Annotated in this window: 51 protein-coding genes, 3 pseudogenes and 1 riboswitch (2 of these 55 cut by a window edge); of the genes and pseudogenes, 18 read left to right on the top strand and 36 right to left on the bottom strand. The window is 69.3% G+C overall.

Features of this window, described 5'->3' with window-relative positions; translation table 11 throughout:
• The 3 genes from ACWCRD_RS18510 to ACWCRD_RS18500 all read right to left on the bottom strand — a co-directional run.
• Positions 1–2098: the 5' portion of a lectin gene (locus ACWCRD_RS18510; RefSeq protein WP_450966862.1), read on the bottom strand. The gene continues 572 nt to the left of window position 1, outside the view; only the first 2098 of its 2670 coding nucleotides appear in the window; its start codon is at positions 2096–2098; its stop codon lies beyond the left edge, outside the window.
• Positions 2091–3152, bottom strand: a complete 1062-nt coding sequence (locus ACWCRD_RS18505; protein ID WP_450966861.1) for a hypothetical protein — start codon at positions 3150–3152, stop codon at positions 2091–2093. The genes ACWCRD_RS18510 and ACWCRD_RS18505 overlap by 8 nt, the downstream gene beginning before the upstream one ends.
• A gap of 222 nt (positions 3153–3374) precedes the next feature.
• Positions 3375–4442, bottom strand: coding sequence for a S1 family peptidase (locus ACWCRD_RS18500; RefSeq protein ID WP_450966860.1), 1068 nt, complete (start codon positions 4440–4442; stop codon positions 3375–3377).
• 798 nt (positions 4443–5240) lie between these two features.
• Here ACWCRD_RS18500 and ACWCRD_RS18495 point away from each other — a divergent pair.
• Positions 5241–6146, top strand: coding sequence for an NAD-dependent protein deacetylase (locus ACWCRD_RS18495; protein ID WP_450966859.1), 906 nt, complete (start codon positions 5241–5243; stop codon positions 6144–6146).
• Between the two features lie 352 nt (positions 6147–6498).
• Here the strand turns inward: ACWCRD_RS18495 and ACWCRD_RS18490 are convergent, their stop codons facing one another.
• From ACWCRD_RS18490 to ACWCRD_RS18465, 6 genes are all read right to left on the bottom strand, one after another.
• Positions 6499–7524, bottom strand: a complete 1026-nt coding sequence (locus ACWCRD_RS18490) for a 6-phosphofructokinase (protein ID WP_450967023.1) — start codon at positions 7522–7524, stop codon at positions 6499–6501.
• Between the two features lie 132 nt (positions 7525–7656).
• Positions 7657–7971, bottom strand: coding sequence for a hypothetical protein (locus ACWCRD_RS18485; protein WP_450966858.1), 315 nt, complete (start codon positions 7969–7971; stop codon positions 7657–7659).
• Positions 7972–8127: 156 nt separating this feature from the next.
• The gene (locus tag ACWCRD_RS18480; RefSeq protein ID WP_450966857.1) at positions 8128–8670 is read right to left on the bottom strand and encodes an SMI1/KNR4 family protein; all 543 of its coding nucleotides are present in this window, start codon (positions 8668–8670) and stop codon (positions 8128–8130) included.
• 318 nt (positions 8671–8988) lie between these two features.
• On the bottom strand, positions 8989–9747 hold the full coding sequence (locus ACWCRD_RS18475; protein WP_450966856.1) for a polysaccharide deacetylase family protein: 759 nt from the start codon (positions 9745–9747) through the stop codon (positions 8989–8991).
• Between the two features lie 58 nt (positions 9748–9805).
• A complete protein-coding gene (locus tag ACWCRD_RS18470; RefSeq protein ID WP_450967022.1) occupies positions 9806–10732 on the bottom strand; it encodes a DMT family transporter in 927 nt (308 codons plus the stop codon).
• Between the two features lie 7 nt (positions 10733–10739).
• Positions 10740–11588, bottom strand: coding sequence for an SDR family NAD(P)-dependent oxidoreductase (locus ACWCRD_RS18465; protein WP_450966855.1), 849 nt, complete (start codon positions 11586–11588; stop codon positions 10740–10742).
• A 195-nt stretch (positions 11589–11783) separates the two neighbouring features.
• Here ACWCRD_RS18465 and ACWCRD_RS18460 point away from each other — a divergent pair, with 195 nt between their 5' ends.
• From ACWCRD_RS18460 to ACWCRD_RS18450, 3 genes are all read left to right on the top strand, one after another.
• Positions 11784–12896, top strand: a complete 1113-nt coding sequence (locus ACWCRD_RS18460; RefSeq protein ID WP_450966854.1) for an MGDG synthase family glycosyltransferase — start codon at positions 11784–11786, stop codon at positions 12894–12896.
• Positions 12897–13195: 299 nt separating this feature from the next.
• Positions 13196–15256, top strand: a complete 2061-nt coding sequence (locus ACWCRD_RS18455; protein ID WP_450966853.1) for a galactose-binding domain-containing protein — start codon at positions 13196–13198, stop codon at positions 15254–15256.
• 27 nt (positions 15257–15283) lie between these two features.
• Positions 15284–15892, top strand: coding sequence for a TetR/AcrR family transcriptional regulator (locus tag ACWCRD_RS18450; protein ID WP_450966852.1), 609 nt, complete (start codon positions 15284–15286; stop codon positions 15890–15892).
• Between the two features lie 94 nt (positions 15893–15986).
• On the opposite strand, the gene ACWCRD_RS18445 is transcribed toward ACWCRD_RS18450, so the two are convergent.
• Positions 15987–16352 (bottom strand): DUF6479 family protein, encoded by a 366-nt coding sequence (locus ACWCRD_RS18445; protein WP_450966851.1) that lies wholly within the window; start codon positions 16350–16352, stop codon positions 15987–15989.
• Positions 16353–16451: 99 nt separating this feature from the next.
• Between ACWCRD_RS18445 and ACWCRD_RS18440 the strand changes: the two genes are divergently transcribed.
• A complete protein-coding gene (locus ACWCRD_RS18440; RefSeq protein WP_450966850.1) occupies positions 16452–16823 on the top strand; it encodes a ferredoxin in 372 nt (123 codons plus the stop codon).
• A 3-nt stretch (positions 16824–16826) separates the two neighbouring features.
• Here ACWCRD_RS18440 and ACWCRD_RS18435 read toward each other — a convergent pair whose 3' ends face one another.
• Positions 16827–17402 carry a histidine phosphatase family protein gene (locus tag ACWCRD_RS18435; RefSeq protein WP_450966849.1) on the bottom strand — a complete coding sequence of 192 codons (576 nt, stop codon included), beginning with the start codon at positions 17400–17402 and terminating at the stop codon, positions 16827–16829.
• 132 nt (positions 17403–17534) lie between these two features.
• Positions 17535–17663, top strand: a riboswitch (cobalamin riboswitch).
• A 35-nt stretch (positions 17664–17698) separates the two neighbouring features.
• On the opposite strand from ACWCRD_RS18435, the gene ACWCRD_RS18430 reads away from it, so the two are divergent.
• The 3 genes from ACWCRD_RS18430 (at position 17699) to ACWCRD_RS18420 (ending at position 20055) form a co-directional block, all read left to right on the top strand.
• The gene (locus ACWCRD_RS18430; RefSeq protein WP_398953592.1) at positions 17699–17920 is read left to right on the top strand and encodes a CbtB domain-containing protein; all 222 of its coding nucleotides are present in this window, start codon (positions 17699–17701) and stop codon (positions 17918–17920) included.
• Positions 17921–17945: 25 nt separating this feature from the next.
• Positions 17946–18701: a CbtA family protein gene (locus ACWCRD_RS18425; protein ID WP_450966848.1), complete on the top strand. Its 756-nt coding sequence runs from the start codon at positions 17946–17948 to the stop codon at positions 18699–18701.
• Between the two features lie 139 nt (positions 18702–18840).
• Complete coding sequence (locus ACWCRD_RS18420; protein ID WP_450966847.1) at positions 18841–20055, top strand: acyl-CoA dehydrogenase family protein; 1215 nt, start codon at positions 18841–18843, stop codon at positions 20053–20055.
• Positions 20056–20421: 366 nt separating this feature from the next.
• Here the strand turns inward: ACWCRD_RS18420 and ACWCRD_RS18415 are convergent.
• From ACWCRD_RS18415 to ACWCRD_RS18350, 14 genes and pseudogenes are all read right to left on the bottom strand, one after another.
• Positions 20422–21105: pseudogene (locus tag ACWCRD_RS18415) on the bottom strand (IS701 family transposase); the annotation flags it as partial.
• 654 nt (positions 21106–21759) lie between these two features.
• Positions 21760–22800, bottom strand: a complete 1041-nt coding sequence (locus tag ACWCRD_RS18410) for a LacI family DNA-binding transcriptional regulator (RefSeq protein WP_055705507.1) — start codon at positions 22798–22800, stop codon at positions 21760–21762.
• Between the two features lie 172 nt (positions 22801–22972).
• Entirely contained in the window at positions 22973–24016 is a 1044-nt protein-coding gene (locus tag ACWCRD_RS18405; RefSeq protein ID WP_450966846.1) for a Gfo/Idh/MocA family oxidoreductase, read from the bottom strand.
• 96 nt (positions 24017–24112) lie between these two features.
• Positions 24113–24895, bottom strand: a complete 783-nt coding sequence (locus tag ACWCRD_RS18400) for a TIM barrel protein (protein ID WP_351476447.1) — start codon at positions 24893–24895, stop codon at positions 24113–24115.
• 225 nt (positions 24896–25120) lie between these two features.
• Positions 25121–26104, bottom strand: a complete 984-nt coding sequence (locus ACWCRD_RS18395; RefSeq protein ID WP_450966845.1) for a TIM barrel protein — start codon at positions 26102–26104, stop codon at positions 25121–25123.
• A 30-nt stretch (positions 26105–26134) separates the two neighbouring features.
• Entirely contained in the window at positions 26135–27637 is a 1503-nt protein-coding gene (locus tag ACWCRD_RS18390; RefSeq protein ID WP_450966844.1) for a CoA-acylating methylmalonate-semialdehyde dehydrogenase, read from the bottom strand.
• 29 nt (positions 27638–27666) lie between these two features.
• Positions 27667–29550: a 3D-(3,5/4)-trihydroxycyclohexane-1,2-dione acylhydrolase (decyclizing) gene (iolD, locus tag ACWCRD_RS18385; protein WP_450966843.1), complete on the bottom strand. Its 1884-nt coding sequence runs from the start codon at positions 29548–29550 to the stop codon at positions 27667–27669.
• The gene (iolB, locus tag ACWCRD_RS18380) at positions 29550–30422 is read right to left on the bottom strand and encodes a 5-deoxy-glucuronate isomerase (RefSeq protein WP_450966842.1); all 873 of its coding nucleotides are present in this window, start codon (positions 30420–30422) and stop codon (positions 29550–29552) included. The genes iolD and iolB overlap by 1 nt, the downstream gene beginning before the upstream one ends.
• Complete coding sequence (locus ACWCRD_RS18375) at positions 30419–31291, bottom strand: Cgl0159 family (beta/alpha)8-fold protein (protein ID WP_450966841.1); 873 nt, start codon at positions 31289–31291, stop codon at positions 30419–30421. The genes iolB and ACWCRD_RS18375 overlap by 4 nt, the downstream gene beginning before the upstream one ends.
• A 4-nt stretch (positions 31292–31295) precedes the next feature.
• Positions 31296–32273, bottom strand: coding sequence for a 5-dehydro-2-deoxygluconokinase (gene iolC, locus ACWCRD_RS18370; RefSeq protein ID WP_450966840.1), 978 nt, complete (start codon positions 32271–32273; stop codon positions 31296–31298).
• Between the two features lie 116 nt (positions 32274–32389).
• Entirely contained in the window at positions 32390–33301 is a 912-nt protein-coding gene (locus ACWCRD_RS18365; protein WP_450966839.1) for an ATP-binding cassette domain-containing protein, read from the bottom strand.
• A 5-nt stretch (positions 33302–33306) separates the two neighbouring features.
• Complete coding sequence (locus tag ACWCRD_RS18360; protein WP_389158618.1) at positions 33307–34377, bottom strand: ABC transporter permease; 1071 nt, start codon at positions 34375–34377, stop codon at positions 33307–33309.
• Between the two features lie 5 nt (positions 34378–34382).
• Positions 34383–35387 carry a substrate-binding domain-containing protein gene (locus ACWCRD_RS18355; protein WP_450966838.1) on the bottom strand — a complete coding sequence of 335 codons (1005 nt, stop codon included), beginning with the start codon at positions 35385–35387 and terminating at the stop codon, positions 34383–34385.
• 956 nt (positions 35388–36343) lie between these two features.
• A complete protein-coding gene (locus tag ACWCRD_RS18350) occupies positions 36344–37216 on the bottom strand; it encodes an alpha/beta fold hydrolase (RefSeq protein WP_450966837.1) in 873 nt (290 codons plus the stop codon).
• Positions 37217–37645: 429 nt separating this feature from the next.
• Here ACWCRD_RS18350 and ACWCRD_RS18345 point away from each other — a divergent pair, with 429 nt between their 5' ends.
• The gene (locus ACWCRD_RS18345) at positions 37646–38248 is read left to right on the top strand and encodes a TetR/AcrR family transcriptional regulator (protein WP_217236372.1); all 603 of its coding nucleotides are present in this window, start codon (positions 37646–37648) and stop codon (positions 38246–38248) included.
• A 273-nt stretch (positions 38249–38521) separates the two neighbouring features.
• On the opposite strand, the gene ACWCRD_RS18340 is transcribed toward ACWCRD_RS18345, so the two are convergent.
• Entirely contained in the window at positions 38522–39094 is a 573-nt protein-coding gene (locus ACWCRD_RS18340; RefSeq protein WP_109005513.1) for a TetR/AcrR family transcriptional regulator, read from the bottom strand.
• A gap of 102 nt (positions 39095–39196) precedes the next feature.
• Positions 39197–39664 carry a winged helix-turn-helix transcriptional regulator gene (locus ACWCRD_RS18335; protein ID WP_450966836.1) on the bottom strand — a complete coding sequence of 156 codons (468 nt, stop codon included), beginning with the start codon at positions 39662–39664 and terminating at the stop codon, positions 39197–39199.
• Positions 39665–39756: 92 nt separating this feature from the next.
• Here ACWCRD_RS18335 and ACWCRD_RS18330 point away from each other — a divergent pair.
• Positions 39757–40260, top strand: a pseudogene (locus ACWCRD_RS18330) (PaaI family thioesterase).
• A 202-nt stretch (positions 40261–40462) separates the two neighbouring features.
• On the opposite strand, the gene ACWCRD_RS18325 reads toward ACWCRD_RS18330, so the two are convergent.
• Positions 40463–41530 (bottom strand): alkene reductase, encoded by a 1068-nt coding sequence (locus ACWCRD_RS18325; protein ID WP_450966835.1) that lies wholly within the window; start codon positions 41528–41530, stop codon positions 40463–40465.
• Positions 41531–42180: 650 nt separating this feature from the next.
• Positions 42181–42453: a hypothetical protein gene (locus ACWCRD_RS18320; RefSeq protein ID WP_450966834.1), complete on the bottom strand. Its 273-nt coding sequence runs from the start codon at positions 42451–42453 to the stop codon at positions 42181–42183.
• 370 nt (positions 42454–42823) lie between these two features.
• Between ACWCRD_RS18320 and ACWCRD_RS18315 the strand changes: the two genes are divergently transcribed.
• A complete protein-coding gene (locus ACWCRD_RS18315) occupies positions 42824–43252 on the top strand; it encodes an ester cyclase (RefSeq protein ID WP_450966833.1) in 429 nt (142 codons plus the stop codon).
• Between the two features lie 73 nt (positions 43253–43325).
• On the opposite strand, the gene ACWCRD_RS18310 is transcribed toward ACWCRD_RS18315, so the two are convergent.
• The 4 genes and pseudogenes from ACWCRD_RS18310 to ACWCRD_RS18295 form a co-directional block, all read right to left on the bottom strand.
• Positions 43326–43748, bottom strand: a complete 423-nt coding sequence (locus ACWCRD_RS18310; protein WP_450966832.1) for a hypothetical protein — start codon at positions 43746–43748, stop codon at positions 43326–43328.
• Between the two features lie 204 nt (positions 43749–43952).
• Positions 43953–44081, bottom strand: a pseudogene (locus ACWCRD_RS18305) (transposase); the annotation flags it as partial.
• A gap of 36 nt (positions 44082–44117) precedes the next feature.
• Positions 44118–46007 carry a propionyl-CoA synthetase gene (locus tag ACWCRD_RS18300; RefSeq protein ID WP_450966831.1) on the bottom strand — a complete coding sequence of 630 codons (1890 nt, stop codon included), beginning with the start codon at positions 46005–46007 and terminating at the stop codon, positions 44118–44120.
• A gap of 185 nt (positions 46008–46192) precedes the next feature.
• Entirely contained in the window at positions 46193–47104 is a 912-nt protein-coding gene (locus ACWCRD_RS18295; RefSeq protein ID WP_397801599.1) for an alpha/beta hydrolase, read from the bottom strand.
• 454 nt (positions 47105–47558) lie between these two features.
• Here ACWCRD_RS18295 and ACWCRD_RS18290 point away from each other — a divergent pair, with 454 nt between their 5' ends.
• Positions 47559–48569 carry an enoyl-CoA hydratase/isomerase family protein gene (locus ACWCRD_RS18290; protein WP_450966830.1) on the top strand — a complete coding sequence of 337 codons (1011 nt, stop codon included), beginning with the start codon at positions 47559–47561 and terminating at the stop codon, positions 48567–48569.
• A gap of 231 nt (positions 48570–48800) precedes the next feature.
• Here ACWCRD_RS18290 and ACWCRD_RS18285 read toward each other — a convergent pair whose 3' ends face one another.
• On the bottom strand, positions 48801–49424 hold the full coding sequence (locus ACWCRD_RS18285; protein ID WP_351476496.1) for a TetR/AcrR family transcriptional regulator: 624 nt from the start codon (positions 49422–49424) through the stop codon (positions 48801–48803).
• A gap of 157 nt (positions 49425–49581) precedes the next feature.
• Here ACWCRD_RS18285 and ACWCRD_RS18280 point away from each other — a divergent pair, with 157 nt between their 5' ends.
• The 4 genes from ACWCRD_RS18280 to ACWCRD_RS18265 all read left to right on the top strand — a co-directional run bounded on the left by ACWCRD_RS18280 (position 49582) and on the right by ACWCRD_RS18265 (position 53301).
• A complete protein-coding gene (locus tag ACWCRD_RS18280; protein ID WP_450966829.1) occupies positions 49582–50577 on the top strand; it encodes an NADP-dependent oxidoreductase in 996 nt (331 codons plus the stop codon).
• A gap of 66 nt (positions 50578–50643) precedes the next feature.
• The gene (locus ACWCRD_RS18275) at positions 50644–51510 is read left to right on the top strand and encodes an alpha/beta fold hydrolase (RefSeq protein WP_383459312.1); all 867 of its coding nucleotides are present in this window, start codon (positions 50644–50646) and stop codon (positions 51508–51510) included.
• Between the two features lie 31 nt (positions 51511–51541).
• Complete coding sequence (locus ACWCRD_RS18270) at positions 51542–52348, top strand: strictosidine synthase (RefSeq protein WP_450966828.1); 807 nt, start codon at positions 51542–51544, stop codon at positions 52346–52348.
• Positions 52349–52467: 119 nt separating this feature from the next.
• On the top strand, positions 52468–53301 hold the full coding sequence (locus tag ACWCRD_RS18265) for an enoyl-CoA hydratase/isomerase family protein (RefSeq protein WP_450966827.1): 834 nt from the start codon (positions 52468–52470) through the stop codon (positions 53299–53301).
• A gap of 252 nt (positions 53302–53553) precedes the next feature.
• Here ACWCRD_RS18265 and ACWCRD_RS18260 read toward each other — a convergent pair whose 3' ends face one another.
• Positions 53554–54267, bottom strand: coding sequence for an SDR family oxidoreductase (locus ACWCRD_RS18260; protein WP_450966826.1), 714 nt, complete (start codon positions 54265–54267; stop codon positions 53554–53556).
• Between the two features lie 167 nt (positions 54268–54434).
• On the opposite strand from ACWCRD_RS18260, the gene ACWCRD_RS18255 reads away from it, so the two are divergent.
• Positions 54435–55022: a TetR/AcrR family transcriptional regulator gene (locus ACWCRD_RS18255; RefSeq protein WP_450966825.1), complete on the top strand. Its 588-nt coding sequence runs from the start codon at positions 54435–54437 to the stop codon at positions 55020–55022.
• A 347-nt stretch (positions 55023–55369) separates the two neighbouring features.
• Here the strand turns inward: ACWCRD_RS18255 and ACWCRD_RS18250 are convergent, their stop codons facing one another.
• Positions 55370–56041, bottom strand: coding sequence for a TetR/AcrR family transcriptional regulator (locus ACWCRD_RS18250; protein ID WP_450966824.1), 672 nt, complete (start codon positions 56039–56041; stop codon positions 55370–55372).
• 68 nt (positions 56042–56109) lie between these two features.
• On the opposite strand from ACWCRD_RS18250, the gene ACWCRD_RS18245 reads away from it, so the two are divergent.
• Positions 56110–56207: the start of an alpha/beta fold hydrolase gene (locus ACWCRD_RS18245; protein WP_217236359.1), read on the top strand. 742 nt of this gene lie beyond the right edge of the window; only the first 98 of its 840 coding nucleotides appear in the window; its start codon is at positions 56110–56112; its stop codon lies beyond the right edge, outside the window.

Below are 56207 nucleotides of genomic sequence, written 5' to 3'. Positions count from 1 at the left end.
GCGAACCGTCCGCCGCCGCGGGGGCGTTGACCGTGAGCGTCTGTCCGCTGCCCGTCGTGACGACGGCCGAGGTGAACATCGGGCTGCCGATGGCGAGGTCGGCGGTGCCGGGGATCTCCGGGTAGAGACCCAGGGCCGACCACACGTACCAGGCGCTCATCTCGCCGAGGTCGTCGTTGCCGGGCAGACCGCCGGCGGCGTTCGTCCACAGCTGGTCCTGGACGGCCCGTACCGTCGACTGTGCCTTGTACGGCTCGCCGACCCAGTCGTACTCCCAGGGCAGGCCGATGCTCGGCTCGTTGCCCAAGTTCGACTGGGTGCCGATGACACTGCCCAGGCCCTGGAACCCGCCGAGCACGCTGTCCAGGTACGACGCCATCGACGCGTTGCCGCCTTCCAGGGACGCCAGCCTGGCGAGGTTGAAGGGGATCATCGGGGTGTAGGTGAAGGCGTCGCCCTCGGCGAAGTCGTTGGACGAAGTGCCGCTGATCAGCTTCGCATTGAAGCCGTCCATCCAACGGCCGTTGGAGTGCTGGGGCTGAATGTAGCCGGAGGACGGGTTGTAGATGTTCTCCCAGTCCTGTGCCCGGTCCTGGAACTTCTTCTGCGTGGCGCCGTCGCCGAGTGCGCCCGCGAACGCCGACAGCGCGAAGTCGTCGGTGTCGTACTCCAGTTGGGTGGAGACCGTGGCGTATTCGTGGCAGCAGCCGTAGAGCGAGTTGGTGGGCAGGTAGCCGAAGGAGTCGAGGTAGGTCACACCGGGTGTGACGTCGGTGTTCGTCGTCTGTTCCTTGACCATCGCGGACAGGGCGGTCGCCGTGTCGAAGTTGCGGGCGCCGAAGGCGTAGTAGCCGGCGAGCAGCGGTACGGCGGAGTCGCCGACCATGATGTGCGTCTCGGCGGTCTCCATGCCCCACTTGGTGAGGGTGCCGCCCTGCTGGTAGTCGTCGACGACGGACTGCGCCATGTCGGAGGCGGCCGAAGGGTCGAGCAGCGCGGTGAGTTGGGCTTGGGAGCGGTAGGTGTCCCAGGTGGAGAAGTCGGCGTACTTCGCCGAGTGACCGCTGCCGACCGTGTGGACAGCGTTGTCGAAGCCCCGGTACGAGCCGTCGGTGTCGCTGATGACGGACGGGAACAGCGAGGCGTGGTAGAGCGCGGTGTAGAAGACCGTCCGCTGGTCCGAGGTGCCGCCGGTGACGGCGATCTTCGACAGCGCGGTGCTCCACGCGGACGCGGCGGCGGACTTGACGGCCTCGAAGGTCTTCCCCGTCACTTCGGCGTCCCGGTTGGCCGCGGCCTCGACGGCCGAGGTGTACGAGATGCCGACGCGGGCCTCGACCGTCCTGCTGTTCGTGGTGTCGAAGGTCAGGTACTCGCCGCCGCTGAAGGCGCCGGAGGCGGTGAAGGGGTGGTCGAAGGTGATCGCGTAGTAGAGCGTGATCGGGGTGGTGTCCTCGCAGAAGCCGGTGCTGGTGATCGACCCGGTCACCGTGTTCTGGCCGCTCAGGGCGAGCGTCGAGGAGGTGAACGGCGTCTGGGTGTTCTGCACCTTGAGGAGCAGGTTCGCCTGGGCGGAGGACGGGAAGGTGAACTGGCCGATGCCGGCGTGCGTGGTGGTCGTCAGCGCCGCACTCGTGCCGTTGCCCAGGCTGACGGAGTAACTGCCCGGCGAGGCCTGCTCGTCGGAGTGCGAGAAGGACTCCGTCGTGGCGGCGGGGTCCGAGCCGATCGAGCCGGCCACGGGCAGGATCGGCAGGTCCCCGGCCGCGTCGCAGCCGACGCCGGAGACATGGGTGAGGCTGAAGCCGGAGATCGCCGAGTCGGCGTGGTTGTATCCGCCGCCCTTGGGGCGTGACGTGGTGTCGGGGGACCACTGGAGCATGCCGTGCGGCACGTCGGCCCCGGGGAAGGTGTTGCCGGCGCTGAAGTCGCTGTTGCCGCCGGTGCCGATGTAGGGGTTGACCGACGACACGGGGTCGGCCGTGGCGGCCACTGCCCCTGCCGCGCCGGCCAGTTGGCCGGACACGGCGAGGGCGAGCGCCGCGGCACCCGTGGTCAGGGTCCGCAGGAGCGCGCGGGGGCGCCTGGTGTCAGCCACGGGCCAGTACGTCGCTGAGGACGCCGTCGGCCGGGGCGGTGATCCAGTCGGTGGAGATGTACGAGGCTCCGTCGGCGGCGAGTTCGGCCACCCGGGCCTGGGCGTCGGCGAGGGACGGTGCGGAGGAGCTGAGGGCGGGGGAGACGTCGTAGGCGTCGGTGACGACTTGCAGGTAGTGGTTGGTGTTGTACCACTCGGTGTTGCCGTCGCCGACCCAGGCGCCGGCATCCGCGTCGAACACCACGAACCAGGGGCGCAGCGTGGTGTCGCTGTAGCGGGTGCGCGGGTCGACGGCCTGGGCGCCGAGGACGCTCGGGAAGACCGCCGCCTGGCTGATGTTGCCCGCGGCGGCGAGGTCCTTGAGGTGCTGGGCGTAGACCACGTCCGACCACGAGGAGGCGGGGCTGACGGCCTGCTCGAAGGTGCCGGGGATGATCTCCACGATCGCGCGGCCCGCGAGCGAACCGTAGGTGGCCCAGTTGTCGGCGCGGGCAGCGGTGTCGAGGTCGGCGTACTTCGTGCCGTCGCTCTTGGCGAGGAGGTCGGCGGGGGTGTAGAGCACGCTGCCGAGGTGCGCCTTGACGTAGCTGTCGAACTCGGTCGGGTTCATGCCGAGGGTGTCGTAGAACCCGTTCTTCATCTCGATCTTGACCATGAGCGGGTGGCTCGTGGGGTGGGCCTGGAGCCAGATCCGGATGTCGTCGAGGCAGCTGTCGAGGTTCTGGTTGCGGTCGCCGGTGTAGAGGTCGGCGCCCGTGGACGCCTGGACGCAGTTGTTGTTGCTGCCCAGCGGGTTGCTGTGGCTGACGTCCCACTTGCCGTTGAACACGTTGTGCCAGGTGTCGAGTTCGACCAGCGAGGTGCCGGTGTCCAGCGCGTTCGCCAGGTAGGTGTACGTGGACTTGTCGTCGTACGTGTTGTGGATGCCGGTCCCGGACACACCGGCCAGCGTCTGCCCGCCCACGTCGGCGGCGTGTGCGGTGGGCGACGCCACCGCACCGAGCAGCAGGGTCACGGCCGTCAGGAGCGCGAGGCGGATTCTTCGGCGAATCATGGGCATGCCAGACCCTTTCGTGGTGCTCGGGGGACGGGCGGAGCCTAGAGGTGCGGGATGGACGTCCGCTACGCCTTGGTGACAAATTGCCGTCGTGATCCTGAATCCCTGGAGAGAAAAGGGAGTTGGGCGGTTGACAGGCCCGTACCGCTGGTCGTTCCGGCCGCGTCCGCGAGGTGGCCGCTCACCGAAGTGAGCGGCCACCCGGGGAGGCTGAGGCGACTACGGAATCGTCGCCCCCTCCGCGCTGAGCGCCGCCGTCACCGGCTGGAAGAACGTCTCGCCGCCCGAGTTGCAGTCGCCGCTGCCGCCCGAGGTGAGACCGATCGCGGAGGAGCCGTCGAAGAGGGCGCCGCCGCTGTCGCCGGGCTCGGCGCAGACGTCCGTGTCGATCAGGCCGGAGACGGAGCCCTCCGAGTAGTTCACGGTGGCGTCCAGGCCGGTGACCGAGCCGCTGTGCAGGCCGCTGGTGCTGCCGCTGCGTTGGACCGACTCACCGACGTAGGCGTCGGCGGCGCTGGTGATCTGCTGGGTGCTGCCGTCGTACAGGTCGACCTCGCCGGCCGGCGACGAGCCCGAGTCGTCGTACTGCACGAGGGCGTAGTCGGTGCCGGGGAACTGGGAGTCGACGGTCTGGCCGATCTCGCCGCCGCCCTGGGAGTCGGACCAGGTGGAGGAGGCGTTGCCGCAATGTCCGGCGGTGAGGAAGTAGGGGGCGCCGTTCACGGTGACGTTGAAGCCGAGGGAGCAGCGCACCGTGCTGCCCCAGATGGCGTCGCCGCCGGCCACGAGCGGCTTGAAGGGGGTGGCCGCGTGGCGCAGGACGGCCTTGCCGCCGAGCGTCTTGAGTGCCGCGCTCAACCGGGTGCGCTTCGCTCCGGTGACGGTGGGGTCGGCGGTGACCACGACCTTGTCCTGCCGGGGGTCGATCGACCAGGCGGTGCCGGCGATCCGGGCCTGCTTGGCCAACGTGGCGACGGCGGAGTGCAGTTGGGCCGTGGAGTAGGGCACGACTCTGGGGACGGCCCCGGCGGCCAGGACCTGCCGGGTCGCCGACCGGTCGGTGATGTCGACGACGATCCGCCGGGAGGCGGCGTCGTAGTAGGAACCGGCGGCACGGTCGCCGAGCCGGGCGGCGAGGGCGGCCGCGGCCCTCGCCTGGTGGGCCGGAGCGGCGGGTGCGGCGGTGGCCGCGCCGGCGCCCGGCAGCAGTACGGCGGCGGCGGCGAGGGCCGCCGCGGCGGTGCCCGCGAGGGTGGGGCGGGCGGTGGGTCTCGGACGGTTCGTCACGAGTGAGCCTCCTGAGGGGGGCGTCCCGCCCGCTGGGCAGGCAGGACCGGAGGGATTGGGGAGGGCATGGCGCCGGCTTGATTTGCTGGCGTGACCATGCCAGCTGAAGCGTCGATGAGTATGGCCATGCTCCGCCCACTCCCACAAGGCGCCTTTCCGGCCGCGCGGTTGAGGAGCGAGGCTGGTCCAACTCCCAGGGGCGCAAGGCGGATCAGCCTCCCTGGCCAGGGACGCGACACCGCGCGACGGCCGGCCCGCCCGTCATCCAGTCACTCGACACGTCCGCCCGGCTGGCCGGTAGGCAGCGGTTCCGTTCGTTTTCCGGACCGGCTGTTCTGGCATCGGACGCGCTGAGCGCGCAGGTCAGGCCCCTTTCGGTCAACTGCGCTTCGCGGAAGTGAAAAAATGTGGCAATGCCGGTTCGAGGCCCCGGCGCGGGGCCGGTACGCCGTCGGCGGCAACCTCGCGAGTGACGGCGCCGAGAACCGCCGTACGCCAGTGGCCGCCCGTCCTCCAGCGCGTACGCGCCGCCTGCGACGGGATCCGGCGGAAGGCGCCCCGACCGCCGGGGATCAGCGACGAGTCCGGCGTCCTGGCAGTCCGCTGCCGGTGTCCGAAGGGCCGCGTCGTCGCCCGTTCCCCCCGCGGTGCCCGCGCACCGTCACCGCCGGTCCAGAGGGACGCCCGTTCGCGGACCCGGGGTAAGACGTCGTCGCCGTGGAGCCCCGAGGCCGCGACTGACGGGCTGGCGCGCCTTGGCGTCGCGGCATTGGCCGACGGGTTTCGTACCCTGGCGTCATGCGCATGCGCCCCACCCTGAGCTGGACCCCCACCGAGGACCTGCCGCCGAGTACGACGGACCTGCAGCCGGTCGTCGACGCGCTGGCGGCCGGCCGGGTACTGGTGCTCAGCGGCGCGGGCATCTCCACCGAGTCGGGCATCCCCGACTACCGGGGGGAGGGCGGCAGCCTGAGCCGGCACACCCCGATGCTCTACCAGGACTTCACCGACAGCGCGCACGCGCGGCGGCGGTACTGGGCACGCAGTCACCTCGGCTGGCGGGCCTTCGGCCGGGCACGGCCGAACGCGGGGCACCGGGCGGTGGCCGCGCTCGGGCGTCAGGGGCTGCTCTCCGGCGTGATCACCCAGAACGTGGACGGGCTGCACCAGGCTGCCGGCAGCGAGGGCGTCGTCGAACTCCACGGCGGGCTCGACCGGGTGGTCTGCCTCGGGTGCGGCGTCCTCATCGCGCGCAAGGAGCTCGCCCGACGACTGGAGGAGGCCAATCCCGCTTTCTCGCCGGTCGCCGCCGGTATGAACCCTGATGGTGACGCCGACCTCACCGACGACCAGGTCGGGGACTTCCAGGTCGTGCCCTGCGCGCTCTGTGGCGGAATCCTCAAGCCGGACGTGGTGTTCTTCGGCGAGGCGGTGTCGAGCCACCGGGTCGAACAGTGCCGCGACCTGGTCCACGCGGCGGACTCACTACTCGTCCTCGGGTCCTCGCTGACGGTGATGTCCGGACTGCGGTTCGTCCGCCAGGCCGCGCAGGCAGGGAAACCGGTGCTCATCATCAACCGGGACGTGACCCGGGGAGACCGGTACGCCGTCACCCGGGTCGACCTACCGCTCGGAGCGGCCCTCACGACGGTGGCAGACCGACTGGGCGTTCCCGTCGACGACGAGGCGGCGGTCGGGGCATGAGCCCGCGCCGACAACAACTGATCGGAAGCTGTGGGCATCGACGGGTCTGAACGCGGCCCCCTGGGTCTCGTGCATGCCTCTCCGCCGCTTGTGGGCGATGCGGTCCCCGCTCCGGCCGGGACCGCATGACTTGGGTGAGCGCATGCTCCAGCGGGTCATCGCCGACCTCGCCGCCCGATACCCGGCCCTCCAGGTGCAGGGAGAGCAAGCCGCCAAGGCCCGCCATGGCGGGACAGGTATTTGCCGACCCGCGGGCGGCCGAGGGCCCACTGGGGCCGGTCGCCCACGCCGTGCTGCACCACAGCCGCCTCCGGGGGCGGTCGTCCCGGACGCCGGCTGACCGGGCGGGAGCTCAGCCGAAGAACACCTGGAACTCGTCGTACAGCGACGGATCCACCAGCTTGGTGTGGGCGGTGGCCTCGGCGAGGGCAATGCGGATGATCTCGGTGCCGCGCAGGGCCACCATCATGCCGAAGTCACCGTCGTTGACAGCGTCGACAGCGTGTAGCCCGAAGCGCGTGGCCAGCCAGCGGTCGAAGGCGCTCGGGGTGCCGCCGCGCTGGATGTGACCGAGGACCGTGGTACGGGCATCTGTGCCCGTGCGCTGCTCGATCTCCTGGGCCAGCCACTCGCCGATGCCCGATAGATGCACATGGCCGAACTCGTCCAGCTTTCGATCCTTCAGTATCATCTGTCCCTCTTTGGGGACCGCCCCCTCGGCCGCCACGACGATCGGCGCGTAATTGATCTTGAACCGGCTCTTCACCCACGCACAGACCTGGTCGATGTCGAAGGGTCGCTCCGGAACGAGGATCACGTTGGCCCCGCCCGCGACACCGGCCCGCAGCGCGATCCACCCGGAGTGGCGGCCCATCACCTCCACCACCAGCGTTCGCATGTGCGACTCGGCAGTGGTGTGCAGACGGTCGATCGCTTCCGTGGCGATCCCCACGGCCGTGTCGAAGCCGAAGGTGCAGTCGGTGCCGGACACGTCGTTGTCGATGGTCTTCGGCACGCCCACCAGGCGGATCCCCTGGCGGCTGAGTTCGGTGGCGACGCCGAGGGTGTCCTCGCCGCCGATCACGACGAGCGCGTCCACCTCGTGCGCGGCGAGCGTGTCCCGGATGCGCTTCACACCGTCCTCGTGCTTGAACGGGTTGGTGCGGGAGGAGCCGAGAATGGTGCCACCGCGGGGCAGGATCCCCCGCACCTCCTGGATGCCCAGCGGCACGACGCGGCCCCGCAGCGCACCGAGCCAGCCGTCGCGCAGACCGACGAAGTCGAAACCGTACTCCTGCACGCCCTTGCGGACGACGCTGCGGATCACGGCATTGAGACCGGGACAGTCGCCGCCGCCGGTCAGCACTCCCACCTTCATGGCTTCGCTCACCTCCGCGGACGTGAACTCCAAGCGCCGTTCGGCTCCCTTTCCATCATGTGCGACGGCGGTCCGTCGACGCACCTGCAGGCGAGCCCACCAGCACCATCCAGGGCCCGGGCAACCTGGCCATCACCGGAGAAGACCCCGTATGACGCCGCCGGGCGCCAGAACAGCCGCAGCCTGCCCGCCTCCGGCGGATCCGACGCCGGCACGCAGATCACGGACTACTAGGCGGTCGGCGACGGCGTGCACCGCCGCGTCGAACTCGGGTTCGCCGAAGGTGAGACGGAAACCCGGCTCGGCCGCGCGGGCCTCGTAGTCGGCGACGAGTGCCCGCACAGGTTCGGGCGCGTACTCCTTGAGCCGTGGCAGGGGCCGCAGGTCGTGGGGGTGCGCCAGCTGGTCGTGCCGGACCAGGAGCGGCAGGAGTTCCGCGGCGAACAACGGACTGAGCAGGAGGTCGTCGCACGTCTGCCCGCTCCCGCCCGTACTCGTGCGCCTGGGCGAACACCGCCAGCGGTCCGTCGTACCCCGGGCGGTACCACATCAGGTTCGCGATGTGGTGGCGCCAGTCGCCGAGCATCGCCTTCATCTGCATGCTCAGTGGAAGGAGCCGTACCGCTCCGGTCCCTCGCCGGACCAGGAGGCGAGCCAGTACGCCGCCCATTCGCCGTCCTCGTCCACGTCGTCCGGGTCGAGCAGCATGACCGCCGCGTCACCCTCGAGGGACAGGCGCAGGGAGCGGGCGAGGACCTTCGCCTCCTGAACGGCGAACGCCTCCTCACCGTCCTCGTCTTCCTCGACGTCGTCCTCCGTGAGGTCTTCCCAGACCTCGATCCAGGTGCGGTCGTCGGTGTCCCGCAGCCAGTCCAGCTCCGCGGTGCCCGCCAGCCGGTAGATGAAGTTGCCCGTGTCCCGCCACCCGTTGGTGACCAGCAGGAACTCCCGCAGCGAAGGCGGCAGTCGACGCCCCAGTCGGGCCTCGGCCGCGACGACCTCTGCCTCGCTCGCCGGCGCGAACCTGAGCCACGCGTCTCGCACGACCTCCTGCGCGAGCGGAGCGTCCTTCTCCGGGTCGTGCCCGGCGATCCACTCCGTGCTCCACTGCTCCAGGAACGGCCGCCACGCCGTACGCTCACCCATTGTTCCCTCCGCCTCCCGTACCCCCCGTTGTCTGACCTCACCTCACCACAGGGGTACGACAACGGGCTTCGGCCTGACTTGCCCGCACTGCGGAGGCACAGCAGATGTCAGTCGTCATTCGTTCTCAGCGCCGCCCGCCCCTTGGATAGAGGCGCTCGGCTGGATCAGCCTGGGTGTCCCTTCGCGAGCGCCCTCGTCATGCTGGTCGACGTCTTCGGCAGGGGATACGGCCAGAAGAGCGGCCACGAGGCCGGCACCCTCTGGCGGCGTACGACACCGGACGCTGCGGCCGCTGAGACTGCCTTGCCCTCACTCAGCTCAGCCGCCGTGCGGCGAGTGCTGTCCGTGCTCGGCGAGCGGGCCGATCGACAGGCCGGCGTCGCGGCAGCCGGACACGATGGCGGGCAGGGCACCGAGTGCGGCACGCCAGCAGCCGGGAGCCGACATCCGGTCCGTGTCGTGCAGGAGGACGGTACCGCCGCCGCGGAGATCGGCCATGACGGTCGAGCGCACCGACTCGGGGGTGGCCTGCGTCGTCCAGTCCCGGCCCCAGGCCGTCCACAAAACCGTCCGCAGGCCTGCCGCGTGGGCGGCCGCCCAGCGCCCGGACGTGAGGATGCCGTAGGGCGGGCGGTACCAAAGAGGGCGTCGGCCCGTCACGTCGTGCAGGGCGCCGATCGCGCGGCGCAGGGCGCGTGCGTCGCCTGGTGGGTCGGGCAACCAGGGGCGGTTGTGACTCCAGCCGTGCACGGCCAGTTCGTGCCCACGGCGGACGGTCTCGCGGACCACGGCGGGATGCCGTACCACGCTGTCGCCCAGCACGAAGAAGGTCGCCCGGACCCCGAGGGAGTCCAGTGCATCGAGGAAGAAGGGGGTGGAGGCGGGGTCGGGCCCGTCGTCGAACGTGAGGGCGATGTGGTCGGGGTGGCCGACGCCTGCCAGGCGGGGGAGGCCGAGGCGGCGGACCACAGGCAGCCAGGTGGCGGCCGGAGCGATGTGCGCGGCGGCGAGGGTCGCGAGAGAGGCCAGCGCTGCCGCCGTGTGCCGGGAGGGCGAGAAGCCGGGAGAACCGTGCATCGACGTCGACTCCTTCGTGGTGACGGATGCTGCGCCGCTTCAGGATTCCTGAAGTGCTTCAGGATTCCTGAGGTACCGGTCTTTGCGGGTCGGCACCCGGTCCGTCCCTCGCACCCGGCGCCGTGTCCCACCCGCCGGCGACCGACGGGGCACGCGCCAGCCCGATGCTGCCCGCTCCCATGAGCACCACGCCGACCACCTCGGGCGCGATCCGCGCGCCGAGCTCGATCTGCTCTCCGAACAGGAACCACCCCAGCGCCACGCTCGTCAACGCGTCACCGACGGTGAGGGCGGGCTGGGACGCGGCGAGCGTGCCGGCCCGGAACGCGCTCTGCAGCAACAAGAATCCGACGACTCCCGTCGCCGCGGTGGCGTACGGATGCCATGTCGTGAACACGGCGCCCAGCCCGTTCTGAAAGGTGCCGGTCACCTCTTTGAGCAGTGCGGCGGTCGCGGCGAAGGACACGGCGGACGCCAGCCCCAACAGGGCCGCGCGGGGCGCCCCCCGAACCGCGCGGGCGGCCACTGCCAGCCCGGCCACGGCAGCCGGCAGCACCCCGGCGAGCGGCAGCCAGCGACCCGCGGAGGCCGTGGACCGGCCGGAGGCGGGGGCGGCTGCCGCCAGGAACATCGCGAGCCCGGCGGCAAGGGCGGCAAACGCCAGCCAGGTCCTGATGTCCGGACGGCGATGGAAGACCAGGCTGCCGACGACAAGGGTGAACAGCAGTTCCGCGGCGAGCAGTGGCTGGACGAGGGACAGACCCCCTGTGCCCAGGGCGGCCGCCTGCAGAACGGTGGACAGGGCGAGCAGCGTGGTACCGGCCACCCAGTGGGGTCGCCGCAGCACATGCCCGAGCCAGCGCACGGCCTGCCGAAGACCGGTTCCCCCTTCTGGTTCATCGGTCGCGGCCCGCCGCTGCAGCACGGAGGCCGAGGCGTTGGACAGCGCCGCCAGCAGTGCCAGGACGACGGTGAGCACGCGCAGTCACCATTCACCCGAACACGGCGGCGAGCCGCCGGTACAGGGCCGGCGCCGCGCCGCGCACCCGGACGGGCAGCCGCAGCCAGCCGGGAACGTAGATCTCGTCCCGCCCTCGGGAGACCGCGGTCCACACGGCGTCCGCAACTCGCTCGGGCGGTACCGGTCTGGGGTGCGACCGCCGGTAAGGAGTGCCGCGCCGTTCGAAGAAGGGTGTGTCCACCACGCCGGGCACCACATGGCTGATCTCGACGCCGGTGCCGCGCAGTTCATAGCGCAGGGCATCGGCGAAGGTGCCCAGCGCTGCCTTTGCCGCCGAGTACACGGCCTCACCCCGCACTCCTACCGCCCGCGCCAGGGACCCGAGGAGCACCACGTGTCCGGACCCCGCCTCCACCATGTGTGGCACGAACTGCCGTACCAGACGGAGCGTGGCCAGCAGATCGACCTCGATGACTTCCTCGAGGGCGGACGCGGGCATGGTGATGAAGTCCCCGGCCCAGCCGATGCCTGCGCCGGCCACCAGCAGATCCACTCGCCCGACCTCGGCCAGGGCGAACCGGGCCAGCTGCCGTTCGGCGCCGGGCCGGGTGAGATCCCTGGGAAAGGCCCGCGCTCCGGCCAGCCCCGCGACATGCTCCAGACGTGCCACATCGCGCCCGTTGAGGACGAGCCTCCACCCTTCGGCGGCCAGCCGGCGGGCCACCGCGGCACCGATACCCGAGGAGGCTCCGGTCACGAGCGCCGTGCCCGCGCGCTTGACCCCGTCGGTCGGGGATCCGGGTGCCGGCGAGGACTGCGGGAACGCCGTGCGCGTACGCGAAACGTCGGCCGTCCCGGCAGGGGAGGGAGCATGAGACATGGGCGGATCCTCGGCAGCGAGGGGTGAACGCACGAGAAGCAGCCGTCCGCGGCGCTCCCGGCGTTCGGCGGGGAAGGCTACTCCAGAGTTACCAGGGCCCGGGCCGCCGAAACATTCGGGGAGAGCGTTTCACCGGCGCCGCGAAGGGAGACCCACTACGCCGTGCACTCACCCTCGCCGGTACCGCGCCGCCCCATGTCACGGGCGAGCGGCCCGCTGCGGCTGCTGATCATCAGCGCGACTATGGGAGAGGGCCACGACACCGTGGCCCGGGAACTCGTCCGGCGCGCCCGCGAACAGGGCTATGACGCGCATGTCCTGGACGTCCTGCGACTGTTGCCACTCGGTCTGGGAAGCGGACTGCGCCTCTTCTACCAGTCGTCCATACGGCACTACCCCTGGGCGTACGCCGGTCTGTACAACTCGCTGCTGCGACCCGGCACCGGGCATCGTCCCAGCGGTGTCCCCCTGGCCCGCCTGGCGAGCAGCCGTCTGACGGAGTTCGTGGAACGCACGGGCGCCGACGTGGTGGTCGACGTATTCCACCTTGCCGCGCAGCTGACCGGTCATCTGAGAGCCCTCGGAAGGCTGCGACAGCCGAGCGCCGTCTTCGTGACCGACTTCGCCGTGCACCGGCAGTGGCTCCATCCCGGCAACGACCTGTACCTCTGCCTGACCGACGATGCCGCGCGGGTGGTGCGGGGGAGCACAGCCGTCCCCGTCGAGACGACCGGCCCGGTCGTGGCGCCCGACTTCTTCGCGCCGGCCGCCGGGGCCGCGACCTGGCGACAACGCTTCGAGTGGTACGGCCCTGGGCGCACGCCCGTCCTGCTGTCCGCCGGAGCATGGGGAGCCGCCTCGGGACTGGACGAGACCGCTCGGCTGCTGACCGCGGCCGGCTATCTCCCCGTCGCGCTGTGCGGCCGCAATGAGCGCCTGCGCGCCCGCATGGCACGGGTGCCGGGCGCGCTCGCCCTGGGCTGGGTCACCGACATGCCCGGCCTGTTGCGCGCGGCCCGCGTCATGGTGGACAACGCCGCCGGTCAGACCGCCGTACAGGCTCTCGCCTGCGGGCTACCGGTGGTGGGTCACCGGCCGCTGCCCGGCCATGGCGCGGACGGTGTACGACGGATGGCGGCGCTCGGTGTCTCGGAGACGGCCCCGGACGGCACGGCCCTGCTGAGGGCGCTCGAGAGACTGTCGACGGACGGCTCGGCCCGGGACCGCAGAATCGCCCATGGGCGTGCGCTGTTCCAGGGGGATGCGCTGGGCCGGGTGGCGGCACTTGCCGACCTTCCGGTCAGGTGATCCGCGGGGTACGTACAGTCGGGCAGCCCACCGGGCACTGGCCGAGCGCCCGCTGATCCCGCCGACCACGCGGCTGCGCACGCGATGGCCCCTTCCCCCCTACGGACAGCCTCCGAGGGTGATGTCTCTGCCGGGCGTCGAGGGAACCGCTGCTGAAGAACCACGCCATCAGGTCAAGCGTCCCGGACCCTTGACTCGGAAGGTGCCCGCCCCGATCCTCGTCCCATATGTTGCGCTGGTCATGACAACCTCAGGGCGGTCGTCGACCGCGCGATCCCGCCGACCGAGGGACGTGGGCCGTGACGCCGACTCGACGCTCGTACCGCAGACGCAAGAACGTCACCGTGCTGTCGCTGCTTCTCTTCCTCCTGGCCCTGGCCTTCGGCCCCACGCCGAGTTCCGCGGCCGGAAACGACTGGTGGATCCCGACCTCGCCCCCGGCCCCGGACGCCCAGGTCAACGTCACCGGTGAGCCCTTCACCGGCACCGATGCCACGGGCGACGTACGCGGATTCATCGACGCGCACAACCACCTGTTCTCCAACGAGGCCTTCGGCGGGCGGCTGATCTGCGGGAAGGTGTTCTCCGAGGCCGGGGTCGCCGACGCGCTCAAGGACTGTCCCGAGCACTATCCCGACGGCTCCCTCGCGGTCTTCGACTACATCACCCACGGCGGCGACGGCAGGCACGACCCGGTCGGCTGGCCGACCTTCAAGGACTGGCCGGCGTACGACTCGATGACCCATCAGGCGAACTATTACGCCTGGCTGGAGCGGGCCTGGCGCGGCGGGCAGCGGGTGCTGGTCAACGACCTCGTCACCAACGGCATGATCTGCTCGGTCTACCCCTTCAAGGACCGCGGCTGCGACGAGATGACCTCCATCCGGCTGCAGGCCAAGCTGACGTACCAACTGCAGGACTACATCGACAAGATGTACGGCGGCCCCGGCAAGGGCTGGTTCCGCATCGTCACCGACAGCGCACAGGCCCGCGAGGTGATCAAGCAGGGCAAGCTGGCCGTCGTCCTGGGCGTGGAGACCTCCGAGCCGTTCGGCTGCAAGCAGGTCCTCGACATACCGCAGTGCAGCAAGGCCGACATCGACAAGGGCCTCGACGAGCTGTACGGGCTCGGGGTGCGCTCGATGTTCCTGTGCCACAAGTTCGACAACGCGCTGTGCGGCGTCCGCTTCGACTCGGGCGGCCTCGGAACGGCCATCAACGTAGGGCAGTTCCTGTCCACCGGCACCTTCTGGCAGACCGAGAAGTGCACCGGCCCCCAGCACGACAACCCCATCGGCAACGCCTCCTCCGCCGCGGAGAAGGACCTGCCGGCAGGTGTGGACGTCCCCTCGTACGACTCCGACGCCCAGTGCAACAAACGCGGCCTCACCGACCTCGGCGCCTACGCCGTTCACGGCATGATGAAACGCAAGATGATGCTGGAGATCGACCACATGAGCGTCAAGGCGGTCGGCCAGGCACTGGACATCTTCGAGGCCGCGTCCTACCCCGGCGTGCTCTCCTCGCACAGCTGGATGGACCTGAACTGGACCGAGCGCGTCTACTCCCTCGGCGGCTTCGTCGCCCAGTACATGCACGGCTCCCAGGGGTTCGTCGCGGAGGCCGCCCGCACCAAGGCGCTGCGCGACAAGTACCACGTGGGCTACGGCTACGGGACCGACTTCAACGGCATCGGCGACCACCCGGCCCCGCGCGGTGCCGACGCCCCCAACAAGGTCACGTACCCCTTCAGGAGCGCAGACGGCGGCTCGGTCATCGACCGGCAGACAACCGGTGAGCGCACCTTCGACTTCAACACCGACGGTGCGGCCCACGTCGGCATGATCCCCGACTGGATCGAGGACATCCGGCTCAACGGTGGCCAGGGCGTGGTGAACGACCTGATGCGGGGCGCCGAGTCCTACCTCGACACCTGGGGGGCGACCGAGCAGCACCAGGCATCCGTCAACCTCGCCAAGGGCGCGACCGCCACCGCCAGTTCGTCCGAGTGGAATCCGTTCACCAGCTACCAGCCGGGCCGGGCCGTCGACGGTGACGACGGCACCCGCTGGGCGAGCGACTGGAGCGACGACCAGTGGTGGCAGGTCGACCTGGGCGCGACCCACCGGGTCAGCCGGGTCACGCTGGCCTGGGAGCGTGCATACGGCAAGTCGTACCGCATCGAACTCTCCACCGACGGCACCGACTGGCAGACCGTCTGGTCCACCACGTCCGGCGACGGCGGTCTGGACACCGCCCGCTTCACTGGCACACCGGCCCGCTACGTCCGCATCCACGGCCTGCAGCGCGGCACCGACTGGGGATACTCGCTGTACGAAGTGGGCGTCCACAGCGCCTGAGGTCCGTCACCACCCCCGAGGACACACATGGCACGCATGCCGTCGGCCGAGCGGCGCAGACAGCTGACGGAAGCGGCGATCAGGGCGATGGCCCGGGACGGTGTCGCCAGGACGACGACCCGGTCCATCGCCGCCGAGGCGGGCGTGTCCCTGAGCGTCTTCCACTACTGCTTCGACTCCAAGCAGGCCCTGGTCGAGGCCGTCATCACCACCCTCACCGATCACTCGGTGACCGTGGTGAAGGAGGTCCTGCGGCCCAGGGCCACGCTGGAGGAGACCGTCCGGGCCGGTTTCCAGGCGTACTGGGACCACGTCCGCAGCCACCCCGACGAGCACATGCTTACGTACGAACTCACCCAGTACGCCCTGCGCGAGCCGGGTTTCGAGCACCTGGCGCGACGGCAGTACGAGCTGTACGGCGCCGCCTACACCGAGCTCATCGACGGGCTGCGCCGCACCATGGGCCTCCGACTTGCCGTCCCCGCGTCGGTGCTGGCCCGCTATCTGGCCGCCATGACCGACGGGCTGACGCTCAACTACCTCGTCCTCGGCGACCAGTCGGCCTGGGCCGACATCCTCGACACGGTCACGACCCACATCGCCGGCCTGGTCGATGACGATCTTCGCCGGGCCTAGAGCTGTCGTTCGGAACAGCAGAGGAGCCGAACGACAGGCCCTGGTCACAGCAGACGCACGACAGCCCTCCCCTTCGCGAGGGGCGGTGCCGAGGTCAGCGGGTGCCCGGTCCGCCGCTGCCGAAGGCCCCGCTGTTGCCCTCGCTCCAGCGCTTCCGCTTCTGCGAGGCACTCGTCCTGCTCGGTGTATTGCCGTGACCGGGCAGCTCGTGCGGGGTGAGCCGGTGCTCGCTGCGGGGGATCTCGGCGGGTTCGCGGTTCTCTTGTACCTCGCGGACCGGGCCGTCGTCCGGCAGCTGCGGCTGATCCTCCGGGCGTGGCGGAGCGGGTTCGCGGCGACGGATGCGGGCGCCCAGGAAGAAGGCACCGATCAGCAGGGCCACGACCGCCACCCCCACGACGACCAGGCCGATTCCGAGTGCGCCGCGGCCTGCGGCGATGTCCATCCATGAGGTGCTCATGGGCTCGCGGGTACCCATGGGACCCGGTGCCAACCGAACCGAGCGGCCGGACCGCGGTCACCGGTGTTTGAGGCGATCGGCGAAGGCAACCCGCCAGGTGTGACTTCGACGACCCAGCAGGAGCTCTTCCGCTTCCTGGAGGACCGCTTCGCCTGTGCGCAGGCGTGCACCGAGTGCGCACGCGCGTGTGCTCTGCGCGCAAGCCTCGTGGACCCGGACGGCACGGAGGAGCAGGAACTCGTACGACGCAAGGGCATCATGTGCGCGGAGGTGTGCGACGCGACCTGCCGTGTGCTGTCCGAGCAGAACCGCCTGGACGAGGCCGCCATCCGCATCCAGGTGGAGTGGTGCCGCACCGTGTGCCTGGAGTGCGCGCATGCCTTCGACCGGCTGCCGGGTGCCGAGGACGGCGCGAAGGCCTGCCGGCAGTGCGCCGATGTGTGCACGGAATTCCTCGCCACGCTGAACTGACGCTCACCACGGCGCCCCGACCGGCTGCCCGAGGCGCACGTTCCAGCGCCCGGACCTGCCGCTGAGCTCGATCGCCGTCAGCGGCGGGACGTCCGCGCGCCAGAACGCCGACTCCGGCGCGCCGAGCGCCCGGACCGCCGCGGCCCGTGCGGCCTCGGGCTCGACCACGGCGAGGGTCCGGCCGTGCGTCTGCGCGACCGTCTCCAGCCAGCCCGCCACCCGGTCGCACAGCGCCACCACCGACTCCCCGCCGTGCGGCGCGGCGGCGGGGTCCGACAGCCAGCGGGCCAGCGCCTCCGGCTCACGCTCGCTCACCTCCGCCAGCGTCGCACCGCGCCAGCGGCCCGCATCCAGTGCCGCCAACTCCGGCGCCTCCACGGCGTCGAGGCCGAGAGCGACGGCCGTCTCGCGGCAGCGCAGGGTGGGGGAGACCCAGACCCGTTCCGCCGCCGGGAGCGTGCCGGCGGCCGCCCGTGCCTGCCGCAGTCCGGCGGCGTCCAGCGCGCAGCCGTCGTCGAAGCGGGCCTGTCTGAGCGCCGCGGTGATCGCAGGTGAGACCAAGATCACTCGGCTCGTCATGTGTCCACTCCCGCGCTCGAGATCGCTCCGAAATCCTTGAACTGACCATGATCTGGCGGCGAAGGCGGCTCACCGGGGGCGCTCACGGCCGTCCCGTGCGCCCTTGGCCCCACCTCTGCTTCGCGGTACCTTCTCGTGGATATTGACGACGGCACAGCGGAAGCCGGTGGAATTCCGGCACGGTCGCGCCACTGTATGCCGGGCACGCACCCTGGGTGTGTGCCGGGCGAGTCAGACCCGCCCCGTCGTCGCGTGCACCACCGAGACGGGACGCGAGTTCCCCAGGAGGGCCTGCCATGGCGCAGTCTGTCGCTCAGCCGACCACCACCCCCACCGCCGTACCGGCAAAGCTGCCGATCGGCGCGATCGTCCCCTGGGCGGTCTTCTTCGGCATCCTGATGCTGGTTCTGCTCTACTTCGTCGGCGCCGAGCAGGGCGCCACCTCCGTGATGAGCGGGGACAACGTCCACGAGTGGGTGCACGACGCCCGCCACCTGCTCGGCTTCCCCTGCCACTGAGGGCGGCGAGAAAGCACAGCCGCCCATGAACTCGGCAACCGTCCGCAACCTCCTGGTGCGCGGCATGCTCGCGGGACTCGCCGCGGGCCTGCTCGCCCTCGTCGTCGCCTACTTCCTCGGTGAACCGCGCGTGGACGCGGCCATCGCCTACGAGGAGGCGCACTCCCATGAGCACGGCGTCGAAGCCGTCAGCCGCACGATGCAGTCCACCGCGGGCCTGTCCACCGGTGTCCTGGTCTACGGCGTCGCGTTCGGTGGCATCGCCGCCCTCGCGTACTGCTTCGCGCTCGGCCGCATCGGCCGCTTCGGGCCGCGCGCGAGCGCGCTGCTCCTGGCGGCCGCCGGGCTGATCAGCGTGTACGTCGTGCCGTTCCTGAAGTACCCGGCCAACCCGCCGTCCGTCGGCGACCCCGACACCATCGGCAAGCGCACCACGCTGTACTTCCTGATGGTGGTGCTGAGCGTGCTGCTGGCCGTCGCCGCCGTCATCCTGGGCAAGCGCCTCGCGCCCCGCCTGGGCAACTGGAACGCGACGCTCGCCGCGGGCGCGTTCCTCGTCCTCGCCATCGGGCTCGCGTACGCGTTCCTGCCGTCCTTCAACGAGGTCCCCAAGGACTTCTCCGCCACCCTGCTGTGGCAGTTCCGGCTGGCGGCCCTGGCCGTCCAGTTGACCCTGTGGACCTCCTTCGGGCTGGTCTTCGGGGTGCTGGCGGAGCGCCTTCTCGTCCCGGAACCGGTGCGGGCGAACGGCGCCACCCAGGCAACTCCCGTCGCCCACTGACCGGTTCCACCAGGTCACTCGGCAAAGGGCCCCCGGTCATCGACCAGGGGCCCTTTCCCTGTCCCTCGCCATTCCCAATTTCTGGAACACGTTCTACGGTGTGCGCCGTCAGGACCGGCCTGGGAAGCCTGGAGGCGCCGTGCACCTCGAATACACGCCCGAGCAGCAGCGGCTGCGCACCGAACTGCGCTCGTACTTCGCCGAGTTGGTGCCGGACAACGCCTACGCCCGGCACGGCGACCCGGCCGCCCAGAAACGCTTCTACCGCCAGACCATCCGGCGCCTGGGCACGGACGGCTGGCTCGGCGTGGGCTGGCCGAAGGAGTACGGCGGGCGCGGGCTCACCGCCATGGAGCAGTTCATCTTCTTCGACGAGGCCGCCCAGGCCGGCGTACCGCTGCCGCTGATGGCGCTGAACACCGTCGGCCCGACGATCATGCAGTTCGGCACGGACGAACAGAAGGCGTACTTCCTGCCCAAGATCCTCGCCGGCGAGATCGACTTCGCGATCGGCTACAGCGAGCCCGACGCGGGGACCGATCTCGCGTCCCTGAAGACGCGCGCCGTACGCGACGATGGGGGCACCTCCCGCTCGAGCGAATTCGAGAGTGGGGGAGAGTACGTCGTCAACGGGCAGAAGATCTGGACCACCAACGGCGACACCGCGGACTGGGTGTGGCTGGCGACCCGCACCGACCCCGACGCCCCGCCCCACAAGGGCATCACCATGCTCCTCGTCCCCACCACCGACCCCGGCTACTCCTGCACCCTCATCAACACCCTCGCCTCGCACGACACCACGGCCAGCTACTACGAGAACATCCGCGTCCCCGTCTCCCGCCGTGTCGGCGCCGAGAACCAGGGCTGGCGGCTGATCACCAACCAGCTCAACCACGAGCGCGTCACCCTCGCCGCCCACGGCACCATGGCCATCCGGGCGCTGCAGGACGTGCAGCGCTGGGCCACGGAGACCAAACTCGCCGACGGCCGCCGCGTGATCGACCTGCCCTGGGTGCGCCGCCGCCTCGCCCAGACCCACACCAGGCTCGACGCGATGAAACTGCTCAACTGGCGGATGGTGCACGCCGTCCAGAACGGCACGCTCACCCCGCAGGACGCCTCCGCGGTCAAGGTCTACGGCTCCGAGGCGCGCCGGGACGCCTATGCCTGGCTGATGGAGATCGTCGGCGCGGCGGGCGCACTGAAGGAGGGCTCCGCCGGTGCGGTCCTCCACGGCGAACTGGAGCGCGGCTACCGCTCCGCCGTGATCTTCACCTTCGGCGGCGGCAACAACGAGATCCAGCGGGAGATCATCTCGTGGATCGGTCTGGGGATGCCGAGGGTCCGGCGTTAGCCTGCTGTGACCACAGACCTTAGTTGTCACATACCGAGGATAGTTGGCACCGTGATTCTGTGGGATCAGGATGACGGCCGAGCCGTGATGCGGCAGTTGGCACTTCGACGCGAGCACACTGGGAACGCCGTCGACTGCGACTTCGCGGTGATGGCGGCTCCAACTCAAGATCGAGAACTTACCGCCTGCAGGGCTGAAGTTCTCCGCTGGCGCCGCGTCCGAGGTTGCCCGTGGGCGTACACCATCGGCAGCGGCCGTTCTGGCGGGGATCTTGGAGATGCCGTTCGCGGACTCGAGGGCGGTGGATGACTGAGCCCTGCTGCCCTCTCGTCAGGTGACGTCCTCGAAGCGGGTGTGCGCATCGATCAGTTGGTGCAGGGGGCGGGCCGGCTCGCGATAGCGCGGCAACGTGGGCGGGCCCCATCCCTGGTAGGGCGGCAGCTCCGGCTTGGCACCGGCCGGGCGGGCGATCTCCTTGGGCTCGACAGCGACGATGTAGGACCAGCCGCGTTCCTCCAGGGCCAGGCGGAAGCAGACACTGCGGCCGTATCCGCAGTCGGCCACAATCACCGGCACCGACGGAAGCCAACCCGCCAGCCTCTCCAGCAGCCCCAGGGGCAGGCGGGGCTTGGGCACATGCCCCACCTCATCGGGCACGCCCGCAGCCGTGCGACGCCGCGTGTCGTGCGCCCGTTCCTCGGGTAGGAACAATTCCCATTCCAGTGGGCAGGAGGCGGTATCCGTGGCCGCATGCACACTGACGGCGACCTGGCAGGTGGCCCGATTCCCCAGTGCCCCGCAGTACTGCCGGGCCACCCCCACCGACGCCCGCCCGCACTTGGGAAACGCGACGTCGTCGATGACCCACACCTCGGGCTTGACGACCTGGACCAGCCGCTCGTCGATCCGCCGCCGCACCGGCGTCCGCTGCCACGGCGACTGGTTGACGAACTGCTCCAGGGCCTGCATGTTCCCGTCCGGCAGCCGCTGCGCCATCGGCTGGATCGACTTGCGCCGGCCGTCCAGCATCAGCCCCCGCAGATAGCAATCGCTCTACATCGCAGGCATCTTCCTTTGGTCCGCACGGTGATCCAAACGAAAGTCCCTAGGTGCGACTGGGCCAGCCGGAAGGCGACGTGTGGAGTGCCTGCGAGGTGACAGTGGACATGTCCGGCAGGCCGTTTTGTCACGCCTCGGCAAACCTGGCAAAAGGAAGTGATGACTGTGTCGGGCACTTCTTGCTCCGTGCCGCGTCCGCCGAGCACGCACCTGGTCACCGGGAATGCCTCGAAGCGCGGTGAACTCCAGCCTCTGGCGGGCCGTGGGCCGCGGACCGGGTCCGCTCCGCTCGGGGCGTGCGTCGGCGCTACGGGGCGGTGGGACGCGGGGCGGGTGAGGGCGAAGAGGTAGCCGCGTTCGTCGTCGAGACGCAGGGCGTGGGGGACGGAGGGACGGCTTCGGAGAGGTGCGGGTGGCGGCCCTGCTCCAGGCGGGTGTAGCGGGTGGTGACACACGCCAGGGGCGCGACCTCCTCACGGCTTGGGCACCCGGCGCGCCCCGCGCCCGGTGGCAGTCCGGCGGTGTTCGGGGTGAGGAGGGGGCGACGGGAGCGGAGAAAGTCGCCGAGTTCGCCGTTGTACCCCATTCCTCAGGTATTGGAGGCGCGTGGGACTGTGTGCGGTGCGAGGATGACCCAGACGACGCTCAGGTGGCCGGTGCGGTAGAGGGCGGGGCCGTCGTCCCCCGGACCACGAGGTGTGGAGCCACCACCTGTTCCCCGGTACCGGTGTCGCGACCGTCCAGGCGTGCGATGGCCCGGTCCACGGCGAGGTGGGCGAGGCGGGGGATGTCCTGCCCGACGGTGGTGAGGTCGATATGGGCCAGGCGGGCCAGATGGCTGTCGTCGAAGCCGACGACGGAGATGGCGCCGGGGACGGGAATGCCGCTGCGGAGGAAGACATCGAGGACACCGGTCGCGCAGCGGTCGTTGAAGGCGAGGACCGCGGTGGGGCGCGGGTGGGAGGCGGCGAGAACCTGGGCGGCCTCGGCGCCCTCTGCCTCGGTGAGGCCCCCGGGCACGACGCGGATGTGCTCGGTGAGACCGTGGCGGCTCATGGCGGTGCGGTAGCCGCGTCGCCGGTCGGCTGCGCCGGGTGCCTTGCCGCCGTCGATGTGGGCGATGGCGCGGTGGCCCAGCGCCACGAGGTGGTCGACCGCTTGGCGGGCGCCCTTGTCGTCGGCGGTCCGTACGACCTCCAGGCCGGGGACGGGTGGCCGCAGGTGGCGGGCCACAGAGACGACCGGCAATTGCCCGGCGAGCTCCGTCAGCCGTGAGGCGGGGGCCTGTGGGCCCAGCAGGATCAGCGCCTCGCAGCGGTCGTCGAGCAGGGTTTCGACGGCACGCTGCTCACCCCGTCCGGCGCTCACGGCGCTAAGCGCGATCTGGTATCCGGCTGGTTCGGCGGTGGCGTAGATGCCCTCGACCAGGTCGGCGTGGAAGGGATGCTGGAGGCCGAACTGCACGCCGAGCAGGTGGGAGCGGTGGCTGCGCAGCAGTCTCGCCCGGGCGTCCGGGCGGTAGCCGATCTCCCGCGCGGCCTCCAGGACACGCTCGCGGGTGGCGGCGCTGGCCCCCTTCGCCCCGCGCATCACGATGGAGGCCAGCGCGGTGGACACGCCTGCCCGCGTCGCCAGGTCGGCGAGCGTCGGCCGCTTCCCGTCCGGGACCGCCGGGGTCGCAGGCATCCTGTCCTCTCCTGGTCGGTCTCGTCTGCTGGGGACCGATTGTAGAACGTTCCATGTGGGCGTTGCTTCAGGAGAGGGCTCGGCAACGGCACGGTGACGTGAGAGGTACGACCCTGGCGGCGGCCGCTCGGGCTGGAGAAGGCGCCGCCGAGTCGGCGTCGTGTGCTCGGTGCTACGGCCGCACTGTCACCGGGCTCTCCCTGACGTCACCCACGCTGACCGCACCGCCCGTGGTGATCGAACCGATCGAGGCGAGGGCGATGCCCAGCGCGGCCCGAGCGTCCTCGCCGGTGACCGACGGAGCACGCTTGTCCCGGACGCTGTCGGTGAACTCGGCCAGTTCGGCAACGTAGGCCGCGTGGAAGAGATCCTGGTCGTAGCTGACGCACTCGGCGGCAGCGCCGGCCGCACCGTAGGACGTGAGGTGGCTGCTGCGCACGTCACCCAGGGTGAGCATGCCGGTCGAGCCCTTGACCTCACCGCGGACGTCATAGCCGTACACCGCCTGGAAGTTGGCCTCCGCCGTGGCGATGGCGCCGTTGTCGAAGCGGATCGTCACCACGGCCGTGTCGAGCAGTCCGTGGTCCTTGAAGTCGGGCCGGACCAGGGCGTCGGCCATGGCGAAGACCTCGACGGGCTCTGAGCCGGGGTTGAGGTAGCGCAGGACGTCGAAGTCGTGGATGAGCGTCTCCAGGAAGATCGTCCACGGCGGGATGCGCGACGGGTCGTGCAGGTTGGGGTCCCGGGTGAGGGAACGCAGCAGCTGCGGGGTACCGATGTCACCGGCGGTGATCTTCTCGTGGGCGGCGCGGAAGCCGACGTCGAAGCGGCGGTTGAAGCCCACCTGGAGCACCACGCCCGCCTCATGTGCGGCGGTGATGGCGCGGTCGGCTTCGTCGAGGGTGACGGCCATCGGCTTCTCGCAGAAGACCGACTTGCCGGCGCGTGCTGCGGCCTCGATGAGTCCGGCGTGGGTGCGGGCGGGCGTGACGATCACGACCGCCTCGATCTCGGGGTCGTCGAGCAGGTCACCGATCTCCGTGTACGTCTTGGGGCAGCCGAGACGATCGGCCAGAGCCTTCGCGGCCCCGGGTGCGGGATCGGCAATGGCGGCCAGCCGTACACCGGGGAGGCGGCGGGCCAGGGTCTCGGCGTGGAAGGAGCCCATGCGTCCGGCGCCGATGAGGCCGACCGCGAAAGACTGGGGGGAGGTCATGGCACATACTCCGTGATCTACGTCGTGGCTTCGGTGGTGGCGGCTGCCGTGGTGCGCGGACGCGAGGGCGGGGCAGATGTCCCGCGGTCGCTCCTGTCAGACGGTGAAGGCGGCCCGGAAGCGTTCCAGAGCGGCCTCGCTGTCGCTGGATGCCCATGCCTCCATGGCGACGGTGCCGTCGTAGCCGATGTCTGCGAGGGTGCGGGCGACGGCCGGGTAGTTGATCTCTCCCGTGCCGGGTTCGCAGCGGCCCGGCACGTCCGCCACCTGGATCTCACCGATGAGTCCCGCGCCGTGGGCGCGGCGCACCAGCTCGATCAGATTTCCCTCGCCGATCTGGGCGTGGTACAGGTCCAGGTTCATGCGCAGACCGGGCCGGTTCACGGCGGCAACCAGCGCCAGGGTGTCGGCAGCCTTCGCGAAGGGCACCCCGGGGTGATCGACGGCGGTGTTGAGATTCTCCAGGGTGAAAATGACCCCGGCGTTCTCGCCGAGCTCGGCGATCCGGGTGAGTGTGCGGTGCGCCGCCATCCACATCGCGCCGGTGGGCTCCCCGGGTACCGGCACCACGGGCAGCCCCTGGCTGTCCAGACCGGTTCCGTGGAGGTTCAGGCGAGTGCAGCCCAGGTGCTCGGCCGCCTTGAGTGACTCCTCGGCCGTGCGCAGCAGTTCGGCGGCGCCGTCGTCCTCGGTGAGGCTGCCGCTCACGTACCCCGTCATCGAGACGATCTCGGCGGACGAGCGGGCGAGGGCATCGAGATCGTGGTTCGTCCAGTCCCAGATCTCGACCTGGAAACCGGCCTCGTGGATACGCCGTGCCCGCTCCTCGATCGGAAGGTCGCGGAAGACCATCTCCGCACAGACCGCCAGTGCGTACATCGTGGTTCTCCTCATCTCCGGATGACCGGGAACTAGAACGTTCTATATACTCTGACCAGTACGCCAGCCACCATGAGCCGCTGTCAAGTGTCCGGTGGCCATGAAGCCTGTAACGTTCCAGCAATCTCGCGCGGAAGCCGTCAGCACCGCGTAGAAGCCCGCCACGGCGCGTCAACTGCGCCGGGGGTCCCCATGGGCCGGCCACCGCGCGAGCTGGTGGCTTGGTTACTCGGGGGCTCTGCTCGGCCGCTCGTCGGCAGGGAGCGTCAGCCTCGGGCGTCGGGTGCCGGTCAGGCCGCAGCCGGCCAGGTGCTCGCGCGTGCTGACGGCGATGGGCAGCGGCACCTCGGGTGCGCAGGGGTAGAGGTCCTGCTCGACGATGACGAACAGCTCGGCGTCGAGGGTGGCGAGTGCGGTGACGATGTCGGCGGGGTTGGGCACGCCGGCGGGCGGGGAGACGCACACCCCGCGCTTGACGGCCTCGCCGAAGGAGAGGTTTTCGGCGGCGACCTGGGCCAGGACGGCGGGGTCCATCTGCTTGATGTGGACGTAGCCGACGCGTTCGCCGAAGCGGCGGATGAGGTCGAGGTTGTCGCCGCCGCCGTAGGCGACGTGGCCGGTGTCCAGGCAGAGGTTGGTGTAGCGGGGGTCGGACTCGTTCAGCAGCCGTTCGATCTCGGGCTGGGTCTGGATGTGGCTGTCGGCGTGCGGATGGATGACGAGGCGTACGTCGTACTCGTCGAGCAGCAGCTTGCCGAGCCGGTCGGCGGCCCTGCCGAAGCCCGCCCACTGTTCGGCGGTCAGCTCGGGCGACTCGGTGAACGCGCCCGTCTTCTCGTCCCGGTACATGGGCGGGATGAAGACGAGGTGGTGGGCGCCGGCGGCGGCGGTCAGGCCGGCGATCTGCCGGAGGTGGGCGAGCATGTCGTCCCAGGCCTCGGGGCGGTGCAGCGCACCGAAGACGGTGCCGCCGGAGACCTGCAGGCCGCGGGCGTCGAGTTCGTCCTTGAGGCGCTGGGGGTCGGTGGGGAGGTAGCCGTAGGGGCCGAGCTCCAGCCACTCGTAGCCGGCCTGGGCAAGTTCGTCGAGGAAGCGGGTGTACGGCACCTGGTGCTCGTCCTCGGGGAACCAGACGCCCCACGAGTCGGGGGCCGAGCCCAGGCAGAGGTTGCCCGCAGTGGTGCGGAAGGGAGGTGGCGCCGTTGCCATGGTGTGTCCTTCGGAGTGCGGCACGGAAACTCAGTTGGAGGTGGGGAAGTTGAAGCCCGCGCTGACCTGCTGCTCGGGCTGGGGCCAGCGAGTGGTGACGACCTTGGGGCGGGTGTAGAAGCGGATGCCTTCGGGGCCGTGGATGGGGGAGTCGCCGATGAGGGAGTCCTTCCAGCCGCCGAAGGAGTAGTAGGACATCGGGACGGGCACCGGTACGTTGATGCCGATCATGCCGACCTTGATGTGGCGCTGGAAGCGGCGGGCTGCTTCGCCGGAGGCGGTGAACAGGGCGGTGCCGTTGCCGTAGGGGTTGGCGTTGATGAGGTCGATGGCCTCGTCCAGGGTCTCGACTCGGAGGATCGCCAGCACCGGGCCGAAGAGTTCCTCCTTGTACGCTGCCATCTCGGTGGTGACGTGGTCCAGGAGGGAGGGGCCGGTGAAGAAGCCCTCGGCGTAGGCGGGGTCGTCGAGCTTGAGACCGCGGCCGTCGACGACGACGGTGGCGCCCTGGGTGGCGGCGACGCCGACCGCGCTCTCGACGCGCTCCTGGGCGGCCTTGGTGACCAGCGGCCCCATCTCGGTGCCGGGCTGGTCACCGGGGCCGACCTTCACCTCACGGGCCTTGCGCTCCAGCACCTGCACGAGTCCGTCGGCGGCGTCGCCGACGGCGACGGCGACGGAGACGGCCATGCAGCGCTCGCCGGCGGAGCCGTAGGCGCCGGCGGTGATGTGGTTGGCGGCGAATTCGAGGTCGGCGTCAGGCAGGACGACGGCGTGGTTCTTGGCGCCGCCGAGGGCCTGGACGCGCTTGCCGTGCGCGGTGGCCTGTTCGTGCACGTACTTGGCGATCGGAGTCGACCCGACGAAGGAGACGGCCTCGATGCCGGGGTGGGTGAGGATCGCGTCGACCGCGTCCTTGCCACCGTGCACCACGTTGAAGACACCGTCGGGCAGTCCGGCCTTCTTGTACAGCTCGGCGACGAAGTTCGCGGCCGACGGGTCGCGCTCACTCGGCTTCAGGATGAAGGTGTTGCCGGTGGCGATGGCCATGGGGTGCATCCACAGCGGCACCATCGCGGGGAAGTTGAACGGGGTGATGCCGGCGACGACGCCGAGGGGCTGGCGGAAGTTGTGCACATCCACGCCACGCGAGACCTGGTCGGAGAAGGAGCCCTTGAGGATGTCGCCGAGGCCGCAGGCGAACTCGACGACCTCGCGGCCCCGGGTGATCTCGCCGCGGGCGTCGTCGACGGTCTTGCCGTGCTCGGCGGAGATGATCCTGCCCAGCTCCTCCTCGTGCTCGAGGAGCAGCTGGCGGAAGGCGAACATCACCTGCGTGCGCTGGGTGAGCGACGATTCCGACCAGGTCTCGAAGGCGGCAGAGGCAGCCTGGACGGCCGCGTCCACGTCGGCCGCGCCGCCGAGGACGACCTGGGCCTGCTCGGCGCCGGTGGCCGGATTGAAGACCGGCTGGGTGGCTGTGGCGGTGCCCTGGACGGGAGCGCCGTTGATCCAGTGCTGGATGGTGGTCACGGTGCGGGTTTCCTTTGCGGGGACGGGACTTACAGGTAGTGGCGCTGGTTCTGCTTCTGAGCGGCGTACGTCTCGTAAGCGGAGCGCGTGGTGTCGAGGGCGGAGGTCTGGCTGACGGGGACGTCCCACCAGCCGTGGCCAGGCGGGTTGGGGCCGTAGAGGTCGGTCTCGACGTGGACGACGGTCGTGCGGGTGGCGGCCTTGGCCTTCTCCATCGCCGCCCGGAACTCCTCCACCGACGTGGCGTGCAGGACGTCCGCGCCGAGGGAGGAGGCGTTGGCGGCGAGGTCGACCGGGAGGACGTCGCCATCCAGTAGGCCCGAATCACCGTCGCGGAAGCGGTACTTGGTGCCGAAGCGCTGGCTGCCGAGTGACTCCGACAGCGAACCGATCGACGCGAAGCCGTGGTTCTGGACAAGCACGATGATGACCTTCAGTCCCTCGGAGACCATGGTGACGATCTCCTGGGCCATCATCAGGTACGAGCCGTCGCCGACCAGCACGACGACCTCGCGGGTCGGGTCGGCCATCTTGGCACCGGCACCGGCGGCGACCTCATATCCCATGCAGGAATAGGCGTATTCGACGTGGTAAGCCTTCGGGTCTCTGGCGCGCCACAGCTGCTGCAGGTCGCCGGGCATGGAGCCGGCAGCGTTGATGACCACGTCACGGTCGCCGAGGACCTCGTTCAGGGCGCCGAGGATCTGCGTCTGGGCGGGCAGATCACCGGTGTTCCGCTCGGGAGCAAAGCACTCGTCCTCGATCTGCCGCGTCCGGGCGATCAGCCGGCGGATGTGACGGCGGTAGGTCTCCTCGACCTCCCAGCCGTCCAGCGCTCCGGCGAGGGCCTGGATGCCGAGCCGGGCGTCGGCGACCAACGGCTCCGCCGAGTGCTTGACGGCGTCCAGGCGGGCCACGTTGAGGTTGACGAAGGTGACGTCCGGATTGCCGAAGACGGTGTGGCTGGCGGTGGTGAAGTCGGAGTAGCGGGTGCCGATGCCGAGCACCACGTCCGCCTCGCGGGCGAGTTCGTTGGCGGCATACGAGCCGGTGGAGCCGATGCCGCCGACCGCGTACGGGTGGTCCCAGGGGACGGCGCCCTTGCCGGCGTGGGTGTCGGCGACCGGGATCCCGGTGGCTTCGGCGAACGCGCGCAGCACGGTCTCCGCACCGGAGTACACGGCACCGCCGCCCGCCACGATCAGCGGCTTTCGGGCATTGCGCAGCAGACGGGCGGCCCGCTCGACGGCGGCCGCCTCCGGCACCGGGCGGCCCACGTGCCACACCCGCCGCCGGAAGAACGACACCGGCCAGTCGTACGCCTCGGCCTGCACGTCCTGCGGCAACGCGAGGGTGACGGCACCTGTCTCGACCGGGTCGGTCAGCACCCGCATGGCCGCAAGGGCGGCCGGGATGAGCTGCTCGGGCCGCGAGATGCGGTCGAAGTACTTCGATACGGCGCGGAAGGCGTCGTTGACGGTGACGTCCCCGCCGCGGGTGTCCTCCAGCTGCTGCAGCACCGGGTCGGCGGCGCGGGTGGCGAACATGTCAGAGGGCAGCAGCAGGACCGGCAGCCGGTTCGTGGTGGCCAGCGCCGCGCCGGTGATCATGTTCGTCGAACCCGGCCCGGTGGAGGCGGTGCAGGCGAAGGTGGCCAGTCGGTCGCGCATCTTGGCGTAGGCCACCGAGGCGTGGACCATGCCCTGCTCGTTGCGGGCGAGGTAGTAGGGCAGGTCGGCCTCGCCGGTCGTGGCCGCCTGCAGCAGCGCCTGGCCGATGCCGGCCACGTTGCCGTGCCCGAAGATGCCCCACACCCCGGGGATGAGGCGCTGCTCCTGGCCGTCGCGCTCGCTGTACTGGTTCGCCAGGAAACGCACCAGGGCCTGAGCCGTGGTCAGTCTGATCGTGTTCATCAGTGGTTCTCCTCGGCCGCGAACGGCAGCCGGTCATCGATGTCCTGGGCGTCCCAGGTCGAACGCACCCAGCCATGGGCGGGGTCGTCGCAGATCAGCCAGGCACGGTCTGGGCCGGGACCGGCCATGACGTTGAGGTAGTAGAGGTCGTAGCCGGGCGCGGCGACGGACGGACCGTGCCAGCCGTGCGGGATCAGCACCGCGTCCCCGGAACGCACCTCGGCCAGCACGTCGATCGGCCGCTCGTTGGTCCCGTACACCCGCTGATAGCCGAAGCCGCTCTCGCCGCCGGAGACCTCGAAGTAATAGATCTCCTCCAGCTCCGACTCCTGGCTGGGCCGGGCCTGGTCGTGCTTGTGCGGCGGATACGACGACCAGTTGCCGCCGGGTGTGAGGACCTCGCAGACCAGCAGCTGCTCGGCCTCGAAGGTACCCGGCAGGCAGTAGTCGTTCACCTGCCTTGAGCAGGCCCCGGCACCGCGCAGCTCCACGGGCACGTTCTCCTTGGACCCGTACCGGGCGGAGAGTGAGCTCCGCCCGGTACGGGCGCTGGGCAGTGCGAACCGGCCGCCGGCCGCACTGCTGATCAGGGCCTCCGACTCGCGGGGGAGGTAGGCGAAGTCGGTGACCGAGGCGAACACGCCTGTCCGACCGGTGAGTTCGAAGACGCTGCCGTCCGTGGTGACGGTGCAGGAGCCCGTCAGCGGCAGGACCAGGAACTCGGAGTCGCCGGTGGACACGGCGTGTGCCTCGCCCGGCTTGAGGGTCAGGATCCTCAGGCCGGAGTATCCCCAGCCCGCCGACTCCGGCGTGACCAGGAGGTCATAGGGGCCATCGGAAGAAGTCCCCGACGGCAGGTGGTACTTGCTCACAGCAGGCTCACCGCCTTGTCCACCGCACCGGCGACGTCACCGTTCGAGGGGTAGAGCAGAGACCGGCCCACGACGAGCCCCTGCGCGGTCGGCTGCTTGAGCGCCTTGCCCCATGAGGCGAAGGCCGCGTCCGCGTCCTTGACCTCGCCGCCCAGCAGCAGCGCCGGGAGGGTGGAAGAGGCCAGCACCCGTCCCATGTCCTCCACCACCGGAAGCTTGAGCCAGGTGTAGGCGGTACGCCGGCCGAGCCCTGAGGCGATGGTGACGGACTTGACGACGGCATCGGTGGACAGATCGTTGCGGATCTTCCCGTCCTGCCAGGCGGACAGGAACGGCTCGACCATCGCGATGAGCTGACGGTCATTGAGCTCGTCGATCGCTCGGGCACTGTTCTCCAGGGCGGCCGGTGTGGCGGGGTCGCCCAGCGCGATGCGGGTGAGCATCTTGCCGCCGTCGAAGCCCATCGCGGCGATCGTGGCGGCGTCGTAGCCGGTGAACCGGTCATCGATCTCGAACACCGACCCGGCCAGGCCCGCCCGGTTCATGGAGCCGAAGACGCTCTTACCGTCCAGCACGCCGAGCAGCAGCAGGTCCTCGAGGATGTCCGCGGTTCCCAGGACACCGGTCACGCCGGGCCGTTCCAGCGCGATGCACAGGCGCTCCAGCAGTTCGAGCCGGTCCGCCATCGCATTCGGGTCCCCGCCGACGCCGTTGGCGCCGCGGGCAGGGTGGTCGGCGGCGATGATCATCGCCTTGCCGTGCTCGCCGAGCAGGGAGGGAGCCTTCACCCGGCGCGCAGCGGCGGCCGCGACGGCGCCGGGGTCGCCCACCCGGGCGTTCACGATCCGGCTCACATTCTCGGACAGCACGTCGTCACACCTCTTGCTGGGAGTCGTTGGTGGATGTTCCGGCCGCCTCGCCGAGCTTGGCGTCGACCTCGGCCTCGGTCGGCATCGCGTCGGAGCAGGAAAGTCGGCTCGCGACAATGGCGCCGGCGGCGTTGGCGAAGATCACGGTGCGGCGGGTGTCCCAGCCCGACAGCAGGCCGTGGCACAGCGCGCCGCCGAAGGCGTCTCCGGCGCCGAGCCCGTTGACGACCTCCACCGGAACCGGCGGGATCTCGGCGGTAGCACCGTCCCGGTCCATGGCCAGGACCCCCTTGGGGCCCTGCTTGACTATGGCCAGCTCCACTCCGGCGGCCAGTAGCGCCTTCGCCGCCGCATACGGCTCACGCTCACCGGTGGCCACCTCGCACTCGTCAAGGTTGCCCACAGCAACCGTCGTGTGCCGCAGGGCCTGCGCGTAGAACCCGCGCGCCTGGTTCGGGTCGGCCCAGAACATCGGCCGCCAGTCCAGGTCGAAGACCGTCGTCCCCGCCTTGGCCCGGTGAGCGAGGGCGGCCAACGTGGCCGAGCGGCTCGGTTCCTCGCTGAGCCCGGTACCTGTCACCCAGAGGACCGCCGCGTCCCGTACTGCCCCCAGGTCCAGCTCACCAGCGGTGATGTCCAGGTCGGGGGCCTTCGGGAGCCGGTAGAAGTACAGCGGGAAGTCATCCGGTGGGAAGATCTCGCAGAAGGTCACCGGCGTCGGTGCGATGTCCGACGTACCGACGAACCGGCTGTCGACGCCGTAGCTCTCCAGTGCCTGCCGGACGAAGTCCCCGAACGGGTCCCTGCCCGTCTTTGTGATCACAGCCGAGGAGTGCCCGTACCGGGACGCGGCCACCGCCACATTGGTCGGGCTACCCCCGAGATACTTGCCGAACGAGGTGACCTCCGCCAGCCCCACGCCGGTCTGAAGTGGATAGGCATCCACTCCCACGCGGCCAATGGTCAGCACTTCGAACGGCATGACACTGATTTCCCTTCGCTCCGGAGACTCCGGGGGTGGAGAGGTGGACTTGGCGTCTCAGCCGGTTGCGCCCGTCGGTGGCGGAGACGTGTGGGCGGGGCCGGCCGCCACGGTTGTCAGGAGGCGGCTTCCTTGGTGACTGCCACGGGTGCGGTGAGGTCGGCCTCTTCGGGGAGTTCCTCGACGTCGACGCCGCGGACCTGGGACAACTCGTGCTTGAGCGCGGCGAGTTCGGCTCCGCCCGCCATGTGGTTGGTCAGCTCCTCGAGCGTGATGTGGCTGCGCTCGGCGGAGAGTTCCATCGTGCCCAGGCGCAGCACGCTGAAGTGGTCGCCGACCATGTAGGCGTGGTGCGGGTTGTGGGTGATGAAGATGACCCCGAGTCCGCGGTCGCGGGCGGCGGCCACGTACTTGAGGACGACACCGGACTGCTTGACGCCGAGCGCGGCGGTGGGCTCGTCCAGGATGAGGACGCGGGCGCCGAAGTAGACGGCACGGGCGATCGCGACACACTGGCGCTGGCCGCCGGACAGGGTGCCGATGGGCTGCTCAAGGTCGTCGAGGATGATGCCCATGTTGCGCAGTTCCTCGTCGGCGGTCTTCTTCATCGCCTCGATGTCCAGGCGGCGGATCGGCCAGGGGCCCTTGGTCATCTCGGAGCCCAGGAAGAAGTTGCGCCACACCGGCATCAGCGGGACCACGGCGAGGTCCTGGTAGACGGTCGCGATGCCCTTGTCCAACGCCTCGCGCGGGGTGGAGAAGCGCACCGGTTCGCCGTCGACGAGGAACTCGCCCTCGGTGTGCTGGTGCAGTCCGGAGATGATCTTGATGAGAGTGGACTTGCCGGCGCCGTTGTCGCCGAGCACACAGGTCACCTGGCCGGGATGCACCGTCAGGCTCACCCCGTGCAGGGCACGGATGTTGCCGTACGCCTTGCCCGCGTTGCGCAGTTCGACGACCGGGGAGTCCTTCTCGGGGGCCCTGTCCGCGAGGACAGCGCCGTGGGTGCCGGTTTCGTTGGTTGTCATTCGGGTCACCTCCGGGTCGCTGTGCGCTGGACCCACAGATTGATCAGGACGGCGCCAAGGAGCATGACGCCGAGGAAGGCCTTGAACCAGTCGGGATTCCAGCCGGCGTAGACGATGCCCTGCTGCACCATGCCGAACATGAACGCGCCGAAGACCGGGCCGATCGCCGAGCCGGAGCCGCCGGTCAGCAGGCAGCCGCCGATCACCGCGCCGGAGATGTAGATCAGCTCGATGCCGACGCCCTCGCCGGACTGCACGGTGTTGAACGAGAACAGTTGGTGCATGCCGACGAACCAGGCGCCGACGCCGACCAGCATGAACAGCGAGATCTTCGTGAAGGCGACCGGAACGCCGACCGCGCGGGCCGACTCCTTGTTGCCGCCGACCGCGAAGATCCAGTTGCCGTACTTGGTGCGCAGCAGCACCCAGGTGGCGATCGCCGCGAACAGCAGCCACCAGAAGACGGTGATCTTCACCTGGACGCCGCCGATGTCGAAGCTGGAGGCGAAGACCTTCTTGGCCTGGTCGAAGCCGTCCATGGTGCTGATGTCGTCGGTGGCGACGTTGCCGGTGACCAGCTTGGTCACCGCGAGGTTGACCCCTTGCAGGATCAGAAAGCTGCCCAGGGTGACCAGGAAGCTCGGCAGTCCGGTCTTGACGACCATCCAGCCGTTGAAGAAGCCGATCGCCAGCGACACGATCAGGGCGGCGATGACGCCGACCCAGACGTTCATGCTCAGCTGGTAGGCGGTCATGCTCGCGGTCAGCGCCGAGGTGATCACCCCGACGCCGGCCGACAGGTCGAACTCGCCGCCGATCATCAGCAGTGCCACCGGGACGGTCACGATGCCCAGGGTGGAGGACTGGTAGAGGATGTTCGCCATCGAGCTGGCGTCGCGCACCGGCGGCGCCGCGATCAGGAAGAACACGTAGACGGCCACGGCACCGAGGAAGACGCCCACGTCGGGGCGGGCCAACAGCCTTACGATCATGGACCGTTCGGCGCTGCGCCCGTCGGTGTCCTTGGGGCCGGGGGCCGGCGGTGAGGTCACCGCCGGCTCGGCATGCTGGGTCATGCTCGTCACCGGGTTCCCTTTGCGGCGAAGGCGGCGACCTTGTCGACGTTGGACTTGTCGACGAAGGCAGGGCCGGTCAGCACGGGCTGTTCACCGCCGCCGCTGTAGTTGCCGTTGTTCTTGTAGAGCCACAGCGCGTCGACGGCCAGGTAGCCCTGGAGGTAGGGCTGCTGGTCGACGGCGAACTGGATGGAGTTGTTCTGGATGGCCTTGATGAGGTCCTTGTTGAGGTCGAAGGTGGCGACCTTCGCCTTGCTGCCGGCGTCCGAGACCGACTGCGTGGCGGTCAGCGCGATCGGCGCGGCAAGCGTGACCACCTCGTCGATGGACTTGTCTGCCGAGAGCTTGGCGGTGATCGTCGACTTCACCGACGGCATGTCGGTTCCGTTGACGTAGAGGACGTCGGTCTTGCCGGAGAAGGTCTTCTTCACGCCGTCGCAGCGCTGGGTCAGGGCGATGTTGCCCTGTTCCTGGACGACGCAGACGGCGTGCTTGGCGCCGATGTCACTGAGCTTCTTGCCGAACGCCTCGCCCGCCACGGTCTCGTCCTGGCCGAAGTACTCCAGGAGGCCCAGACTCTTCCACTGGCTCAGGCCGGCGTTGAGGCCGGTCACGGGTATGCCGGCCTGCTCCGCCTTGGCCAGGACGGACTTCATGGCGTCCGGCTTGGCCAGCGTGACGGCAATGCCGTCGACCTTCTGGTCGATCGCGTTCTGCACCAGGTTGGCCTGGTTGCCCGCGTTGGGGTCGGCGGAGTAGATGAGCTTGATGTTGTCCTTGGCCGCGGCGGCCTCGGCGCCCTTGCGGACGGTGTCCCAGAAGGTGTCGCCGGGGGCCTGGTGGGTGACCAGCGCGACGGTCATGCGGGGCGTGGTGGCCTTGCCCGCCGACGCGCCGTTCGCGGTCTCCTCGGACTTCTTGCCGCCTGAGCTGCTGGAGCAGCCGGTGGCGAGAAGAGCGCCGGTGAGAACGGTGGCGGCCAGTGCGGCGGCTCTGTGGTGTCTGTGCATGTCCCTTGCACCTCGCTGTGCTGATCAGGGTGGGAATGGGGTTCCGGTCTCGGGAGGGCCGCGCCCGGCCGAGTGACGCGGGCGAGCGGTTGATGAGAACGCCGTGTGCGGCGGAACGTGTCGTCTGCGGCAGCCATCGGGTGTGTGCGGCTCGGCAGCCTCTAGAACGTGCTACTAGTACGTTCTAGATGCCCGTACTATCGAATGCCCTGTCGGCGGTGTCAAGAGGTTTGTCAGGACGTATCGACAACATGGACTGCCTGGCCGCCGACGTGATCTCGGGATGTCGTGGTCCAGCGAGAGCTACGGGTACCGATGCCCAACGGGGTCGACCTGCCGGCCGATCTCTCGGCACCACGATGCCTCCGATGACAACGGTGGCGGAGCTTCCACGGACGGCGTCGCCAAAGTGGTTCAGCAGTGTGGTGCCCTCAACGGAGTACGAGGAGGCGCCGTCGAGGGTGACGATGCCGTACTCACAGGTCTGGTCGGCGACTTCTGAGACATCCGAAATCACCCGGTAGCCAGCGGAGTGATTCACGGTCGCGCCGTCCTAGGAGTAGAGCGTCTGGGGCAGCGACAGCTTCTCCATGCGTGCCGGCCGTACCAGGAACGTCACGTCGGCGAGGCTAATGCAGGTGGTATCCGGTTATGACGCCCATGGCTCCGGCTCCGACAAGCCGTACGTGGGGGACAGCGACGCGTCGTAGGGCACAGGTGTTCCTCTTTGTGGGTGAGAGGAAGAAGCCCGGAGGCCAGCTCCGCGTGCGCGACTGTTTGCTTGGACGCCCTTTCGTCGCGCGGGCCGACCGATGACGTACAGGGCCGCACTCAGGCACGGCCGAGCAGGGGGGCCGCCTTCCACGGCCAGGGCCGGCGAACGGTGACGGCCGAGCTGACGTTTCCGAGGGCGTTGTGCGAGCGTGAAGGTGCGGGCGGCGCGGCTTGGCTCGGGCTCAGGACCCAAGGAACTCGAGTGCCCTTGCCACGAATTCATCGTGGTACTGGAAGATCCCCCCGTGTCCGGCATCCGGGTAGAGGGGCACGAGTTCACTCCTGGGCAGGCGGGCGGCCAGGTCGAGTGTGTTGTGGCTGGGCACCATGCGGTCGTTCTCGCCGTTTGCCACGAGCACCGGTTGGCGAATCTCCGACAGGTCCGACGGCGCCTGACGGCCCCATTGTCTGATGGCCTTCAGCTGGGCTCGGAACGCCGGCAATGAGATGTCCTTGTCGCGGTGGTGCGTGCGCTCCTTCAGCCGTTCCAGCAAGGCCCGTCCCGCCCGCCGACCGCCCTCGGTTTCGGTGAAGAAGAGGGAGAGCTTGGGATCCTGGCGGGTCAGGGCGCCCTTGAGCGTGGCCTGGAGGGTGAGCGCCGGGACCTTGTCGATGCCGGGGCCACCGGCGGGGCCTGTGCCCGCCAGGATGACCTTGCGGATGAGGTGAGGTTCTTGTTCCGCGATGACCTGTGCGATGAAGCCGCCCATCGACAGGCCGAGCAGATCGACCTGGTCGAACCCGAGGGCTCGGATGAACAGCACCGCGTCGCGGGCCATCGCCTCGATCGTGTCCGGCGTGGAGCCGCTCGATCCGCCCACCCCGCGGTTGTCGAAGGCGATGACCCGGCGTCGTGCGGCGACTCCGTCGACGACGCGCGGGTCCCAGTTGTCCAGGACCCCGGCCAGGTGAATCAGGAGGATCAGCGGTACGCCGTCCTCAGGGCCGAGTTCCCGGTAGGCGAAGTCCTCGCCGCGGACGGACACGGAGCGGGTCGGCGCGTTCTGGTACGACGACGAGGGCGAGGAGGACGGTGAATTCCGCGGTGTGTTCATGTCCAGGTCCTTCTGTAGCGAGTTTCAAGGACGGAGTTCTCTTCGGCGGCGCCCGATGCACTGCACCGACACTGTCGACCAGGTCACACAGTGGTGGGTACCGACCCATGTCATCCGGCTCGTTCTGATCACACCCGGCATCCGCCTCGCCGAGCGCTGAGGCGGCGCCAACCGAGGGACATTGGATTACACTCATAATACTGTGCATGAAGACGATGGATGGCAAGCGGGCCCCCGCAGTCGACCGCACTCCATGGTGCGCAAATGAACGCCCCCGAGTGAGGGGGTGCTGCTCCACCTGGTACGGCACCTCGCCGCCGAACGGGCGGCCGTCGGAGCCTCGAATCCATTGAAGTACGATCGAAATGTAAAATGAAAGGAGTGCCCGCCAAGAGCAAGCAGCCTCTCCGACGAGCAAAGGAGCGCGCGGTGCGCTACGGGAAAGAGCACAAGCAGGCGACCCGGCAGCGGATCATCGAGGCGGCCGGTCGCCGGTTCAAACGGGACGGCATCGACGGCTCGGGCATCTCAACCCTCATGACGGACGCGGGGCTGACCAACGGCGCCTTCTACACCCATTTCACGTCGAAAGACGACCTCGTGGCCACCGCGGTCTCCGACCAATTGCAGGCGCAGAACGCGAGGATCGTCGCGCAGGCGGCACCCGGGCGCGCAGGACTTGAGCAGATCGTGCGCCGGTACCTGTCCGCCCAGCATCGCGACAGCTCCGACGACGGCTGCCCCTCCGCCGCCCTGCTCGACGAAATCCGGCGCTGCACAGACCCGACCAAGCAGGCTTACACCGACGGCGTACTGATGGTCATCGACGGCATCGCCGCCCGCCTGGCACCCGACGATCCCCTCTCGGTCCGCACCAAGGCGCTCGGCGCCTACGCCATGATGGCCGGGACGCTCCAGCTCTCCCGAGCCCTCACCGACCGGCAGCTTGCCGACGAACTGCTCGAACAGGGCATCCACAACGCCCTCGCCCTGCTGGGCGTGGAGCACGGGCACTCCAGCCCCGCGATGTGACACACCCGCACCCCTTGGATGGTTCCGACCCGGAACTCGGTCGACCTGGCGCGCGAGTGCCGAACGGCGAGTTGGTCCTCTACCCCGACGCCGGCCATGGCGGCATCTTCCAGTTCCACGGGCAGTTCGTGGAGACCGTTCTCGAGTTCCTCGAGCGGCAAAAGGCGTGCGGTGCGGTCGTAGTCTGGGCCGAGGGTGGTGCCTCAGGGGCGTGGCGCCCTTTGGGCGAGCGGCTCGAGGCGCCCGTTCACTGACGCGACCTCGCCTTCCGCCTCACCCCATGAACGCGAGAGCGTTCTCGATCCCCAGCTCAAGGACCTCATCGGCGCGCTTCTGGTCGGACAGGGCGCGGGACAGCTGCATCGTCCCCACCAGCATGGTGAACAGCCCGATGGCCTTGGCCTGAGCGGACCGCGGGTCCTCGGGTGTCAGGCGGGCGGAGATCTCCTCCAGGATGGCCCGCGCGCCATCGCTGTAGGCCTGCCTGGTCCCGTCCTCGCAGCGGCCGATCTCGTCGAGAAGGGCGGCGGAGGGGCATCCGAGGCCGGGGTGGTCCCGGTGCTCGGGAGACAGGTACTCGCGGATGAGGTCCTCGAGTCCCGGGCGGCCGGGCCGCAGGGTGCTGTAACTCGCGACCTGCGTGTGCAGTTCTTCGGCCACGACATGGGCGACGAGGTCGTCCTTGGACGCGAAGTGGGCGTAGAAGGCTCCGTTGGTGAGCCCCGCGTCCGCCATCAGCGTGGAGATACCCGAGCCGTCGATGCCGTCCTGCTTGAACCGGTGGCCGGCCTTTTCGATGATGCGTCGCCGCGTCACCTGCTTGTGCTCCTTGGCGTAGCGCACCACGAGCTTTCTCCGTTCGCTCCGTAAGGCCATGCTTCGCACTCAAGGGTAATCCATGGCCTGACGCACGTAATATCATGACCGGCGACCCCATGACCGGCGTGCTCACGACCGGATGCGGGCACCGGGTCCGAGTCGGGCGGTGACTTCCGCGGGGCTGAGGGTGGAGTGCTCCGCGGAACACTCGACGACGACGCGGACCGGGGCGTCGCAGTCGGTGTGACGGATGTCCAGTACGGGCCCCTCGGGGCCGAGGGCGTACGCCTCGCCCCACTGGCTCAGCGCCATCAGGACAGGCCACAGATCCCAGCCCTTGCGGGTCAGGCGGTACTCGTTGCGGGAGCGGCTGCCCCGCTCCTGGTAGGGGACGGTCTTCAGGATGCCGGCCGCGATCAGCTTCCGGAGGCAGTCGCCGAGGACGGCTTCAGACAGGCCGATGTGGCGGTGGAAGTCGTCGAAGCGGCGGCCTCCGTTGACGGCGCCACGCAGGATCAGCAACGTCCATTTCTCTCCGACCACGTCGAGCGTGCGCTGGACGGGGCAGTTCTCCGTGCTCGCCTCAAGCCACTCCATCCCGCCAGCGTAAGGGTCTGGCTTCGGCATCGACTGTCAGGCGAGCGGGAAACTAGCTTCGTTTTCAAAAGTCAGATGGAAAGTGCCCGGTCGTGGGACGAACGCGTACGTATCAATGGGAAGATCCCGCGATCCTGGCGGAAGCAGCCGGACGCATGGCCGGCATCGACTTCCTGCGTGAGTTGCAGGCGGGGCGACTGCCGGCGCCGCCCATCAATTACTCCATCGACTTCACTCTGAGCGAGGTGGAGCCCGGCAGGGCGGTCTTCTCCCTGACGCCGGGTGAGGAGCACTACAACCCGATCGCCGGCGTGCACGGCGGCATCCACGCCACCCTGCTCGACTCGGCGGCTGGTTGCGCAGTCCAGTAGACCCTTCCGCAGGGCGTTGCGTACACCTCGCTCGACCTCACGGTGAAGTTCCTGCGACGGATCACCGTGGACACGGGCACGGTACGCGCCATCGGCACGGTGGTCAGCAAGGGCCGTCAAACCGCCCTGGCCCAGGCGCAGTTGGTCGACGGCACGGACCGTCTGCTCGCCCATGCCACCAGCAGCTGCATGCTCTTCCCGGTGCCACCACCCTCGCAGGGGTGAGCCTCGGCGGCGACCGGTATCGGTCCGGGCCGTGACGTCGCACTCCCTCGATCGCGGCGCAGAGCGCCGGGGTGTGAGGTGAAACCGCTGCGGCGCACGTCGGTCGCGGCCCGTAACTCCTCGGGCCGCCGGCCTCCGTGCGCCGCAGCTGTGTCGAGGCGCCCGAAGGTGGTGGTTCCCTCGGGCGCCGGGCTGCTCTTCGTCAGGCGGCGTGGGTGGGGTAGTCGGTGTAGCCGGCCGCGCCGCCGCCGTAGAAGGTGGCGGGGTCGGGGGTGTTCAGGGGCGCGCCGGAGCGTACGCGCTCGACGAGGTCGGGATTGGCGAGGGCCATGGTGCCGACGGTGACGACGTCGGCCAGACCGTCTTCGATGTCCTTGGCGCGGGTGGCGATGTCGGCACCGGCCCGGTTGAGGATCAGCGTGGTCGGCCACAACTTGCGGAGGGTGGCGAGGAGTTCCTCGTCGCCGCCGTGGCCGATGTGCAGGTAGGCGAGGTTGAGGGGGGCGAGGCCGCGCAGGAGGTGCGGGTAGAGCTCGTGCGGGTCGCTCTCCGCGAGGTCGTTGAGCTTGAAGGGGTTGCCGGGAGAGATCCGGATGCCGGTGCGGCCGGCGCCGATCTCGTCGGCAACGGTCGTGGCGACCTCCACCGCGAAACGGATGCGGTTGTCGAGGGAGCCTCCGTACTGGTCGGTGCGCTGGTTGGTGCTGGGGAAGAGGAACTGGTTGACCAGGTAGCCGTTGGCCCCGTGGATCTCGACGCCGTCGGCGCCGGCCGCGATGGCGGCCGCGGCGGCGCGCCGGAAGTCGTCGACCGTCGCGGCGACCTCCTCGGTGGACAGTTCGCGCGGCTCCGGCATCTCCTGGAGCCCGGACGGGGTGAACGTCTGGCCGCCCGGCTTGATCGCGGAGGGTGCCACCGGCAGGCGGCCGTGGGGGGTGTTGTCCGGGTGGGAGATGCGCCCGGTGTGCATCAGCTGGATGACGATGCGTCCGCCGGCCTTGTGTACGGCGTCGGTGACCTTGCGCCAGCCGGCGATGTGATCCTCGGTGTAGATGCCCGGGGTCACCGGGTAGCCCTGGCCGTCGGCGGAGGGCTGGGTGCCCTCGGTGATGATGAGCGCGTGCGAGGCGCGCTGGGCGTAGTACTCGGCGTTCAGCTCGGTCGGCACGCCGTCCGGGGTGGCCCTGCTGCGGGTCAGGGGGGCCATGGCCAGCCGGTGCGGCAGGGCGATCTCTCCGACGACGGTCGGGTTCCACAGGGCGTTGAGCATGGGTCATTCCTCAGGTGGTGTGTGGTGGTGCCGAAAAGGGCGGGGGCGGACACCGCGTGGACGTGGACACCTGGCTCTTCTGCCTCCGGGTCCGAAGACGCACCCGCCCTGCGCCCGCCGGTCGAGTCGCAGTCGGCAGTGGCCTATCAAATTACGAACGTAATACTAAGCGGTCCGGGTGGGCTGTGGCAAGTGGGTCCCGGCAGGGGGTGCGAAGCCGCGCGGCGCAGCTCGCGCAAGGACCTCACGCCAGAGCGGTGGGAGTTCCGCAACGGAAGCTGGAACCGCCTGCTCCGCCTGGATGACCTTGTCCTTGCGGGTGTGCCGTGTGCTCCAGTATTCGGTGGGGTGGGCGACGAGGAGCAGGCCGCGGCCGCCGTCGTCGAGACCTGGGCGCGGCGCAGGTGCGGGGCGGTGCTGCTGGCGTCGGAGATTCGCTCGTCAGGGCGGACTGAAGGATCATCCGCAGTTTGACAGGGCTCTTGCCGTAGCGGATGGCGGTCGTCACCAGTTCGCTGACCACGAGTTCACTGACCGCGAGTTCGGGGGGTGAAGACCAGTTCCTCCAGCTCGCAGAGGGCGGTTCGTGAGGTGTTGTCCGTTTGCAGGTGAGGTTGGGGCAGGGCTGCTGGTCGCGGGGGCTCGGTCGGCTACTGCTTTCTGGTGAAGCTGCCGGCGTCGGCCTCGGTGAGGACGTCGAGCCTGACGAGGCGTTTCAGCTTGGCGCGGGTGCCATCGATGTTCTTCGGCAGCGGTTCGTGGTCGAGGGCTTCGCATGCATCACGGGCCCGGAGGGGGCCGGTGACCTCGTTGAAGACGGCGAGGATGCGGGGGTAGTTCGGGTGCTCGGGCAGGTCGGGCGCGGCGGTCTGGGCCGGGAGACGGTCAGCGAGAGCAGTGCTGGTCTTCCGGTTGATCGTCAAGTGTTCGTCATTACCGACGGGGCGCTTTCTGCCGCACACGCTGCGCCCCGTTCTCCGCCGTGACGTTCACGGCTGACGGCGTGCCCCCGTGCTCGACCGGTAGGCCGCCACACGATCCCACTCACCTCGGAACTTGCTTGCGACCTCTCGGTCGCTCCGATAGTATTACGATCGTAAGGTAATGAGTGGTCGCCCTCGCCCTCCCCGTGATGACGCTCGTGACCGGCGGGTCCCGGGCTCGGAAGGGGCGGTCGCACTCGCGCACGTCGGAAACGTGCCAGACCCTGCTCGTCCAACCCGCCTGTTCGATCCGATTCCCCTGTCCGTCACCGGGGCGGAGCCGCTCCGTCCATCCACATTGGAGAAGCACATGTCTTCCTCGAACGCCGAGCCCCGAACGTCCGCCGCCGACTTGCACCGGCTTGCCGATGAGTACGTCAGGCGCGTCAACCTGCGCGACCTCGACGCCCTGTTCGCCCTGTACGCGCCGGACTTCCGCAACCACGCCGCCGATGGCACCACCACCGGCCTCGAGGAGGCCCGCGCGGTGCTTGCGTCGTTCCTCGACGCGGTCCCCGACTTCGCCGCCACACCGGTCCGTGTCATCGCCGAGGACGACTGGTTCGCGATCAGCTTCATCCTCACCGGCACGAACACCGGGTCCTTCAACGGCACTCCCGCCACCGGCCGATCGATCAAGGTGCTGGAGGTCCGCATGTTCAAGGTGGCCGACGGAAAGCTCACCGACCACTGGGGCCTCATCGACCTGGCGACGCTCTTCGCCCAGTTGCAGTCCTGAGAGGGGTACGTGAGTTGATGCCTGCTTCCCCCTTTCGGGAGGGGCAGGCGGGCCGGCCGCAGCCGCCGGGCGGCTACGGCCGCGGCTGGGTGAACAAACCCTGCCCGGTCTCGACCAGGATTCCGCGCTCGGTCAGCCGCTTGAGCTTCAGGCGGGTGTTGTTGATGGTGTTGGACGCGATCTCCATGTCCATCGCCTCGCACACCTGCCGCGCCCGCAGCGGAGCGTCGGCCGCGGTGAATACTGCCAGGATCTGCCGGTAGGCCGGATGGTCGGGCAGCTTCGGCGCCGGCGGCGCGGGTGGCTGCGGATCGGGCAGCTCCAGCAGTGTCTTGCGGGTGATCCGGATCTCCTCAGCGGCCCTGCCGAGCTCGTCCAGCCGTGCGGTCAGCTGCTCGATCTGCTCTCCCGTCGTCTCGGCCTGCGCGGCGATCTCCCGTTCCCGCTCCTCCAGCCGGGCCAGCACCGCCCCGAGGGTCAGCTCCCCGCCGGTCATGTGCTGCGCCAGGCCGCGCTTGCGGCCCGGTACTTTTTTTGCCGCATCACACCCCGTCGACTCCGCGGGCACCCGGCCGCCGCATGCATGCTCTGGGTGTCGAGCACCACCAGGCTCGGGTCCGCTTTCCGTCGTGCCTTCTCCCGCACCTGCCGGCGCAGCAGGTCGTGGATGGTCCGGTCGGTGCCGTCGTCGCGCCACTTGGCGAAGTCGGTACATCACCGCGCCGCCCGGCGGCAGGCCGTGCGGAAGCAGATCCCACTGGCGGCCGGTGCGGCTCTGGTAGAGGAGTGAGTTGACGATCTCCCGCATCTCGTACCGTCCCTGGTGGCCGCTGACCGAACGGTGTGCGGCCTTCCACGCGACCGATCACGGGGTGTGACCGGCGCGGCGGAGAACAGGGCGCAGGGTCTCGATGACACCGGGGTCGTCCACGGTGGAGGGGATGGGTTCGTCGTGGCCGTCGGCGATGCCGCGCATCGTCTTGCGGAGGATCTTTCCCGAGCGGGTCTTGGGCAGGGCGGCCACGACCGTGACGTCCTTGAGGGAGGCGACGGCGCCGATGCGCTCGCGTACGAGCTGGACGAGTTCGGCCTCGACCTCGCCCGGTTCGCGGTCGCTGCCGGCTTTCAGGACGACGAAGCCGCGCGGGATCTGTCCCTTGAGTTCGTCGGCGACGCCTATGACGGCGCATTCGGCGACGTCGGGGTGGGCGGCCAGGGCCTCTTCCATGCTGCCGGTGGACAGCCGGTGTCCGGCGACGTTGATGACGTCGTCGGTGCGGCCCATGACGAAGACGTAGCCGTCGTCGTCGAGGTGGCCGCTGTCGCCGGTGAGGTAGTAGCCGTCGTAGGCGGAGAGGTAGGAGGCGACGTAGCGGTCGTCATCTTTCCAGAGCGTGGGGAGCGCGCCGGGCGGCAGGGGAAGCCTCACGACGATCGCGCCGTCGACGCCCGCGGGCACCGGCTTGCCCGAAGCGTCGAGGACGCGGACGTCCCAGCCCGGCAGCGGGCGGGTCGGGGAGCCGGGCTTGAGGGGAGCGGCTTCGATGCCCACAGGGTTGGCGACGATGGGCCAGCCGGTCTCGGTCTGCCACCAGTGGTCGATCACCGGGACGCCCAGCAGGTCGCTCGCCCAGTGATAGGTCTCGGGGTCGAGGCGTTCACCGGCCAGGAAGAGATAGCGCAGGTGGGAGAGGTCGTAGCCGGCGGTGAGCGCCCCCTTCGGGTCCTCCTTCCTGATCGCCCGGAAGGCGGTAGGCGCCGTGAACATGGTCTTGACGCCGTACTCGGCGGCCACCCGCCAGAACTGGCCCGCGTCCGGGGTGCCGACCGGCTTGCCCTCGTACAGCACCGTGGTCGCGCCGACCAGCAAGGGCGCGTAGACGATGTACGAGTGCCCGACGACCCAGCCGACATCGGAGCCGGTGAACATGGTCTCGCCCGGGCCCACGTCGTACACGGCCCCCATCGACCAGTGGAGGGCGACCGCGTAGCCGCCGCAGTCACGCACGACTCCCTTGGGCTTTCCGGTGGTTCCGGAGGTGTAGAGGATGTAGAGGGGGTCGGTTGCGGGGACGGGAACACAGTCGGCCGGTGGCGCGGTAGTCACCAGGTCGGCCCAGTCGAGATCGTGAGGCCCCAACTCGGCCGTCTCCTGTGGGCGTTGCAGGATCACGCTCTTCTCCGGCTTGTGGCCCGCGAGCTCGATCGCCTCGTCGAGCAGGGGCTTGTACGCGATGACCCGCTTGCCCTCGATGCCGCAGGAGGCGGAGACGACCACCTTGGGGGCGGCGTCGTCGATGCGGAGGGCGAGTTCACGAGGGGCGAACCCGCCGAAGACGACCGAGTGGACCGCGCCGATGCGTGCGCAGGCCAGCATCGCGACAACGGCCTCGGGGACCATCGGCATGTAGATGACCACGCGGTCGCCATGTCCCACGCCGAGCTGTGCGAGTGCTCCGGCGAAGGCCGCCACCTCGTCCCTCAGCTGTTCGTAGGTGTAGGTGCGCCGGGTGCCCGTCACGGGGGAGTCGTGGACGAGCGCGGGTTGCTCGCCCCGGCCGGCTTCGATGTGCCGGTCGAGCGCGTTGAAGCAGACGTTGAGCCGTCCGTCGGGAAACCAGCGGTAGAAGGGTGCGCCCGAGGAGTCCAGAGCGCGTCGCGGAGCGACATCCCAGTCGATGCCCTCCGCCGCCTTCAGCCAGAAGCTCTCCGGGTCCTCGGTACTGGCGCGGAAGACATCTTCGTATGTTCCCATCGCGCACTCCTTTGTGGCATCAAGGGACGGTGATGTGGCTGGGTGGGGAACTGTGTCGGACACAGGCACCGCATGCCGGCCGACATGGTCTGGCAGGATGCCGGCGACCGGCGGGAACCGGTCACCGGCATCGCGGTGGTGCGGCGGTCCGGCCGAAGGGCCGCTCCGCCCAGTGTGCCTTCAGCTCACGCGCCGAGGTGCTTGCGCAGCCATTGGCCCATCTGCTGGATCGCCTGGTCCACCTCGGGTACGCGCCCGGCGCCCAGGACGAACGAGTGCTGCCCTTCGGGCATCGGGTGGACCTCTGAGGTGACCTTGAAGTCCGCGAGGCGTCGGCCGAGTTCGGCGCCGTCGTCGGCGAGGGTCTCGTACTCGCCGTAGTGGACGGTGGTGGGCGGCAGGCCGGTCAGATCGGCGTTTGCGATGCTGATCGCGGGGTCGGTGAAGTCCACGGCGGGATCCTGCAGCCAGGCTCCCCGGAAGAGTTCGAGGGTGCTCCTGCTGAGCATCTTGTCGTTGTCCTCGTTCTCGTCCACCGACGCGTTCTGGATGGTGAGGTCGGTCCACGGCGAGACGCTGACGATCGCGCCCGGCGTCGCCTCGCCCTTCGCGAGCAGGCGCAGCGGGAGCATCACCGCGAGGGTGCCTCCGATCGAGTGGCCCGTGCTGCCGATGTTCCGCGGCTCGTAGCCCTGCGAGAGCAGCCACCGGTACGCCGTCTCGGCGTCGTCGAGCTGCGCCGGGTAGGGGTGTTCGGGCGCCAGGCGGAAGTCCACGACGAGGGAGCGGGCTCCGGCTGCCTTGGCGATGTGGCCTGCGGCCTTGCGGTCCGAGTGCATGGAGGCGGTGACGGATCCGCCGAAGTGGAAGTGGAGCAGTGCCTTGTCGGGGTCGGCGCCCTCGGGGATGGCCCAGAGGGCGGGGACGCCGCCCGCGTCCACCTCGGCGTACGTGACGCCCTCCGGCTCGGTCGACGCCTTGTGGTTCGAGTCCACGATGTCGCGGATGACGGCCAGGTCGAGACCGGGTGTCGACGACTTCGCGCTCACGCTCGCGAGGAACTCCGCGAACTCCTGTGCCTCTCGGCTTACGCCCATGGTGGTGCTCCTTCGCAGGTTGCTGCCACGCCCACGTCCCGCGTGCAGCCAGGTTGATGTGATGGTCCAGACGCTACTGGCTGAGTATAAGAAAGTAAACCCAGAAGAGTAAGGGGCACCTCTGGCTGCGGGCGCGGCGGCGCGGTGCGGGCGGCCGAGGGTGGTCAACGCTCCAGAATCTCTGCCGTTGCGGATCAGCGGTCTGAGGTCCGACTGGCGATGCCCTGGCGGCCGGGAGGTTCTTGGAGGCGCTCCGCGACCTGTGCGAGGATCTTGACCTTCAGCCGTAGATCTGCGGGTAGAGGTCCTGGATCTCGTCCACGGTGGGCACAACGGGGTTGTTGGCGGGGGATCCGGACACGAGCGCCTGCTCAGCCATGAGGGGCGACATTCGGCGACGGAGGAACGGTGATGGCACAACAGCCAGGTCCGCGCGGAGTACGAGATGAGACGCATGACTGACATTGCTGAGGGCGAGGTTCTCACCGATGTGCACCGGGGCGTCGGCCGGATCCTTCTGAACCGACCCAAGGCGCTCAACGCCCTGACGACAGGCATGGTCGCGGCCATTGACGGTGCGCTCGCCGTATGGGAGCACACACCGCTGTCCACTGTGGTGATCGCCAGCACCAGTGTGAAGGCCTTCTGCGCCGGCGGCGACATCCGCACGATCCGCGAGCACAGCCTCGCTGGGGATGCCGAGGCCAGTGAGCGGTTCTTCGCCTCCGAGTACCGGCTCAACGCCCGGATCGCTGAGTATCCCGTGCCGGTCGTGTCGCTCATCGACGGCATGTGCATGGGCGGTGGTCTCGGTCTGTCGGTCCACGGCACCTTCCGCGTCGTCACCGAGCGTGCGGTGCTGGCGATGCCCGAGACCGGGATCGGTTTCTTCCCCGACATCGGGGCCAGCTACTTTCTGCCGCGGCTGCCCGGCGCGATAGGCATGTACCTGGGACTGACCGGGCACCGTCTCGACGCTGCCGACGCCCTGTACGCGGGGCTGGCCACGCACTTCGTCCCCACGGACGGGCTCGGTGCGGTCGCAGACGCCCTGGCGGACAGCCCAGGCGCCCCGGTGGACGTCGTCCTGAACCGCCTTGCCGACCGTTCGCCGGTGGGGGCGAGCAGGCTGGCGGAGGTACGCGGGGAGATGGACTGGGCGTTCGGCGCGCCGACCCTCGGTGAGATCGAGAAACGCCTGCGTCACCTCGACACCGCCTGGGCGTCAGACGCGTTGATCGCCCTGGAGTCCGCCTCGCCGCAGAGCTTGGAGATCACTCACAACCTGCTGGCCCGGGGCAGACAGCAGACGTTGCGCGAGTGCCTTGACGCTGAGCTCACTCTCACGCGCACGACCATTCGCACGCCGGACTTCCTGGAGGGCGTCCGAGCGGCCTTGGTCGACAAGGACCGCAGTCCCATCTGGGAACGTGAGGCGCAGGGCGGACAGACGCCGCCGGCCTGACCGGGAGTGCAGGGTTAGCGGCTGCTCGTTGTCCGCACTGCCGCACTGCCGCACTGCCGCACTGCCGCACTGCCGCACTGCCGCACTGCCGGACAGGTTGTTCTTGCCGAGTTGCGCGGCGCGGATCGCGGTGACGTGCCCGCGCTTCCGCCGCCGATGGTGATCACGCCGTAGCGCGTGCTCACGAAGTGTCCCCGTTCCGGGGACATGGTCGGCTCGTGGAGCGAGCGGTCATGCGGCGCGGATGTGCTGCGCAAGGGTGGCGTGGACCTGGTCGCGGATGTCGGCGAGCACGGCCTCGTCGCTGCGGTGCGGGCACACGGTGGCGGTGGTGCTGATGTGGATGATCGCGGTGATCACCCGCGCCAGCGTTGCCGCGTCGGCGGCGCCGATGTCCTCGTTGCGCGTGAGCAGGCCGGTGATGCCGTCCTCGACGCGGCCGGCAAGGGTCAGACCCACTTGCCGGTATGGCTCGGCCGGGTCGCCGAAGACAAGTTCGCGCAGATAGGTGCGGCCGTTCTCGATGTGCTCCCGCACGCACTCCACCAGGGGGCGGATGAGAGCGATGACCCGCTCCAGCGCGCCCTGTCCTACGGCGGCGTCGGCGGCGGCGAGGCCGGAATCGACGGCGGCGGCGAACTTCTCGTTCTGCACCATGATCAGCAGCTCGGCCTTCGTGGACGCGTACAGGTAGAGCGTCCCGATGGCGACATCGGCCCGGCGGGCGACCTGCTGCGTCGTGACCCTGTCCACGCCGTGTTCGGCGAACAGCTCGCGGGCGGCGGTCATGATGCGCTCGCGCTTGTCCTGTTTGGCCCTCTCGCGGCGCCCGGTCGGCATGTGATCGCTTCCCATGGGGACCCCCTTGACAATAATTATGAGTGGACTCATAGTTGAGTGTACTCGGATCGACCGGATGGTGCGAGGTCGTGAGGCCCCCGGATGTCGCGCCGGGTTTGCCGATCCAGTCTCAGACCTGGATAAATAGGACAAGTATCAGGAGTGGCGCCCCATGCGAGCGTTCGTCGTCACCAAGTACAAGGAGTCGCTGCAGGAGGCGGAGGTCCCCGAGCCCACCGTGGGGGAGCACGACGTGCTTGTGCGAGTGGAGGCCGCCGGGCTGAACCCGCTGGATGAGAAGATCCGCGCCGGTGAGTTCAAGCAGATCCTGCCCTACAAGCTGCCGCTGATCCTGGGCAACGACGTCGCGGGCACCGTCGTCCGCGTCGGGACGGCGGTTCGCGGCTTCAAGCCCGGAGACGAGGTCTACGCCCGGCCCCACCAGGACCGCATCGGCACGTTCGCCGAGCGCATCGCCGTAGCGGAGGGCGACCTGGCGCTCAAGCCCGCTTCGATCAGCATGGAAGAGGCCGGCTCGCTGCCGCTGGCGGCGCTCACGGCATGGCAGGCGCTGGTGGAGCGCGGGAAGCTGAGGCCCGGGCAGAAGGTGCTCATCCACGCCGGCGCCGGCGGGGTCGGTTCGATCGCGATCCAGCTCGCCGCGCACCTCGGCGCGAGTGTCGCCACCACTGCCAGCGGTTCCAACGCGGCCTACGTGCGCGCGCTCGGCGCGGACACGGTGATTGATTACCGCACCCAGGACTTCGAGCAGCTCCTGACCGGCTACGACCTGGTGCTGGACAGCCTCGGTGGAGAGACCCTCGAGAAGTCCCTGCGGGTGCTCAGGCCCGGCGGCAAGGCCATCGGGATCGCCGGTCCCCCGGACCCCGCGTTCGCCCGCCAGGCCGGCCTGAATCCGCTGCTGCGCCTGGCGGTCACAGCCCTGAGCCGCAAGATCCGCAAGCAGGCGAAGAAGCTCGGCGTGACGTACGAGTTCCTGTTCATGCACGCCAGCGGCGACCAGCTCCGCCGGATCACCACCCTCATCGACCAGGGCGCGGTGCGCCCGGTCGTGGGAAAGGTGTTCCCCTTCGACCAGACCCCGCACGCGCTGCAGTCCCTGTCCCAGGGCGGCATCCGCGGCAAGGCCGTCATCGGCAACAGCTGACCCGCCGCAACCGCGACGGGCGACACGAAACACACAGCGACACAGAACACGCAAGGAGAATCGGTCATGAGCAGCACAGACGCCCCGAACGAACCCGTCATCACCTCCTACGCGAAGGCCCCGGCCCGCACCGTCCGCGCAGGCGGCGTCACCTACGCCTACCGCGAGCTGGGACCGAAGGGCGGCATCCCCGTCGTCTTCTTCGTCCACCTCGCCGCGACCCTGGACAACTGGGACCCCCGCATCATCGACCCCATCGCGAAGGGACGTCACGTCATCGCCTTCGACAACCGCGGTGTCGGGGCGTCCACCGGCCAGGTGCCGGACAGTGTCGAGGCGATGGCCGACGACGCCTACACCTTCATCAGGGCCCTCGGGTTCGACAAGATCGACGTCTTCTCGTTCTCCCTCGGCGGCATGGTCGCCCAGGCCCTGGTGGTGAAGCACCCCGAGCTCGTCCGCAAGCTGGTCCTCACCGGCACCGGGCCCAAGGGCGGCAAGGACATGGACAAGGTCGCCAGAGTCACCTACTGGGACATCCTGCGTGCCACGTTGACCCGTTCGGACCCCAAGGAGTTCCTGTTCTTCAACCGCAATGCCACCGGCAAGCCCGCCGCACGCGCGTTCGTCAACCGGCTCAAGGAGCGCACCGTCGACCGCGACGCGGACATCAAGACCAAGGCGTTCCAGACGCAGCTGAAGGCCATCAAGAAGTGGGGGCGCTCCGCCCCTGACGACCTGTCGTCGATCACGCAGCCCACCCTGATCGCCAACGGCGACAACGACCGCATGGTGCCGTCGGTCCTGTCGGAGGACCTGCACCGGCGCATCAAGGGCAGCGAGCTGATCATCTACCCCGACTCCGGGCACGGCGGCATCTTCCAGTACCACCAGGAGTTCGCCCCCGTCGCGGTCGAGTTCCTGGCTCGATGACCACCACCTGACCAGGAAAAAGGGCAACATCATGAGCACGTCACCGGTCGCCGCGCCCCCGGAAGTGAAGAAGCCTCTCACCTCCTCGATCCTGCTGTGGGTGCGCACCGACCAGCCCCGCCAGACCGGCATGGACCACTGGAAGGGCCCGCACTCAGGGATCATCTCCGCCACCCCGGGGCTGGAGGAGTACCGGCAGATCCACCTCGCCGAGCAGAACACGGGCCTGTGGCCGGCCATCGACGGGGTCCAGACCGCGATCCCAGCAGACCGGAAGATCGACGGCGTCGCGGAAGTCACCTTCCAATCGGTGCTCGCCCCCCTGAAAGGGCGCGAGCAGACGAAGCTGGCCCACGCCGACGAGATCAACGTGTTCCGCCGCACCCTGCTCTACGCCGGCCCGCCGAACTCCTCCCGGTGGTACGACGTCGCGGGCCCCGGAGAGACGGTCGGTGCCCGCGCGCTGATCTACCTTCGCCGCAGGGACGGGGTCGGCGCCGGCGCCTTGCGGAAGTTCGTCAACGAGGAGCTCGCCCCCGCGCTCGCCGGCACCGGAGTGCTGAAGGAACTGCGCACGCAGACGTTCCTGCCCTGGACGAAAAAGCTCTGGGACACCCCGGACGTCGCCCACGACAACCCCCACGACCAGCGCTTCCACGCCTCGGTCAGCCTCGGGTTCACCGACACCGCGGCACGGGACGCCTTCTTCAGCGGCAACGCGATCGAGGACCTGTCCGACCGGCTGGCACCGCAGGTCTCCGCGATCCACGCCTACGACGTCGCCGCCGCCCTCACCTACGTCAAGAACGGCGAGATCCTCCCGCACTACCAGGAGTGAGCAGCGCAGACGGGAAACGGGACCGCCGGATCTGCTCGGTACATCCATCCGCCCCGGCTTCCTTGCCCTCCTCGCACCCCAATCGCCGTCTGATACCCACCACGCATCCGGAGCCAGCCATGAGCGAGCAGCAGAGCACCATCCACTACGAGCGCACCTCACCGCAGATCGCGAAGATCACCTTCGCCAATCCGCCCGTCAACCTCATCGTCGGCGAGACGGTCCTGCGCCTCATCGAGATCGTCACCGAACTGGCCACCGACCCGGACATCCAGGTCGTGCTGTTCGACAGCGCCACCCCCGACTTCTTCTACAACCACTTCGACCTGGCCGCCGCCGCCGACTTCCCCGCCCCCGAGGACCCGGACGCGGTGCCGGCATGGACGAATCTGGTCCTGGAACTCTCCAAAGCGCCGTACATCACGATCGCGGTCATCCGTGGACGCACCCGCGGCGGCGGGAACGAGCTCGCCCTCGCCCTCGATCTGCGCTACGCCAGTCGTGAGAAGGCGATCTTCGGACAGCCCGAGGTCGGCAGCGGACTGCTGCCCGGCGGTGGTGGCAGCGAACGCCTGCCCCGGGCCATCGGACGCGACCGCGCCCTGGAAGCCATCCTCACCAGCGACGACTACGACGCCGACACCGCCGAACGCTGGGGCTGGATCACCCGCGCCCTCCCCGACAGCGAAGTCGACGCCTTCGTCGGCACCGTCGCCGCCCGACTCGCCTCCTTCGACCGCGCCTCACTCGCCTCGGCCAAAGCCCAGATCAACCGGGCAACCCTGCCCCCGGACGGGGACCTGGTCGCCGCGTACGGCGAGTTCGCCCACTCCCTCACCCTTCCCGGTTTCCTCACCCGGGCCGCAGGCACGCAGGCCGTCGTCGAACAGGCCGGCATCGACTTCGAGTACCGTCTCGGGCACTACATCGGCATCGCCAACCAGCCAAGCTGACACCCATCAGAAAATGAGCACGGACGCAGCGGATGCTGCGTCCGTCCTCATTTGCCGCGGGGCCCACCTGATTTCCGACGTCTTCGGCACGATGGTCGGATCGGGCTGCTGCCGGATCGACCGCCGATGTCCTCCACCGCTCGACGGCCGCGACGGTGCACCGCTTCTGGACACCGGTCGGCCGACCGTTCGCACGCCATGGATCACTGGGTCCCCGACGTGAAGAGATCGCGTCGGGAACGAACAACAAGCTCAGGCTTCCGTGCTGTGCAGGTCCGGGTAAAGCGCCTCGACCGGGCCGCTCAGAGCCGCCTTGACCCCCTTGGTCAAGTCGTCGGCCAGGACCTCGTATTCTCCGGCCTCGACGGCGTCGTAGACCATCGTCACCAGCTGTGTCGGCAGCATCTTGGGGCCGTCGGCGTGCGCGGCCATATCGGTGTCGACGTAGCCCATGTGCACCCCCGTCACGTGGATGCCCATGGGTGCGAACTCGATGCGCAACGAGTTGGTGGCCGACCACAGTGCGGCCTTGGAGGCGCTGTAGGCGCCGCCGAAGGCATACCAGCTGGCAACGGAGTGCACGTCGATGAGGACTGACCCCTTGTTGGCGGCGAGGATCGGTGCGAAGGCGCGGGCGAGGAAGACCGGTCCGAAGAAGTTCGTCTCCATGTTCGCCCGGATGTCTGCCTCGGTGACGTCCAGCAGGCTCGCGCTCGGCGGGGTGGCGCCCGCGTTGTTGACGAGCACGGTGACATCCGCCGCGGCGGCCACGGCCGCGTCGATCGACGTGCGGTCGGTCACGTCAAGGGTCAGGGGGACGATGCGGTCGTCGTCCCAGGCGCGGGGGGAGCGGGCGGTGGCGTAGACCTTGACGGCGCCGCGCGCCAGGGCGTCGTGGACGAAGTGGGTGCCGATACCGCCATTGGCGCCGGTGACGAGGACGACTGCTCCATCGAGGGAGGGCATGGGTTCCTTCTTTCCGAGGGGGATGTGAAGTACGTGGCTGCGCACGGATGGGGCAAGGACACATCGCCCCGCGATGGGAGAATGAGCGGAGCCACATTCGAGCCCACATGACATTGAGTACAATCATAACTGATTACAGTCAGAATCTATTCCTGGAGGACACCGCCATGCCTCTCGGACGGCGCGAGCGGAACAAGCAGGAGAAACTCGACCGCATTGTCGCTGCCGCCAGTGATCTGTTCGCCGAGCACGGCGTCGATGAGGTCACGACCCAGCAGATCGCGGACAAGGCCGACATCGGCACCGGGACCCTGTTCCTTTATGCCAAGACCAAGGGCGAACTCCTCCTCCTTGTCCAGAACGCCAAGTACGTCGAAGCGCTTGAGCGGGGCCGGGCGGCCGCCGAGACCGTCCCAGGCGTGCTGGACGCGGTGCTGGCGATCGTCCGGCCGATCGTCGAGTGCAACCGCGTCCAGATCGACAACGGACGCACCTACCTGCGAGAGATGGTCTTCGGTGACCCCGAGGAGCCCCGGCACGGCGCGGCACTCGCCATCGTCGCGCAAACCGAGGAGGCCGTCGCCGCCGTGCTGCGCAGAGACGAGCGGGTCACCGAGGGCGACGCCGCGACGCTGGCACACATCGTGTCCGCCGTGATGTTCCTCAGCATGGCGGTGAGCGTGAACATCGCCTTGAGCGTGGAGGAGATCGTGCAGGACATCCGGGGGCAGGTCGAGGTCCTGCTGCCTCGCTGAAGTGCGGCCCGGACTCGGTCCAGGTGACCATCCGGGCAGTCCTCGGCTGCGGCATGGCCCGCATCCCCGCATGGCAGGGTCATCCGGCCGTTGCCGCCCATACCGGCACGACTGGACGGCTGGGGCGGGTCGGCCGGAGGGCTACCGCCACCGCGTGCTGCTGGGCTTCCCGAGATTGCCCACCTGTACGGCGTCGGGTCCCACTCCCACCCTGCGCCTGGACCGCGTTGAAAATGGTCGCCCGAAAGGGCGGCGGGGTGGTGCTGCCGGTGTTAGTGCTGAGGTAATTGGGAGCTGGCCTCGTGATGTTCAAGGTATTGGGCTGGGCTTGCGTCGGTCGGCTGCGGTCAGGTCTCCGGACTGCTTGCCGCCAGCTGGTCTCTGTTGATCTGTGCCAGTGACGCGAGAATCTCCTTGCGGCAGACATCGAGGATCTCGTCCGCCAGCGGAGAGCCGTCCGGGCATGCCCGCGACAACATGATCGCGCCGACCGAATGGGCGAGCATGTCGATCACCATCATGCGGGCCGCGCGCTGGTCCGCATCTCCCGGTGTATCGCCTTGGGGCTGAAGGGCCGTCAGCAGGTTCTCGATCCCGGCTGCGAACTCTGTTCTGATGTCCGCCGGCTGACGTGCGGCGTCGCCGCCGAGGGCCGCGATGGTGCAGCCGTCGCTGCGCCCGTCGCGATGCTCCCGCGAGACGTAGCGCTCGACGAACTCGGCGGGGTCCAGACCTTGTGCCCGTGCCACGGTCTGCGAGAGCCCGCTCGCGGACGCTTCGGCCATCAGGTCGGCCTTGGAGCGGAAGTGCTTGTAGAACCCGCCGTGGGTGAACCCGGCGGCCGCCATCAGCTCTGCCACACCGACACCGTCGTAGCCGCGCTCACGGAACAGCCTGGAGGCTGTCGCGACGATGTGGGCACGGTTCTGCTCTGCCTGTGCCTTGGTGACCCGCATGTCCAGCCGTCCCTTCGTCGATCGGCGCTCGACGGTCCAGCATACATAGATGTCGATCGACATCGAAGAGGTTGACTTTTTAGATTACGATCGTCATCGTATTGCTCACCCCCTCCAGAAAGGCTCAGGCCATGAGTGACACGCATGTGACCGCACCGACTCAGTACATCGAGGTTGACGGCGACCGGTTCGCCTACCGGCGCTGGGGCAAGCCCTCGGGCGTCCCGAT

This window comes from Streptomyces sp. NPDC002092 (assembly GCF_053593775.1).
Note: the sequence above shows the minus strand (reverse complement) of the source record. Positions and strands in the feature narration are given on the sequence as shown.

What these genes read in the sequence shown, in the direction of transcription:
- iolC (WP_450966840.1), bottom strand. Translation starts at nt 32,273, where the DNA reads ATGCCGTTCGAAGTGCTGACCATTGGCCGCGTGGGAGTGGATGCCTAT.
- ACWCRD_RS18250 (WP_450966824.1), bottom strand. Translation starts at nt 56,041, where the DNA reads ATGTCGATCGACATCTATGTATGCTGGACCGTCGAGCGCCGATCGACG.
- ACWCRD_RS18445 (WP_450966851.1), bottom strand. Translation starts at nt 16,352, where the DNA reads ATGAGCACCTCATGGATGGACATCGCCGCAGGCCGCGGCGCACTCGGA.
- ACWCRD_RS18270 (WP_450966828.1), top strand. Translation starts at nt 51,542, where the DNA reads ATGAGCACGTCACCGGTCGCCGCGCCCCCGGAAGTGAAGAAGCCTCTC.
- ACWCRD_RS18425 (WP_450966848.1), top strand. Translation starts at nt 17,946, where the DNA reads ATGAACTCGGCAACCGTCCGCAACCTCCTGGTGCGCGGCATGCTCGCG.
- iolD (WP_450966843.1), bottom strand. Translation starts at nt 29,550, where the DNA reads ATGAACACGATCAGACTGACCACGGCTCAGGCCCTGGTGCGTTTCCTG.
- ACWCRD_RS18350 (WP_450966837.1), bottom strand. Translation starts at nt 37,216, where the DNA reads ATGAACACACCGCGGAATTCACCGTCCTCCTCGCCCTCGTCGTCGTAC.
- ACWCRD_RS18295 (WP_397801599.1), bottom strand. Translation starts at nt 47,104, where the DNA reads ATGGGCGTAAGCCGAGAGGCACAGGAGTTCGCGGAGTTCCTCGCGAGC.
- ACWCRD_RS18465 (WP_450966855.1), bottom strand. Translation starts at nt 11,588, where the DNA reads ATGTCTCATGCTCCCTCCCCTGCCGGGACGGCCGACGTTTCGCGTACG.
- ACWCRD_RS18405 (WP_450966846.1), bottom strand. Translation starts at nt 24,016, where the DNA reads ATGACCTCCCCCCAGTCTTTCGCGGTCGGCCTCATCGGCGCCGGACGC.
- ACWCRD_RS18280 (WP_450966829.1), top strand. Translation starts at nt 49,582, where the DNA reads ATGCGAGCGTTCGTCGTCACCAAGTACAAGGAGTCGCTGCAGGAGGCG.
- ACWCRD_RS18315 (WP_450966833.1), top strand. Translation starts at nt 42,824, where the DNA reads ATGTCTTCCTCGAACGCCGAGCCCCGAACGTCCGCCGCCGACTTGCAC.
- ACWCRD_RS18450 (WP_450966852.1), top strand. Translation starts at nt 15,284, where the DNA reads ATGGCACGCATGCCGTCGGCCGAGCGGCGCAGACAGCTGACGGAAGCG.
- ACWCRD_RS18360 (WP_389158618.1), bottom strand. Translation starts at nt 34,377, where the DNA reads ATGACCCAGCATGCCGAGCCGGCGGTGACCTCACCGCCGGCCCCCGGC.
- ACWCRD_RS18460 (WP_450966854.1), top strand. Translation starts at nt 11,784, where the DNA reads ATGTCACGGGCGAGCGGCCCGCTGCGGCTGCTGATCATCAGCGCGACT.
- ACWCRD_RS18310 (WP_450966832.1), bottom strand. Translation starts at nt 43,748, where the DNA reads ATGACCGGCGGGGAGCTGACCCTCGGGGCGGTGCTGGCCCGGCTGGAG.
- ACWCRD_RS18365 (WP_450966839.1), bottom strand. Translation starts at nt 33,301, where the DNA reads ATGACAACCAACGAAACCGGCACCCACGGCGCTGTCCTCGCGGACAGG.
- ACWCRD_RS18475 (WP_450966856.1), bottom strand. Translation starts at nt 9,747, where the DNA reads ATGCACGGTTCTCCCGGCTTCTCGCCCTCCCGGCACACGGCGGCAGCG.
- ACWCRD_RS18265 (WP_450966827.1), top strand. Translation starts at nt 52,468, where the DNA reads ATGAGCGAGCAGCAGAGCACCATCCACTACGAGCGCACCTCACCGCAG.
- ACWCRD_RS18505 (WP_450966861.1), bottom strand. Translation starts at nt 3,152, where the DNA reads ATGATTCGCCGAAGAATCCGCCTCGCGCTCCTGACGGCCGTGACCCTG.
- ACWCRD_RS18355 (WP_450966838.1), bottom strand. Translation starts at nt 35,387, where the DNA reads ATGCACAGACACCACAGAGCCGCCGCACTGGCCGCCACCGTTCTCACC.
- ACWCRD_RS18335 (WP_450966836.1), bottom strand. Translation starts at nt 39,664, where the DNA reads ATGGAGTGGCTTGAGGCGAGCACGGAGAACTGCCCCGTCCAGCGCACG.
- ACWCRD_RS18435 (WP_450966849.1), bottom strand. Translation starts at nt 17,402, where the DNA reads ATGACGAGCCGAGTGATCTTGGTCTCACCTGCGATCACCGCGGCGCTC.
- ACWCRD_RS18275 (WP_383459312.1), top strand. Translation starts at nt 50,644, where the DNA reads ATGAGCAGCACAGACGCCCCGAACGAACCCGTCATCACCTCCTACGCG.
- ACWCRD_RS18395 (WP_450966845.1), bottom strand. Translation starts at nt 26,104, where the DNA reads ATGGCAACGGCGCCACCTCCCTTCCGCACCACTGCGGGCAACCTCTGC.
- ACWCRD_RS18480 (WP_450966857.1), bottom strand. Translation starts at nt 8,670, where the DNA reads ATGGGTGAGCGTACGGCGTGGCGGCCGTTCCTGGAGCAGTGGAGCACG.
- ACWCRD_RS18300 (WP_450966831.1), bottom strand. Translation starts at nt 46,007, where the DNA reads ATGGGAACATACGAAGATGTCTTCCGCGCCAGTACCGAGGACCCGGAG.
- ACWCRD_RS18410 (WP_055705507.1), bottom strand. Translation starts at nt 22,800, where the DNA reads ATGCCTGCGACCCCGGCGGTCCCGGACGGGAAGCGGCCGACGCTCGCC.
- ACWCRD_RS18430 (WP_398953592.1), top strand. Translation starts at nt 17,699, where the DNA reads ATGGCGCAGTCTGTCGCTCAGCCGACCACCACCCCCACCGCCGTACCG.
- ACWCRD_RS18400 (WP_351476447.1), bottom strand. Translation starts at nt 24,895, where the DNA reads ATGTACGCACTGGCGGTCTGTGCGGAGATGGTCTTCCGCGACCTTCCG.
- ACWCRD_RS18290 (WP_450966830.1), top strand. Translation starts at nt 47,559, where the DNA reads ATGACTGACATTGCTGAGGGCGAGGTTCTCACCGATGTGCACCGGGGC.
- ACWCRD_RS18260 (WP_450966826.1), bottom strand. Translation starts at nt 54,267, where the DNA reads ATGCCCTCCCTCGATGGAGCAGTCGTCCTCGTCACCGGCGCCAATGGC.
- ACWCRD_RS18325 (WP_450966835.1), bottom strand. Translation starts at nt 41,530, where the DNA reads ATGCTCAACGCCCTGTGGAACCCGACCGTCGTCGGAGAGATCGCCCTG.
- ACWCRD_RS18495 (WP_450966859.1), top strand. Translation starts at nt 5,241, where the DNA reads ATGCGCATGCGCCCCACCCTGAGCTGGACCCCCACCGAGGACCTGCCG.
- ACWCRD_RS18490 (WP_450967023.1), bottom strand. Translation starts at nt 7,524, where the DNA reads ATGAAGGTGGGAGTGCTGACCGGCGGCGGCGACTGTCCCGGTCTCAAT.
- ACWCRD_RS18255 (WP_450966825.1), top strand. Translation starts at nt 54,435, where the DNA reads ATGCCTCTCGGACGGCGCGAGCGGAACAAGCAGGAGAAACTCGACCGC.
- ACWCRD_RS18285 (WP_351476496.1), bottom strand. Translation starts at nt 49,424, where the DNA reads ATGGGAAGCGATCACATGCCGACCGGGCGCCGCGAGAGGGCCAAACAG.